This window comes from Pseudoxanthomonas sp. LARHCG66, assembly GCF_052871755.1.
Map to the genome: position 1 here is coordinate 392,886 of NZ_JBIXJW010000003.1, position 55,866 is coordinate 448,751.

General features: G+C 66.6%; 54 protein-coding genes and 2 pseudogenes (2 of these 56 running past the window's edge). 26 read left to right on the forward strand and 30 right to left on the reverse strand.

The window, feature by feature from the left end; genetic code table 11:
- Both ACIPRS_RS11960 and ACIPRS_RS11965 read left to right on the forward strand, forming a co-directional pair.
- Positions 1-266, forward strand: the 3' end of a protein-coding gene (locus ACIPRS_RS11960) for a hypothetical protein (protein ID WP_337731187.1). The gene continues 511 nt to the left of window position 1, outside the view; 266 of the gene's 777 nt are visible here — the last part of the coding sequence; its start codon lies beyond the left edge, outside the window; the stop codon is at positions 264-266.
- Positions 267-339: 73 nt separating this feature from the next.
- The gene (locus ACIPRS_RS11965; protein ID WP_446538703.1) at positions 340-897 is read left to right on the forward strand and encodes a redoxin domain-containing protein; all 558 of its coding nucleotides are present in this window, start codon (positions 340-342) and stop codon (positions 895-897) included.
- A gap of 204 nt (positions 898-1,101) precedes the next feature.
- Here ACIPRS_RS11965 and ACIPRS_RS11970 read toward each other — a convergent pair whose 3' ends face one another.
- A complete protein-coding gene (locus ACIPRS_RS11970) occupies positions 1,102-1,485 on the reverse strand; it encodes an STAS/SEC14 domain-containing protein (protein ID WP_337731189.1) in 384 nt (127 codons plus the stop codon).
- Between the two features lie 68 nt (positions 1,486-1,553).
- A complete protein-coding gene (locus ACIPRS_RS11975; RefSeq protein WP_446538704.1) occupies positions 1,554-2,312 on the reverse strand; it encodes a sterol desaturase family protein in 759 nt (252 codons plus the stop codon).
- Between the two features lie 99 nt (positions 2,313-2,411).
- Between ACIPRS_RS11975 and ACIPRS_RS11980 the strand changes: the two genes are divergently transcribed.
- On the forward strand, positions 2,412-3,449 hold the full coding sequence (locus ACIPRS_RS11980) for a GlxA family transcriptional regulator (protein WP_337731191.1): 1,038 nt from the start codon (positions 2,412-2,414) through the stop codon (positions 3,447-3,449).
- Positions 3,450-3,469: 20 nt separating this feature from the next.
- On the opposite strand, the gene ACIPRS_RS11985 is transcribed toward ACIPRS_RS11980, so the two are convergent.
- Entirely contained in the window at positions 3,470-4,144 is a 675-nt protein-coding gene (locus ACIPRS_RS11985; RefSeq protein WP_446538705.1) for a GNAT family N-acetyltransferase, read from the reverse strand.
- A gap of 105 nt (positions 4,145-4,249) precedes the next feature.
- On the opposite strand from ACIPRS_RS11985, the gene ACIPRS_RS11990 reads away from it, so the two are divergent.
- On the forward strand, positions 4,250-5,350 hold the full coding sequence (locus ACIPRS_RS11990) for a DUF1615 domain-containing protein (RefSeq protein ID WP_446538706.1): 1,101 nt from the start codon (positions 4,250-4,252) through the stop codon (positions 5,348-5,350).
- A gap of 9 nt (positions 5,351-5,359) precedes the next feature.
- Here ACIPRS_RS11990 and ACIPRS_RS11995 read toward each other — a convergent pair whose 3' ends face one another.
- Entirely contained in the window at positions 5,360-6,088 is a 729-nt protein-coding gene (locus ACIPRS_RS11995; RefSeq protein WP_446538707.1) for a hypothetical protein, read from the reverse strand.
- 139 nt (positions 6,089-6,227) lie between these two features.
- Between ACIPRS_RS11995 and ACIPRS_RS12000 the strand changes: the two are divergent.
- A pseudogene (locus ACIPRS_RS12000) lies at positions 6,228-6,581 on the forward strand (DUF1428 domain-containing protein); the annotation flags it as partial.
- A complete protein-coding gene (locus ACIPRS_RS12005) occupies positions 6,576-6,965 on the forward strand; it encodes a DUF1428 domain-containing protein (RefSeq protein ID WP_446538798.1) in 390 nt (129 codons plus the stop codon). The pseudogene ACIPRS_RS12000 and the gene ACIPRS_RS12005, both read left to right, overlap by 6 nt.
- Here ACIPRS_RS12005 and ACIPRS_RS12010 read toward each other — a convergent pair.
- Positions 6,926-7,855, reverse strand: a complete 930-nt coding sequence (locus ACIPRS_RS12010) for a TolB family protein (RefSeq protein WP_446538708.1) — start codon at positions 7,853-7,855, stop codon at positions 6,926-6,928. The genes ACIPRS_RS12005 and ACIPRS_RS12010 overlap by 40 nt on opposite strands.
- 649 nt (positions 7,856-8,504) lie before the next feature.
- On the opposite strand from ACIPRS_RS12010, the gene ACIPRS_RS12015 reads away from it, so the two are divergent.
- Entirely contained in the window at positions 8,505-11,075 is a 2,571-nt protein-coding gene (locus tag ACIPRS_RS12015) for a TonB-dependent receptor plug domain-containing protein (RefSeq protein WP_446538709.1), read from the forward strand.
- 87 nt (positions 11,076-11,162) lie between these two features.
- Here the strand turns inward: ACIPRS_RS12015 and ACIPRS_RS12020 are convergent.
- The 9 genes and pseudogenes from ACIPRS_RS12020 to ACIPRS_RS12060 all read right to left on the reverse strand — a co-directional run.
- A pseudogene (locus tag ACIPRS_RS12020) lies at positions 11,163-11,975 on the reverse strand (TIGR03915 family putative DNA repair protein); the annotation flags it as partial.
- A 9-nt stretch (positions 11,976-11,984) separates the two neighbouring features.
- Complete coding sequence (locus ACIPRS_RS12025) at positions 11,985-13,235, reverse strand: putative DNA modification/repair radical SAM protein (protein ID WP_446538710.1); 1,251 nt, start codon at positions 13,233-13,235, stop codon at positions 11,985-11,987.
- Between the two features lie 220 nt (positions 13,236-13,455).
- On the reverse strand, positions 13,456-14,238 hold the full coding sequence (locus ACIPRS_RS12030) for a hypothetical protein (protein ID WP_446538711.1): 783 nt from the start codon (positions 14,236-14,238) through the stop codon (positions 13,456-13,458).
- A gap of 263 nt (positions 14,239-14,501) precedes the next feature.
- Positions 14,502-14,831, reverse strand: a complete 330-nt coding sequence (locus ACIPRS_RS12035) for a DUF3325 domain-containing protein (RefSeq protein WP_446538712.1) — start codon at positions 14,829-14,831, stop codon at positions 14,502-14,504.
- Positions 14,824-16,491, reverse strand: coding sequence for a PepSY-associated TM helix domain-containing protein (locus ACIPRS_RS12040; protein WP_446538713.1), 1,668 nt, complete (start codon positions 16,489-16,491; stop codon positions 14,824-14,826). The genes ACIPRS_RS12035 and ACIPRS_RS12040 overlap by 8 nt, the downstream gene beginning before the upstream one ends.
- 10 nt (positions 16,492-16,501) lie before the next feature.
- Complete coding sequence (locus tag ACIPRS_RS12045) at positions 16,502-16,813, reverse strand: iron uptake protein (protein WP_446538714.1); 312 nt, start codon at positions 16,811-16,813, stop codon at positions 16,502-16,504.
- 37 nt (positions 16,814-16,850) lie between these two features.
- A complete protein-coding gene (locus ACIPRS_RS12050) occupies positions 16,851-19,058 on the reverse strand; it encodes a TonB-dependent siderophore receptor (protein ID WP_446538715.1) in 2,208 nt (735 codons plus the stop codon).
- A gap of 263 nt (positions 19,059-19,321) precedes the next feature.
- On the reverse strand, positions 19,322-19,996 hold the full coding sequence (locus tag ACIPRS_RS12055; RefSeq protein WP_446538716.1) for a ChrR family anti-sigma-E factor: 675 nt from the start codon (positions 19,994-19,996) through the stop codon (positions 19,322-19,324).
- On the reverse strand, positions 19,993-20,619 hold the full coding sequence (locus ACIPRS_RS12060; protein ID WP_446538717.1) for a sigma-70 family RNA polymerase sigma factor: 627 nt from the start codon (positions 20,617-20,619) through the stop codon (positions 19,993-19,995). The genes ACIPRS_RS12055 and ACIPRS_RS12060 overlap by 4 nt, the downstream gene beginning before the upstream one ends.
- A gap of 146 nt (positions 20,620-20,765) precedes the next feature.
- Here ACIPRS_RS12060 and ACIPRS_RS12065 point away from each other — a divergent pair, with 146 nt between their 5' ends.
- From ACIPRS_RS12065 to ACIPRS_RS12105, 9 genes are all read left to right on the forward strand, one after another.
- Positions 20,766-21,557, forward strand: a complete 792-nt coding sequence (locus tag ACIPRS_RS12065; RefSeq protein ID WP_446538718.1) for a hypothetical protein — start codon at positions 20,766-20,768, stop codon at positions 21,555-21,557.
- Between the two features lie 69 nt (positions 21,558-21,626).
- Positions 21,627-22,580 (forward strand): acyl-CoA desaturase, encoded by a 954-nt coding sequence (locus ACIPRS_RS12070; RefSeq protein ID WP_446538719.1) that lies wholly within the window; start codon positions 21,627-21,629, stop codon positions 22,578-22,580.
- Between the two features lie 2 nt (positions 22,581-22,582).
- The gene (locus ACIPRS_RS12075) at positions 22,583-23,866 is read left to right on the forward strand and encodes an NAD(P)/FAD-dependent oxidoreductase (protein WP_446538720.1); all 1,284 of its coding nucleotides are present in this window, start codon (positions 22,583-22,585) and stop codon (positions 23,864-23,866) included.
- Positions 23,863-24,639 (forward strand): DUF1365 domain-containing protein, encoded by a 777-nt coding sequence (locus ACIPRS_RS12080; protein ID WP_446538721.1) that lies wholly within the window; start codon positions 23,863-23,865, stop codon positions 24,637-24,639. Before ACIPRS_RS12075 ends, ACIPRS_RS12080 begins: the two co-directional genes overlap by 4 nt.
- The gene (locus ACIPRS_RS12085) at positions 24,636-25,886 is read left to right on the forward strand and encodes a class I SAM-dependent methyltransferase (protein WP_446538722.1); all 1,251 of its coding nucleotides are present in this window, start codon (positions 24,636-24,638) and stop codon (positions 25,884-25,886) included. The genes ACIPRS_RS12080 and ACIPRS_RS12085 overlap by 4 nt, the downstream gene beginning before the upstream one ends.
- Entirely contained in the window at positions 25,883-26,680 is a 798-nt protein-coding gene (locus ACIPRS_RS12090; RefSeq protein WP_446538723.1) for a DUF1295 domain-containing protein, read from the forward strand. Before ACIPRS_RS12085 ends, ACIPRS_RS12090 begins: the two co-directional genes overlap by 4 nt.
- Positions 26,677-27,759, forward strand: coding sequence for a class I SAM-dependent methyltransferase (locus ACIPRS_RS12095; RefSeq protein ID WP_446538724.1), 1,083 nt, complete (start codon positions 26,677-26,679; stop codon positions 27,757-27,759). The genes ACIPRS_RS12090 and ACIPRS_RS12095 overlap by 4 nt, the downstream gene beginning before the upstream one ends.
- A 1-nt stretch (position 27,760) precedes the next feature.
- Positions 27,761-28,291, forward strand: coding sequence for a lipocalin family protein (locus ACIPRS_RS12100; protein ID WP_446538725.1), 531 nt, complete (start codon positions 27,761-27,763; stop codon positions 28,289-28,291).
- Positions 28,292-28,369: 78 nt separating this feature from the next.
- Complete coding sequence (locus tag ACIPRS_RS12105; RefSeq protein ID WP_446538726.1) at positions 28,370-29,044, forward strand: class I SAM-dependent methyltransferase; 675 nt, start codon at positions 28,370-28,372, stop codon at positions 29,042-29,044.
- Between the two features lie 358 nt (positions 29,045-29,402).
- Here ACIPRS_RS12105 and ACIPRS_RS12110 read toward each other — a convergent pair whose 3' ends face one another.
- The 3 genes from ACIPRS_RS12110 to ACIPRS_RS12120 all read right to left on the reverse strand — a co-directional run bounded on the left by ACIPRS_RS12110 (position 29,403) and on the right by ACIPRS_RS12120 (position 31,668).
- Positions 29,403-30,416 (reverse strand): DUF2268 domain-containing putative Zn-dependent protease, encoded by a 1,014-nt coding sequence (locus ACIPRS_RS12110; RefSeq protein ID WP_446538727.1) that lies wholly within the window; start codon positions 30,414-30,416, stop codon positions 29,403-29,405.
- A gap of 91 nt (positions 30,417-30,507) precedes the next feature.
- Positions 30,508-30,843, reverse strand: coding sequence for a hypothetical protein (locus ACIPRS_RS12115; RefSeq protein ID WP_446538728.1), 336 nt, complete (start codon positions 30,841-30,843; stop codon positions 30,508-30,510).
- Positions 30,844-30,927: 84 nt separating this feature from the next.
- Positions 30,928-31,668 carry an SDR family oxidoreductase gene (locus tag ACIPRS_RS12120; RefSeq protein WP_446538729.1) on the reverse strand — a complete coding sequence of 247 codons (741 nt, stop codon included), beginning with the start codon at positions 31,666-31,668 and terminating at the stop codon, positions 30,928-30,930.
- A 99-nt stretch (positions 31,669-31,767) separates the two neighbouring features.
- Here ACIPRS_RS12120 and ACIPRS_RS12125 point away from each other — a divergent pair, with 99 nt between their 5' ends.
- Positions 31,768-32,664: an AraC family transcriptional regulator gene (locus ACIPRS_RS12125; RefSeq protein ID WP_337731216.1), complete on the forward strand. Its 897-nt coding sequence runs from the start codon at positions 31,768-31,770 to the stop codon at positions 32,662-32,664.
- Between the two features lie 66 nt (positions 32,665-32,730).
- Here ACIPRS_RS12125 and gcvA read toward each other — a convergent pair whose 3' ends face one another.
- Positions 32,731-33,651, reverse strand: a complete 921-nt coding sequence (gcvA, locus tag ACIPRS_RS12130) for a transcriptional regulator GcvA (protein ID WP_446538730.1) — start codon at positions 33,649-33,651, stop codon at positions 32,731-32,733.
- A gap of 132 nt (positions 33,652-33,783) precedes the next feature.
- Between gcvA and ACIPRS_RS12135 the strand changes: the two genes are divergently transcribed.
- On the forward strand, positions 33,784-34,605 hold the full coding sequence (locus ACIPRS_RS12135) for an MBL fold metallo-hydrolase (RefSeq protein ID WP_446538731.1): 822 nt from the start codon (positions 33,784-33,786) through the stop codon (positions 34,603-34,605).
- Positions 34,602-35,468 carry an MBL fold metallo-hydrolase gene (locus ACIPRS_RS12140; protein ID WP_446538732.1) on the forward strand — a complete coding sequence of 289 codons (867 nt, stop codon included), beginning with the start codon at positions 34,602-34,604 and terminating at the stop codon, positions 35,466-35,468. Before ACIPRS_RS12135 ends, ACIPRS_RS12140 begins: the two co-directional genes overlap by 4 nt.
- A 627-nt stretch (positions 35,469-36,095) precedes the next feature.
- Here ACIPRS_RS12140 and ACIPRS_RS12145 read toward each other — a convergent pair.
- The gene (locus tag ACIPRS_RS12145) at positions 36,096-36,677 is read right to left on the reverse strand and encodes a TetR/AcrR family transcriptional regulator (protein WP_446538733.1); all 582 of its coding nucleotides are present in this window, start codon (positions 36,675-36,677) and stop codon (positions 36,096-36,098) included.
- Between the two features lie 183 nt (positions 36,678-36,860).
- Between ACIPRS_RS12145 and ACIPRS_RS12150 the strand changes: the two genes are divergently transcribed.
- The 4 genes from ACIPRS_RS12150 to ACIPRS_RS12165 all read left to right on the forward strand — a co-directional run bounded on the left by ACIPRS_RS12150 (position 36,861) and on the right by ACIPRS_RS12165 (position 40,087).
- Complete coding sequence (locus tag ACIPRS_RS12150) at positions 36,861-37,952, forward strand: alkene reductase (protein WP_446538734.1); 1,092 nt, start codon at positions 36,861-36,863, stop codon at positions 37,950-37,952.
- 89 nt (positions 37,953-38,041) lie between these two features.
- Positions 38,042-38,830, forward strand: coding sequence for an SDR family NAD(P)-dependent oxidoreductase (locus ACIPRS_RS12155; RefSeq protein ID WP_446538735.1), 789 nt, complete (start codon positions 38,042-38,044; stop codon positions 38,828-38,830).
- 45 nt (positions 38,831-38,875) lie between these two features.
- A complete protein-coding gene (locus tag ACIPRS_RS12160) occupies positions 38,876-39,016 on the forward strand; it encodes an alpha/beta fold hydrolase (RefSeq protein ID WP_337731222.1) in 141 nt (46 codons plus the stop codon).
- A 69-nt stretch (positions 39,017-39,085) separates the two neighbouring features.
- On the forward strand, positions 39,086-40,087 hold the full coding sequence (locus ACIPRS_RS12165) for an NADP-dependent oxidoreductase (RefSeq protein WP_337731223.1): 1,002 nt from the start codon (positions 39,086-39,088) through the stop codon (positions 40,085-40,087).
- Between the two features lie 231 nt (positions 40,088-40,318).
- Here the strand turns inward: ACIPRS_RS12165 and ACIPRS_RS12170 are convergent, their stop codons facing one another.
- Complete coding sequence (locus tag ACIPRS_RS12170; RefSeq protein ID WP_337731224.1) at positions 40,319-41,248, reverse strand: AraC family transcriptional regulator; 930 nt, start codon at positions 41,246-41,248, stop codon at positions 40,319-40,321.
- A gap of 317 nt (positions 41,249-41,565) precedes the next feature.
- On the opposite strand from ACIPRS_RS12170, the gene ACIPRS_RS12175 reads away from it, so the two are divergent.
- Both ACIPRS_RS12175 and ACIPRS_RS12180 read left to right on the forward strand, forming a co-directional pair.
- Entirely contained in the window at positions 41,566-42,558 is a 993-nt protein-coding gene (locus ACIPRS_RS12175) for an aldo/keto reductase (protein WP_337731907.1), read from the forward strand.
- Between the two features lie 28 nt (positions 42,559-42,586).
- On the forward strand, positions 42,587-43,426 hold the full coding sequence (locus tag ACIPRS_RS12180; RefSeq protein WP_337731225.1) for an SDR family oxidoreductase: 840 nt from the start codon (positions 42,587-42,589) through the stop codon (positions 43,424-43,426).
- A gap of 334 nt (positions 43,427-43,760) precedes the next feature.
- Here the strand turns inward: ACIPRS_RS12180 and ACIPRS_RS12185 are convergent, their stop codons facing one another.
- From ACIPRS_RS12185 to hutU, 8 genes are all read right to left on the reverse strand, one after another.
- The gene (locus tag ACIPRS_RS12185; protein ID WP_337731226.1) at positions 43,761-45,317 is read right to left on the reverse strand and encodes a GH39 family glycosyl hydrolase; all 1,557 of its coding nucleotides are present in this window, start codon (positions 45,315-45,317) and stop codon (positions 43,761-43,763) included.
- A gap of 94 nt (positions 45,318-45,411) precedes the next feature.
- The gene (locus ACIPRS_RS12190) at positions 45,412-46,059 is read right to left on the reverse strand and encodes a TetR/AcrR family transcriptional regulator (RefSeq protein WP_446538736.1); all 648 of its coding nucleotides are present in this window, start codon (positions 46,057-46,059) and stop codon (positions 45,412-45,414) included.
- A 77-nt stretch (positions 46,060-46,136) separates the two neighbouring features.
- Entirely contained in the window at positions 46,137-46,940 is an 804-nt protein-coding gene (locus ACIPRS_RS12195) for an oxidoreductase (protein ID WP_337731228.1), read from the reverse strand.
- A 43-nt stretch (positions 46,941-46,983) separates the two neighbouring features.
- The gene (locus ACIPRS_RS12200) at positions 46,984-50,082 is read right to left on the reverse strand and encodes an efflux RND transporter permease subunit (RefSeq protein ID WP_446538737.1); all 3,099 of its coding nucleotides are present in this window, start codon (positions 50,080-50,082) and stop codon (positions 46,984-46,986) included.
- The gene (locus ACIPRS_RS12205) at positions 50,079-51,182 is read right to left on the reverse strand and encodes an efflux RND transporter periplasmic adaptor subunit (RefSeq protein WP_446538738.1); all 1,104 of its coding nucleotides are present in this window, start codon (positions 51,180-51,182) and stop codon (positions 50,079-50,081) included. Before ACIPRS_RS12205 ends, ACIPRS_RS12200 begins: the two co-directional genes overlap by 4 nt.
- A 68-nt stretch (positions 51,183-51,250) precedes the next feature.
- Positions 51,251-51,868, reverse strand: coding sequence for a TetR/AcrR family transcriptional regulator (locus tag ACIPRS_RS12210; protein ID WP_446538739.1), 618 nt, complete (start codon positions 51,866-51,868; stop codon positions 51,251-51,253).
- 246 nt (positions 51,869-52,114) lie between these two features.
- Positions 52,115-52,486 (reverse strand): YciI family protein, encoded by a 372-nt coding sequence (locus tag ACIPRS_RS12215; RefSeq protein WP_337731232.1) that lies wholly within the window; start codon positions 52,484-52,486, stop codon positions 52,115-52,117.
- A gap of 193 nt (positions 52,487-52,679) precedes the next feature.
- Entirely contained in the window at positions 52,680-54,347 is a 1,668-nt protein-coding gene (gene hutU / locus ACIPRS_RS12220) for a urocanate hydratase (protein ID WP_337731233.1), read from the reverse strand.
- A 108-nt stretch (positions 54,348-54,455) separates the two neighbouring features.
- On the opposite strand from hutU, the gene ACIPRS_RS12225 reads away from it, so the two are divergent.
- A complete protein-coding gene (locus ACIPRS_RS12225; protein WP_446538740.1) occupies positions 54,456-55,190 on the forward strand; it encodes a ThuA domain-containing protein in 735 nt (244 codons plus the stop codon).
- A 98-nt stretch (positions 55,191-55,288) separates the two neighbouring features.
- Here ACIPRS_RS12225 and ACIPRS_RS12230 read toward each other — a convergent pair whose 3' ends face one another.
- Positions 55,289-55,639: a hypothetical protein gene (locus tag ACIPRS_RS12230; RefSeq protein WP_446538741.1), complete on the reverse strand. Its 351-nt coding sequence runs from the start codon at positions 55,637-55,639 to the stop codon at positions 55,289-55,291.
- 89 nt (positions 55,640-55,728) lie between these two features.
- Positions 55,729-55,866, reverse strand: partial view of a YybH family protein gene (locus ACIPRS_RS12235; RefSeq protein WP_337731236.1) — the 3' end only. The gene runs 384 nt beyond the window's last position; the window shows 138 of its 522 coding nt (coding positions 385-522); its start codon lies off the right edge, out of view; the stop codon is at positions 55,729-55,731.

Sequence of the window (55,866 nt, forward strand, 5' to 3'; positions counted from 1 at the left end):
AAGGCAGCAAGCCACGCCTGCCGAAGACGTGGCCGGGTTTCCCGATCCTGCTCGACAGCCCGGGCTGGAGCCCCACGCTCAATGCCGAGACGGTGGAAGTGAAGGTGCCGTTCGACGACATCGGCGTGGTCACCGCGGGCAGCTTCGACGGCGTCACCGCCGGCCTGCGCGTCAATGCCAGCGTGCATGCGCCGCTGCTGTGCGTGGTGGACGTGTTCAAGGTCGCTTCGGGCAACCTGAGCCTGCCCGGCAAACCCAACCAGTAAACCGCTGTACGCGCCACGCGGTGACGGTCCGCTTCCCGGACCGTTCGCCGCCGCGCATCACGAGATCACCCCCATGACAACGCAAACCCGACCGGCGCCACCCTGGCAGGTGGACCGCTGGTTCAACACATCCGACGCCATCACCCTGGAATCCCTGCGCGGCAAGGTCGTCGTGCTGGAAGCCTTCCAGATGCTCTGCCCCGGCTGCGTGTCGCACGGCCTGCCCCAGGCCGCGCGCGTGCATGCCACGTTCCCCGACGACCAGGTCGCCGTGATCGGACTGCACACCGTGTTCGAACACCATGACGCGATGACGCCGGTGTCGCTGCAGGCCTTCCTGCGCGAATACCGCATCGGTTTCCCGGTCGGCGTGGACCGCCCCGGCACGCACGGACCGATCCCCCAGACGATGCAGGCCTACGCGATGCGCGGCACGCCCACGCTCACCCTCATCGACGCGCAGGGACGCATCCGCCACCAGCATTTCGGCCAGGTCAGCGACCTGGTGCTGGGCGCGCAGATCGCGGCGCTGGTGCATGAGGCGCAGGCGGGCCCACGTGCCGATGGAGAGCAGTCCCGGACGGTGGCGGGTGAAAGCTGCGGTCCGGAGGGATGCGCGCTGCCTGCGTGAAGCCCGCTGGCCGGTGGCCACCGGTAGTGGCGTTGGATGAGGCACAGGGGTTTCACGGCGCGTTCGCGCCCGTTGAGTTTGGATAGCACCATGCACCGTTCGGCCACCCCTGCCACCTTCCCGCTGATGCATCGCCTAGCCTTCATGGGCCTGGGGATGACCTTGGCGCTGATCGGTGGCGCGCTGTTCCCGTAACCCGGTTCATCAGACCAGCGAAGGGTCCAGTTCCGCCGCCCAGGCCAGTGCAATCATCCGCTCCTCCGGCGCGAACGTCCGCATCTCGGTCTGCGGCATCAGGTGATCGACCACGCCGGTCACCGCCACCAGCCACCGCTTGTCCGTCACTACCGCCGCCCGCGCGAAGCGCGCGTACTCCCCGCGCTTCGCCAACGCGTAGCGCAGATCCTTGCCGATCACGTCCACCGACAGTCCGTGCAGGTCGCTGATGTCGCCGAGTACGGCGATGCGCGGAAACTGCGCCAGGCGCATTTCGATATCGGCGATGCAGGCGTCATAGTCCTCGCCGGTCAATTGGTCGCTGAAGCGGTAGGCAGCCACGTGCGGTGGGCTGCTCAGGATCTCGATCATGCCGGGCACTCCGTCGAAGGGAGTGCCCGACCATACCTGTCGGCGCCCGCAGGCGCGTCAAGGACGCTTCACGAAACTGGATCGCGTGCCACGTCGCGCCCCATCATCATCTCGATGACCCGCGAGGAACCGCCTTCGTGGAAACCCGTCTGCGGGGCGAAGCCGCGCGGATTGTGGAAGGTGCCGAACAGCAGATCGAACACCGGCAATTCGGAATAGTTCTGCCGGTGCAGGCCGCGCGCGTGATGCCAGGAGTGCATCTCGGGGCGCTCGACGAACCAGCCCAGCCAGCGCGGCGTGCGTACGTTGGCATGGGTCAGCATCGCCAGCAGCGTGGCCGCCAGCAGTGCAAACGTGGTCGCCTCCGCACTCAGCCCGACGACCAGCGTCAGCGCGAGACTGCCGACGGCGGTCCAGCCCAGCGTATCGAGCGGACTGAACCAGAACGTGCTGAACGTATCCAGCCGCTCCGCACTGTGATGCAGCTGGTGGCCGAAGCGCCACAGCACGTCGTTGGCATGCAATGCACGGTGCCACGCGTACGCGAGCGCCTGGTACACCAGCAGGCCGAGCAGTCCACCGACCGGCCACGCGAGATGGCTCAGGTCGACCAGCTGCAGGGGCAGCAGGTACTGCGTCCACAGCATCGGCAGATAGGATGACAGCAGGAAGTAGAACACCGCCGCCAGCAGGCCCCGCGTGCGCCAGCGCGCGACGCGCGGGAGTACGCGCGCGGGGGCGATCGCCTCCCACAGCATCAGCACGGCATACATGCCGAAGAAGGCGAACGACAGGGGATGAAGCAGGAGTTCGAGGGGCGATGGCATGACGGCAGCAGCTCTGTTCTACTACGGGGAGGCGGCACGATACGGGCCGCCACGCCCTGGCACCGCAGCCATTTCCGCCGCCAACCTGACATTTCCGTCATGCCGCGCCGCGATCCCCCCACCATCGCCCTGCTCGCCACCCACGGTGCCGCCGCGTCGGTGCTGTACGGCATGTACGACCTGTTCAATTCCGCTGGTCGCGACTGGCCGGCGATGATCGGGGAGCCACCGGGTGCTTCGGTGTTCCGTCCCATCGTGGTGGCCCGCGACACCACGCCCATGCCGGTCATCAACGGCATCGTGGTGACCCCGGAAGTCGCGATGCGCGACCTGCCCGCCCCGGATTTCATCTGCATCCCCGACCTGGCCATCTATCCGGGCGACATCGCCCTGCACGGCTACGAAGAGGAAGCTCACTGGCTGCGGGACTGCCATGCCCGCGGCAGCGTGATTGCCGCCGCCTGCACCGGCGCGATGCTGCTGGCGGAAACCGGCCTGCTCGACGGCAGCGATGCGACCACGCATTGGGCGTACTGCGACGCGATGGCCGAGCGGCACCCCCGCGTGAAGGTCCATCCGCAACGCGTGGTCGTCACCGCCGGCCCGGACCAGCGCCTGGTGATGGGGGGCGGGGGTTCCAGCTGGCAGGACCTGTCGCTGTACCTGATCGCACGCGTGGCCGGCATCGAATGCGCCATGCAGACGGCGCGCGTGTTCCTGATCGACTGGCACCAGACCGGCCAGCAGCCCTTCGCCAACCTGGCGCGTACGCGCACCAATTCGGACACCGCGGTCACCCGGTCGCAGGTGTGGATCGCGCAGCACTACGACACGTCGGCGCCCGTCGCGGGCATGTTGCAGGCCAGCGGCCTGGCCGAGCGCACGTTCGCGCGCCGGTTCCAGCAGGCGACGGGCCTGTCACCGCTCGAATATGTGCACACGCTGCGGCTGGAAGAAGCCAAGCAGCAGCTGGAAACCGGTGACGACGCCGTCGAAGCCATTGCGCAGGCCGTGGGCTACGAGGACGCGGCCTACTTCAGCCGCCTGTTCCGGCGCAAGGTCGGCCTGTCGCCCGCGCAGTACCGCCGGCGCTTCGGCGGCATGCGCCGCATGCTGCAGCAGGCGGGCGCACCCTAGCGCCCGCTGCGCATCCCTCCTCACGCGCGCCGCAACGACCAGAAGCCGATGTCGCGTCGCACGCGATAGCCAAGCTGCTCGTACAACTGCTTGGCCCGCGGATTTTCATGGCTGACATGCAGGAACGGCTGCACGCCACGCGCGAGCGTGTCGTTGGTCAGCCACACGGTCAGGCGACGCGCGTAGCCACGGCCATTGAAATCCGGGTGCGTGCAGATCGCGCTCATCTCGCGGGTGGCGTCGCTGCCCAGCCGTTCCCCGATCATCGCGGCCAGCCGGCCCTGTTCGTAGATGCCGAAGTAACGTCCCATGTTCATCGTGCACGGCCTGAAGTAGTGCGGATACACCAGGGCCGTCAACGCCAGTACCTCGGCCCGCTGGGCTTCGCCCAACGGCACGATCTCCGGCCCGTCCACGGACGCCAGCGGCGCATCGCAGACCATCTGCGCCAGGGGCCGGAACGCCTGCAGCGCCCAGCCCGCCGGCATCGTGGGCGCAACGCCGAGCAGATAGACCGATTCGCCCGGCGCGACCAGGCGTTCGAAGGCATCGCCGACGCGGACCGCAGGGGACGCGACCCCGAGGAACGGCGCGTGGTCGGCGGGATACCGGGCTACCTCGCCCGCACGCAAGGCGATGTCGCGGTGGATCGAATCCAGCGCGGCCCAGAATGGATTGTCGAGTGTGTCGGTCATCGGCGGGCACGAGGTGCGGAACCGTGATTATCCATGCCGGACACGCACGGTCATGACGCGGCGAACCATGGTGCATCCCACCGCCGCGCTACGTATGCTGCGCGCATGACGACCCCTGCCCTCCGCTTCCTGCTGCGCGCGCTCCCGCTTGCGTCTGCGCTCCTTGTGGCGGCCTGCGCCACCGCACCACCCACCCCTGTACGCCCGCCGGCCGACACGCGCAGCGAAATCGTGCGGCGCATGCCGGCCAAGGTCGCCGACCGCGAACGCTGGGCCGCCGACATCGAGACCGCGTTCGCGGCCCAGCGCATCGAGCCCAACAGCGAGAACATCTGCGCGGTGCTGGCGGTGACCGAACAGGAATCCGGCTATGTCGCCAATCCGGCGGTCGCCAACCTGCCGAAGATCGCACGCGGCGAGATCGACCGTCGCGCGTCGGCCCTGCACGTACCGGGGTTCATGGTGGATGCCGCGCTCGCGTTGCGTTCACCCGACGGGCGCAGCTACGCCGAGCGGCTGCGCGCGGTACGCACGGAGCGCGACCTCAGCGACATCTACCAGGACATGATCGGCAGCGTGCCGCTGGGCAGACGGTTGTTCTCCGACTACAACCCGGTGCAGACCGGCGGGCCGATGCAGGTGGGCATTCCGTTCGCGGAATCGAACGCATCGGACTATCCGTATCCCGTCGAGGGCAGCATCCGCGACGAAGTATTCACCCGTCGCGGCGGCCTGTATTTCGGCATCGCCCACCTGCTGGGATACCAGACGCCGTACACGCGCAAGGTGCATCGCTTCGCCGACTACAACGCCGGCTGGTACGCCAGCCGGAATGCGGCATTCCAGAGCGCCGTCGGCATCGCGGCCGGGGTGCCGCTCGCCCTGGACGGCGACCTGCTGAATCCCGGCGCACCGCTGGACACGCCGGGCCAGACCGAACGCGCGGTCCGCAGGTTGGCCGACGCGTTGCGGATGGACGATCGTGCGATCCGCGCCGCACTCCAGCGCGGCAACCGGCTCGACTTCGGCGATACCGACCTGTACGCGCGCGTGTATGCCCTGGCCGAGGCCCGCGCCGGCAAGCCGCTGCCGCGCGCGATGATCCCCGGCATCAAGCTGGAAAGCCCCAAGATCACCCGCGATCTCACCACCGCGTGGTTCGCCACGCGTGTGGACGAGCGCTACCGGCATTGCCTGCAGCGCTGAGCACGCGCGTCAGCCGGCCAGCCCGCCCCACCAGCGCGCGAACGCCTGCCACGGCTGCGTGCCCGGCACCACGTGCATCAGCACGAAGTTGGCCACGAACACCAGCGTGACGAAACGGAACACGCCGCGGCCACGCGGGGCGCCACGTTCGCACCACATGAGCAGCCCCAGCACGGCGAAGGTCAGCGCATAGCCGACCCACGACGGATTGATGCGCACGCCTTCGGGCAACAGCGCCAGCACCAGGCGCGCCATCGCCGGATCGATCATCACCAGCGCCGTGGCCACCATGTAGCGCGCGTGCAGCGCGGAATCGCGACGATGGCGGATGGCCAGGCCCCAGAACAACGCCAGCATCGCCGACGCCGCCGTGCCCAGGTACAGCAGCATCGCCTGCAGGCCGAACATCTCCGGCGGTGCCGCGGCCATGCGCAGCTGCGACAGCCACAGCGCCGTCACCAGCACGCCCGGCATCACGCCGTACGAGAACTGCCCCACCTGCCGGTGGAGCGACATGCGCCGCGTCCGCACCAGCCAGGGCTGTACCAGCAGCATCGCCATCCATGCCAGCATGAGGCCGGCATGCAGGTGCGTGACCAGATCGGCCAGGCTCAACCGGCTGAAGTACGTCTTCCAGAATCCCGCCAGCACCAGTGCCGCCAGCGCCAGGATCCACGCCGCACTGCCGATGCCCCATGGGCCAGCCCGGCGCGGCACCGCGCCCGTTGCAGAAACCATCACACCACCTTTGTCCGGATCGTGGCAGGTTGAACGCCCCGCCCGGCCGGTACCGGCCAGCCGTCTGTCGAATTCCGCCCGCCCCACTCGTCGCATCCATGAAGGCGCCATTCCGGCGTCGCATTCCCGGAGGTTTCCCATGCCTTACATCGATGGTTTCGTGGCCGCCGTGCCGACCGCCAACAAACAGAAGTTCATCGACCATGCCAACCATGGCGACCCCGTGTTCATCGAACAGGGCGCCACCCGTGTCATCGAGTGCTGGGGCGACGACGTGCCCGACGGCACTGTCACCGACTTCCGCAAGGCCGTGCAGGCGAAGGAAGACGAAAGCGTGGTGTTTTCATGGATCGAGTGGCCCGACAAGCCCACCCGCGACGCCGGCATGAAGAAGATGATGGAAGACCCGCGCATGTCGCCGGAGAACAATCCGATGCCGTTCGACGGCAAGCGACTGATCTATGGCGGCTTCACCCCGGCACTGGAACTGGGCAGCCCGGATGCACCTTCGTCCTATGTCGACGGATTCATCCTTGCGGCACCCACGGCGAAGAAGGCCGCCTTCACCGATTACGCCAACACCTTCGACAGCATCTTCATGGGCTTCGGCGCCACCCGGATCATCGAAGGCTGGGGCGACGACGTGCCACGTGGCACGCAGACCGATTTCTTCCGTGCAGTGCAGGCGAAAGACGACGAAACCGTGGCGTTCTCGTGGGTGGAGTGGCCGGACAAGGCCACGCGCGATGCCGGCATGCACAAGATGATGGAAGACCCGCGCATGGACCCGTCCAATCCGGACAATCCGCCGATGCCGTTCGACGGCCAGCGCATGGTCTATGGCGGATTCTCGCCGGTGGTCGAATTGCGCGGCTGACTTGCGCGCGCATCACCGCACGCCGGGGGCCATGCCAAGTCGGCCCCCGGCGCGAGATCGACCAGGAAGAACTCGCCCGATGCGTCGCCATCGGCCTGGGCGAACAGCAGCCGCCTTCCATCCGGCGACAGCAGCGGCCCCACCTGGAAGACATCATCGCGCGCCGGAACGCGGCCGCGTTCGCGCCACGCGTCGCCGTCACGATCGTAGACATACAGGTGCGAGCGGGTGCCGCGGTTGGCGACCACCACCAGTACCCGGCCATCGCGCGCGAGATCGGCCTCGTATTCATCGGCCGCGGTGTTGACCGGCGCCGGCAGCGGTGCGACATCCCAGCGACCGTCGGCACGCAGCGTGGCGATGTAAAGATCACGTCCGCCGATACCTCCCGGCCGGTGCGATCCGAACAGCAGGCGGCCATCCGGCAGTGGCCGTGGCAGCAGTTCGGTCTGCGGCGAATTCACCGGCGCGGGCAGCCGCTCGGGTTCACCGAAGCGGCCGTCGGCGTGGCGCGGCACGCGCCAGATGTCGAGATCGTCCTTGTTCGCGCGGTCACTGGCGTAATACAGCCAGGTGCCATCGTGGCTGTAGGCGGGATCGGTTTCCAGCGCGTCGGCTGCGCCGGCGAAGGTCGGCTCGCGTGGCGCACGCCATCGCCCGCCTTCGCACCGCGAAGACAGCAGGCGATAACGGTCGAACGACGGCGGTGCGCGGAAGAAGAACACCTCGCGACCATCCGGGGAGAACACGGGCGACGATTCATACTGGTCACTGCTCAGCGCAGGCGGCGTCCATCGCTGCGGGACAGGGATGGGGAGATTCCCGGGTTCGCCCGCCATGCCGCTGATGGCGAGACCGGAAAGCAGCAACAGACCCGTGGCACGCAACATGTCGGTTCCTCATCGCAGGGCTGGCGCGACGCTACGCGGCACGCTGCGCTGGGCGAAGCGAACATTCCGCAAGCCAGCCTTGAGCCCCGCTCAACATGCGACGCCGTCGATCCGCGCCGGCACGCGTCGCGATTCCTGCGGCCTGAAGTCGACGGCCCCCACTCGATGATGTCCATGCAGACCCGGGCGAACCCGCATGGTGCGAAGGCTCGATCGCGAGTGCACGCATGCGGTGCATCTCGCGTCCCTGGCGGACTTCGACGTTTTCCACGCGCACGTATACGCATGCGCGCGGCGTCGCTGCACAACACTGGCGCAACGCGCACCGTTCGCGTGCATGGGACTGCGTGAAAAGCGTGCGAAGAGTGCAAAAAACGGAACGATGATTACTTTCGTTGTGCACCGCGCCATCGTGTGATCCATGCCTCGTTTCGAGCTGTTTGCTGCCGCCTAAGGTGCAGGCGGTAGCACGGCGATGACAGCAATGTGTAACGCCCACTACCCGGAGTGCGGGCGGTATCCGCGTGGCCGCTGACGGCACTCGCGCAAGAACAACTTCGACACCACACAGCACATTCAAGGGGCGCACCGCATGGGCAACAGAGAGAAGCCGCACGTACGTGTTTCGAGCACGCCATTGGCATCCGCAGTGAAATGGGCCCTCGCCGCCGCCACCCTGGTCGGCAGCAGCACCGCCGTCGCGCAGACGACGGAACCTTCACCCGCACCGGCGGCGACGCCGCCGGCAGAGGAGGCCACCACGCTCGACACCGTCTCGGTGCTGGGCAGTCGCGGCCAGCCGCGCACCGTCTCCTCCTCCGCCGTGCCGATCGACATCATCAGTGCCGAGGAGTTCCGCAACCAGGGTGCCACCGATGCGCTCGACCAGCTGCGCGTGCTGGTGCCTTCATTCAATGTCAGCACCATCCCGATCGATGACGCCGCCAGCCTGATCCGTCCCGCCAACCTGCGTGGCCTGCCGCCGGACAACACGCTGGTGCTGGTCAACGGCAAGCGCTTCCATCGCTCCGCCGTGATCACCTTCCTGGGCCATGGCTTGTCCGATGGCTCGCAAGGCCCCGACCTCTCGGTGTTTCCGTCGCTGGCGCTGGAGCAGGTGGAAGTGCTGCGCGACGGCGCGGCCGCGCAATACGGCTCGGACGCCATCGCGGGCGTCGTGAACTTCGGGTTGAAGAAGATCAGCGAAGGCGGGGCTTTCGAAGCCTTCGCCGGCCAATACTACGAAGGCGATGGCTTCACCACCCAATACTCCGCGCAGATCGGCCTGCCGCTGACCGAGCGCGGCTACGCCACGCTGACCGCCGAATGGCGCCAGGCCGATGACACGTCGCGCAGCGTGCAGCGCGACGACGCCGCAGCGGCGATCGCGGCCGGCTATCCCGGCGTGCCGGTGCCGGCACAGATCTGGGGCTCGCCGAAGGTGGACGACGACCTCAAGTTCGTCGCCAACCTCGGCATCACCGGCGACAGCGTCGATGTCTACCTGTTCGGAAATTACGCGCAACGCGAGGTCGATGGCGGCTTCTACTTCCGTGACCCCACCGCGCGCTCCGGCGTGTACTCCAACGACGGGGGCGAGACCCTGCTGATCGGCGACACCACCGGTGCTGGCGGCTGCCCGACCATCGCCCTGCGCGACGCGAACGGCAACCTCATCCCGTACAGCACGGTCAGCACCGCAGTGGCCGCATTGCCGGCCAACTGCTTCACCTTCCTGTCCACGTTGCCCGGGGGCTTCACGCCGCGCTTCGGCGGCAGCCTGGAAGACATGTCCGTGGTCGGCGGCGTCAAGGGCACCTGGGGCAGCGCATGGCACTGGGATGTCAGTGCGACCTACGGCCGCAACGATATCGACTTCGTCATCTACAACACGGTCAACGCGTCGCTCGGCGCAGCGCAGCCCGCGGGCCTGCGCTTCAGTCCCGGCGGCAATACCCAGACCGAGAAGGGCGTGAACTTCGACGTCGGCCGCGACATCGAGACCTCGTTCACCGCCGAAGCCCTGCGCCTGTCCGCAGGTGCGGAATGGCGCGAGGAGAGTTTCGAGGTGAAGGCCGGTGACGATGCATCCACCGGCATCGGCCCGTTGACCGAACAGGGTTTCGCACTGGGCTCGAACGGCTTCAACGGCTTCAGCCCGCGCACCGCCGGCGAATGGGATCGGCGCAACTGGGCGGTCTACCTGGACCTGGAGGCGCAGTTCACCGAACAGTTGCTGCTGGCCGCCGCCGTGCGCCACGAGGATTTCGACGACTTCGGCAGCACCACCAACGGCAAGCTGACCGCGCGCTTCGACGTGTCCGACACCTTCGCCCTGCGCGGCGCGTACAACACCGGCTTCCGTGCGCCCACCCCCGGCCAGGCCAACATCAGCCAGATCAGTACCGCGTTCAACGGCAGCGTGCTGGAGGACATCGCCACGCTGCCACCGACCAATCCCATCGCCATCCTGAAGGGCGCACGGGCGTTGACGCCGGAAGAGTCCAAGAACCTCTCGCTGGGCATGGTGTGGAGCAGCGGCGACTGGCTGGTCACCCTGGACGGCTACCGCATCGAGGTGGAAGACCGCATCGCCCTGAGCACCAGCTTCGCGCTGACGCCCGAGGAACGCGATGCGCTGGTGGCCTCCGGCAATCCGGAAGCGGCGTCGCTGAGTTCGGTGACCTACTTCGGCAACGCGTTCGACACCACCACCACCGGCGTGGACCTGGTCACCAGCGTGGAAACGGACCACTTCGGCGGCACGACCACCTACTCGCTCGCCGCCAACTGGAACAAGACCGAGGTGGACCGCTACGACCCCAACTTCATCAACGAAGCCCGCGTCTACAAGATCGAGGAATCGCTGCCGAAGACCAAGGGCTATTTCAGCATCAACCACAAGCGCGAGGTCTTCCACGCGAACCTGCGCCTGGGCTACTACGGCTCCTGGTACGAGGATCACCTGGACAGCGGCGCCATCAGCATCGACGACGGCGGCCTGCCGATCTACGAGGACAGCAAGGTGATCGTGGATGCCGAAGTGGGCTGGACGTTCCCCTCCGGCCTGTACGTCAACGTCGGTGCGCAGAACCTGTTCGACGAAACCCCGGACGACAACCCGTGGGGTGCGTCCGTGGCGGGCGCGGCCTATCCCGTGCACTCGCCCTACGGCTTCAACGGCGGTTTCTACTACGCACGCGTGGGCTGGAAGTTCTGACCGCGCGCACCGGTGCCCCGCACGGGGCACCGGTGGCGTGCCGCGCCAGGTGCGGCCGCGTGCCCGCGGTGCGCGCCTTCATTCGGACGGCGTCGCCCGGCCGGGAATGCGGCGGCGCGGTGCCTGTGCCTCGCGCTCGTCCATCTCGCGCACACGCCGGCCAGCCTCGCGGACAAGATCCGGCAGCAGGTGGGTCTCTGGCAGGTGTTTCCAGTATTTCTGCGGCATTTCCTGTCGCATCATCCGCGTGTTGAGGCGTGCGGGATTGAAGATGTTGGCGTAGTAGATGCGCCACAGCGCATCCTCCGCATCGTCTGCCGGCGCATCGGATCGTTGCGCGCCCTCGCCCGCCCACAGCTGCGCGCCATCCCATTGCACGCTGCGATACGGCGTGAGGATGGCCCAGCGCATGCCGGCGAAGCGGCGCATGAAGAACGGTGCGACGCGATCGACGATGAAATGGTCCGGCTCGAACCAGGCGAGATAGTGGTTGTCCTCGCCGTCGACCTGGCGGAAGCGCACGAACGCCTTCATCTTGTGCGTGTCGCGCCGTACCGCCTGTGCCCAGCGCGTCGCGCGGTGCACGTCGGCGTCGGTGGCGCGGTCGAGCAGCGCGCGCTCACCGTTGCCGATGCGCCACAGCAGGCGGTACAGCAGCGCGTGCCGGCCGGCATCGCGATGGCACAGCACCGAGGCGGCGAACGCCATGAAGTCCGCCGGCACCGACAATCCCATCCGCTGCACCGGCTGGTCCATCACGGCTGCACTCCCCAGCAGTTCGCCCTGCGCATCGGCCTGCCATTCCACAGCGTCCGGTGGCAGCGCCGCTTCCCACGCATGCCGTGCCTGCACGCGCCAGGCGTCCATATTCCACGCAGGCGTCACCGTGGCACGGAACATTCCCGCGACTCAGCCGAAAAGATCGGCCTGGCGCGGTGCGGGCGCCAGTTCGCGTCGCAGGCGCGCCGGATCGTCCAGGCGCTGGCGCGGGTGGTGGTCCAGCAGCACCACGAAGGGCAGCACCTTCTGCAACGGCGCGCGCAACCGTGCCAGGTCCGCGACGCGCAGCCGGCCCTGCCGGCGCGAATCGACGATGCGCTGCACGTTGCGTGCACCCAGGCCGGGCACGCGCAGCAGCATCTCGCGCGGTGCGGCGTTGAGGTCGACCGGGAACCGGTCCGGATGCCGCAATGCCCACGCCAGCTTGGGGTCGACATCCAGGTCCAGCATGCCGCCCTGCGTGCCGGTGTCGCCGACGATCTCCTGCACGTCGAAACCGTAGAACCGCAGCAGCCAGTCCGCCTGGTACAGGCGGTGCTCGCGGAGCAGTGGCGGCGCGCGCAGCGGCAGCTGCACGGAGGCATCGGGAATGGGGCTGAAGGCGGAGTAGTACACGCGACGCATGCGGAACCGGTTGTACAGGGCATCGCTGGCGACCAGGATCGCGCGGTCATCCGCGGCGTCGGCGCCCACGATCATCTGGGTACTCTGCCCGGCCGGCGCGAACTTCGGCGGACGCCTGCGCCTGGGTTGCGCTTCCTGCTTCGTCGGCCTGGCAGCCAGGATGCGCGTGTGCAGTTCGCCCATCGCATCGCGGATGCCCTGCGCCTGCTTCTGTGGCGCCAACTGCTTCAAGCCCTCTTCCGTCGGCAACTCAACGTTGATGCTGAGCCGGTCCGCGTAGCGGCCGGCGGCGGCGAGCAGTTCCGGCGACGCTTCCGGGACGGTCTTCAGGTGGATGTAACCGGCGAAGCGATGTTCTTCGCGCAGACTGCGCGCCACTTCCACCAGTTGCTCCATGGTGTAGTCGCCGTTGCGGATGATGCCGCTGGAGAGGAACAGGCCTTCGATGTAGTTGCGCTTGTAGAACTCCAGTGTCAACCGCACCACCTCGGCCGTGGCGAAGCGCGCACGTGGCACGTTGCTGGAGACGCGGTTGACGCAATAGGCGCAGTCGTAGATGCAGAAGTTGGTCAGCAGGATCTTCAGCAACGACACGCAGCGCCCGTCCGGCGTGTATGAATGGCAGATCCCCATGCCCTCGGCGCTGCCGATGCCACCGTTGCCCAGCGAGTGACGCTTGCCTGCACCGCTGGAGGCACACGACGCGTCGTACTTCGCCGCGTCGGCCAGGATCGCGAGCTTGTCCTTCAGTTGCATGGCGTCATGGTATCCGGCGCACGCTCATGCGATGAGACGATGCGGCGCATCGGCGCACGCAATCGCGGCCCCGCCCCCACCCTGCGGACAGCGCCATGCGCTGCCCGCCCTGAATGAGGGCGATGGCCTTGGACATGACGGGCATGCGAGCGCGGGCACATGCGTAGCGACGGTTCTGGTCTCCGGCCTCGCCAGGAGACCGGAAACCTCGGAACGCCCGTCAGAAGTCGAAGCGTGCGGCGATGGAGAGCGGCACCGATACACGCTTGCCGGTATCGTTGATCGAACCCAGGTCCAGACCGCCGATGGCGCTGTCATCGCCTTCCAGATCGGCGACGTAGCGCACGCCCGCCTGCGCGGTGATGCTGAAGGTCTCGTTGACCGGAATCAGCACGCCGATATCCACACCGGCGCTGGCCGCCCACTTCTTTTCGGTGAAGGGCGCGTTCTCGATGGTGATGGCCGCATCAGGGATGTCGAACGTGGCACGGATGTCGTCGGTCTGCGTGGCGCCCAGGCGGCCGGCGACGAACGGGCGCGTGTAGCCCGGTTGCATGAAGTAGTACCGGTATCCGGCTTCGACCGTCAGCGCCTTGTAGTCGCTGAAGGTCCCGTAGACCGGCAGTTCGGTATTGAGCGCCGGCACGAAGGCTCCGCCCACGCGCACGGTGCCCGGATCGGTGTCGGTGCGCCGCAACTGGCCGAAGATCTCCGCCCGATCGCTCAGTCCATACGAGAATTCGAGACCGTACGTCATCGCCTGGTCGTAGATGTCTTCATGCGTGCGCGGCTGGATGCGCAACTCCGCACCGATCCCGGCCAGATCCGGATTGAGCGGCCCGAGGTCGGGCACCGGCGCCACCGCGCCATCATGCACATCGCCACTGACGGGCGTATCCGCACCACCAAACAACGACATCGAGAACTTGCCCTGCTCGGGGCCGGACGCGAACGCGGGAGTGGAAACAGCGAGCAACACCAAGCCAGCCAACCTTGTGTTCATGACGGTATCCAGGATGAAGGGTGGGATGCCGTGGCGTGATGCACACGACGCCTCCCTTACGCGTATACGCGCGGGTTGGATTCACTTCTTGATGCGGCGAGGTTTCAATGGGGTTTTCTTCACCCACCCTGCACGCGCGTGAACGGGTGACGCATCGCCTGTTCGTCCTGCGCGCAACGACTGCAGGCACTGCCGCGTTTCGTCACCACGGGATGGGATGGATGCAATCCGTTGACAGGTGGAATGTGCGGTGCCGAGCGACGCTAGTGGACAGCGCGCACCCACGGCGCGAGGACGCGCAACCAGTGCGCACGCCAGGTGAGCACGAACGCGGTGGTGAGCGCGCCCGCCGCGAGGCTCATCACCCACACCAGCACCGCCATGGAAGCGTGGTCGACCACCAGACACAGGGCCAGCGCGACGACCAGGCCGGCGGCACCCAGCAGGCGCAACAAGCCCGGCGTATGACGGGAACATCCGCGCACCCACACCTGCTGCGCGTGGAGCTGCATCGACAGGGCCAGCCAGCCCATGCCGGCGAGGCTGGAGAGCAACGCTGCCAGCAACAGGCATCCCGCCATGAAGTCAGGCATGCGACGCCTCCACACCGGTCACGCGCATCCCGGCGGCAACGGCACGCCGCTTGAGGATGCGCGCCGTGATGCACGCCACCGCGGCGGTCACCAGCAATGACAGGTCAACGCCCGCGACAGGCCAATAGCCCGCGCGCAACGTGGCGAGCAGGTGGTCACCGGTCGTCACCCAGTTCAGCACGACGGCGGCCACTGCCAGCACCGCTATCGCCCCGGATTGCTCGCGCCATGCGGGATTGGCCAGCCCGCGCGCGACCGGTGCGCTGCGCCAGCCGGCATGCAGCAACGCCAGCACCCAGGTTCCCCAGAAGGCATAGCGCTCCCAGTCACCGCGTGCCGGCAGGTCCTCGGGCAGCAGGCGGTTGGCGACCAGTATCCCGAGTGCGGCCAACACCATGCCCGTCACCGTGGTGACGGCCAGGGCATCGACCACCCTCGCGCCCTGGCTGCCACGCTGGGCATGCTGGCGCTTGCGCTTCTCGACGAAGAACACGAACCCGGTCGCGATGCACACCGCACCCGCCAGCCCGCCCAGCACGTAGAACCAGCGCAGCAACCAGTGGCGGAAGTGCTGCAGGTGCAGGCCGGTGAGGAATTCGCTGACGCGGCCCACCGGGGTGGCGGCAGGATCCTCGCGGATCAGTTCGCCGGTCGATGCCTTGTAGTGGATACCATCGCCCACCAGCGCGATGCGGTCGGTACCCGCGCGGTAGACGCTGACGTAGCCATTGGCGTCGCCCACGTGCTGCAGCACCAGGAAGCCGACATCACCCGCCTTGTCCTTCGCCTCCCAGCGGCGTTGCGCATCGGCCACCATCGCGTCGACATTGGCCAAGCCCGCAGGCACGCCCGCGCGCTCATGCGGCAGGCCGGTCTCGCGCGCTTCCACTTCCGCGTGCAGGTCATGCAGTCCGTGCAGCTGCGTGTGGCCGAGCGGGAAGTAGTACGTGGCGGCGAAGATCAGCAGGCCGGTGAACGCGAAGAAGAAATGGAACGGCAGTGCGACGACGCCGGTCAGGTTGTGCAGGTCCAGCACGCTGCGCAGGCGCGCCTTGTCGGGACGGAAGGTGAAGAACTCGCGGAAGATCTTGCGGTGCATCACCACGCCGCTGACCAGCGCGGCCAGCATCACCAGCGCGGAGAAGCCGACGATCCAGATGCCGAGGTTCTTCCAGTCCAGGGTCAGACCGTAGTGCATGGGATAGAAGAAGCCGCTGCCGACCTTGAGCCTGTCGTTGGGCAAGGGCGTGCCGTCGCGCGGATCGAGGGTGCCGTCGGCCCAGATGGTTTCCTCCGGATCCTTCGCATTCGGCACTTCGTACCCCGCGAATACCTGCAGCACCGGGTCGCGGTGGGTGGTGTAGGCGCTCCAGCTGACCACGGTATCGAAGCGGGCCGGCATCTCGCCGTTGACGCGGGAACGCATCGCGTCCACGGCCGCCGGCAGCGGTTGCATGCGCTCGAAGGCCGGACGCAGCACCTTTTCGTACGAAGGCATCGGTTGCGGCTCGAAACGCGTGGACGGGATCGCCCAGCGGTCGATCTCGCGATCGAACACCGACAGCGCGCCGAAGAAGAACGCGGCCATCAGCACGAAACCCAGCACCAGGCCGAACCAGGTGTGCAGCCATGCCATGGCCTGACGGAAGCTCGGGAACATGTCGACCTCCTCAGACCAGCAGCGATTGCACGAACGAGCCCGTGCCCGCCAGCAATGCACCGCCGCCGGCCAGTACCGACCACACCACCCACACCCGGCGCGCCGCGAACGCCCAGAGGAATGCCACCAGGAACGCCAGCACGCCCAGCAGGCTGGCGAGGAACTCGGCGTCGTGGAAATCCATTCCGGCGGCGAACATCAGGCTCGCGCCGGTGGCGACGATGCCCCAGGCGAAGGCATAGCCGCCGAACACGGCGGCGGTGATGCGCGCCGCCAGGTGCAGGCGCGGCGCGTGGGAGGAAGCGGCGATGGTGCGGGACATGGCGATGGCTCGTGTCTCGGTGCGGGGAAGCGGCGGCTCAGAACCGCCAGTTCAGGCTGAGCGTGTAGTTGCGTGGCGCGCCGTAGTAGCCGCTGTAACGCAGCGTGTTGATGTACTTCTCGTCGCCGAGGTTGTTGACGTTGAGCCGCAGCGTGGCGTTGGGCAGGAAGTCCCAGGCGGCGAACGCATTGAGCACCGCATAGCTGTCCTGGCGAACGGTGAAGCCGCTGGATTCCACGTTCGAAATGCTGCTCTGCCAGCGCCCGCCAATGCCGAAGGACAGTGCCGTGTAGGTCGGCAAGCGCGCGCTCAGCAACAGGTTGGCCGTCCGGCGCGGCACCCAGCGATAGGTATCGTCTCCGTCCTGCCCGGTCAGCTTCAGCGCGGTATAGCCGAACACCATGTCGACGTTGTCGCTCAGCTTGCCGGTGGCTTCGAATTCGACGCCCTTGGACTCGACGTCCACGCCTTCGTAGTAGAACTGGCCAAGGTCGTTGTAACCGGCACCGGTTGCCAGGCCATCCTGCTCGGCCCGGAACATGGCCAGCGTGGTCAGCAGGCGCTTGTCCAACCAATCGGCTTTCACACCCAATTCGTAGTTCGACCCCTTGGTCGGATCCAGGTAACGCCCGTCAGCGTCCGACTGGCTCTGCGGCTGGTAGATGTCCGAGTAGCTGACGTAGCCCAATACGTTGGGAGTGAAGTCGAAGGTCAGACCCGCGTAAGGACTGGTCTCGCTCTCGGTCTGATCGAATACCACGCCGTAGTTGACGCCTTCGCGGTGGTACTCGGCATAGTTGAATCCGACCACGGCCTTAAGCCTGTCCGTCAGCGACAGTCGGGTCGCGCCGTAGGCGCGCTTGAGCCGCTCATCCAGCGTGCTGTAGACCGACAAATCGCCCCACACCGGCTCGGGGATCACGTCACCCGCCCACGGAAAGCCGGGCATCTCGATGTAACCGCAAAGCTCGGTGCCGCACATGGCGCCCGCGTACTGGCTGCTGACGCTTTCGCTCTTGGACCAGCTCACGCCAAGCATGACTTCCTGATCGCGCCCGAACATGGGGAAGTGACCATTGAGCGTCGCCGAGCCCAGGTCGGCAGTGAATTTGTCGGCTCCGCCCCACGGATAACCATACAGCCCCAGATTGGTGCCCGGCTCCAGGCCAGTGGCCGCGAAATCAGTGGCGTAGAACAGCTTGTCGTCGTTGCGGATATCGCGATGGTTGTAGGACAGCTTCAGCTGCCAGCCTGCACCCAGCTGGTGGGTGTACTCGATGAAACCGGTCTTGGTGGTCGTGTCCCAGTACGTCCAGTCCTGGGTGGTCGAGGCTCCGCGATCCCATTCGGCCTGCGTGCCGTCGCTGTACATGAAGCCGAGCGCGCCCCACATGTTGCCGTTGGTCTTTCCTTCCTGCCAGGAATACCCCAGCGTCAACGTGCCGTTCTCGCCGATCTGGCCGTCCACTACGCCATAGAGGAAGTCGCGCGTGTCGTCCTTGCCGCGCAGCCAGGAATCACCTTCTTCGTGCGCGGCCACCACCCGTCCGGCCCACGTGCCGTTCTCGGTGAACGGCGTGGAGTAATCAACCTCCGCCCGCGTCGTGCCCCAGGAGCCATAGCTGATGCCGACACTACCCTGCGGTTCGTTGGTGGGGCGCTTGCGCACGTAGTTGATCGTGCCGGCGGCATTGCCCACGCCGGTCAGCAGGCCGTTGGCGCCACGGATGACCTCCAGCTTCTCGTAGCCGAAGGTGTCCTGCGCGCCAGTGACGATGCCCCAGCTGTTGGGCAGACCGACACCATCGATCTGGGTGTTGGCGATGTCGAAGCCGCGCGCGGTGAAGTTGGTACGGTTCGTTTCCCACTCCTCCACCTGGATGCCGGTCGCCATGCGCAACGCTTCGTTGAGGCTGTCGGTGCCGAACTGCGCCATCTGCTCGCTGCTCACCACGCTGATCGACTGCGGCGTCTCTTTGATCGCCAGATCGAGGTTGGTGGCGCCGTTGCTGACGCGGCTGGCGCGCTGACCGACGACCATCACCGCATCGAGGTCGGTTGCTGTCGCGGAGGCATCTGCGGCCGCCTGGACGGCAGGCACCGCGTCCTGCGGCGCGGCGATCGCCGTGCCCGCCGTACAGGCCAGCGCGATGCAGATGGCGGTACGCAGTCGCGTCGCCATGGGGGGGGTGGCAAGGGAACGGCGGGCACGGGAAGACAGCAGGATGGGGGACGTGGAGGGCATGGGGGGTATCGGGAAGGGGAAAGGAAGCAGCGCGGCCGTGACGGGCAACGACATCCCCGCCCGCGACATCGCGCGATGCGGACATTAAATGCGAATGGTTCTTATTTTGCAAGACTGAGGTGTACCGGTTACCGTGCAACATGCACGCAATACCTGCCCGCGAGCACTTGGGCCCGGAACGCATGCCTGCGGGATGTGCCGCGCTTGTGGCGGGCACGCGCATACCCGGCACGCAAGGTGCCGGGCAGGCCAGAGGGCCTCGATCAGAGCTTGAACAGCGGCTGCAGGCGTTGCGCCAGCCAGCCCGGGAAGCGCAGCGGCGCATCCAGCGCGGAAACGCAGATGCAGGCGACGCCAGGCACGGTCACCGGCTGGTGCTCGACGTCGCTGTCCAGGTCGGCCACGTCACCGGGGGCGAAGTGGCCCAGCGCATCGTGGTAGGCGCCGCGCAGGATCTGGGTGAGTTCCGTGCCGCCATGGCTGTGCACGGGCATGCTGCGGCCGGGGCCGATCTTCAGCATCAGCAGCGTGCCTGTCGGCGTACCCGCCGCCCGGATGCAATGCACGCCGGGCGCCATCCAGCGCCACTTCAAGGCACGGTAGGACGTGCCGAAATAGGGATGCAGCGGTGCCGGCAGGCGATCGTCCGCCTCGTACGGCGCGGCGCGCGGCGGCGGCGCCACCGCGACAGGCTCGTCATCGAGGCGACGCAGCATCGCCTCGCGCAGGACGGCCCGGTGTCCTTCGTCCGGGGCGTCCGGCCCGGGCTGCTGGTGTTCGATCAGCTGCCCGCCGATGCACTCGGCCTCCTCCACGCGCGCGCGGCAATGCGCACAGGTTTCCAGATGCGTGGCGGCGACGATCGCCATCTCGACGGTCAGCGCCCCCGCCGCGTAGCTGAGCAGGGTTGAGGGATCGAGATGATGGTGCGGATTCACGAATGACCTCGTACTTGGCCCTGCAGGCGCAGGAACGCGCGCCGCAGGTGCGACTTCACCGTACCCAGCGGCATGTCCAGCTCGTCGGCGATTTCCTGGTGGCTCTTGGCTTCGAAATACGACATCCGCATCAACCTCGCCTGCACCGCCGGCAGTTCCTCGATGCGGCGTTGCAGGTGGACGTGCTCGGCGTAGTCCTCCGCCGACGTGAAGGGCCGGGCCAACTCCTCGTCCGTGCCCTGGCACGCATCCTCCAGCACCTGCACCCAGCCGGGTTCGCGTCGCACGCGGTCGATGTGCAGGTTGCGGCCGATCCGGAACAGCCAGGTGGACACCGCGCCCTGTTGCGGATCGTACATGGCCGCCCGCTGCCACAGGCGCAGCAGTGCCTCCTGCGAGAGCTCTTCCGCCACCGCCTCGGGACTGCCCAGCCCGCGCAGGTACAGGCACAGGCGTGGCATGAAGTGATCGTAGATCCGCATGAAGCTGCCCCGGTCGCGCAAGCGCGCGACCGCGATCATCTCGCGGGTCCAGTCATGCGTATCCCGGGTGGAGGGCGTGGGCGTGGACACCGGCCGTGCCGCCCCGCGGGGCGGCGTAATCCCTGTGAAGTCGGACGGCATGGTATGCCAGGCCCCGTTGCTGGTCGTGATGGGCGTATGTACGGGCGGGACCGCCGTTTGGATGCGGCGTCATCCAGTGTCCGGATGCATCCACCCTGCCCCGCACAGCGTAGGACGAACCGGTCCACCCCCGGGAATCCCGACGCATGTCCGTACGCAGCCACCTGCTCGCGCTGTCTGTGGGCGCCATCGGCGCCTGTGTGGCCGGTCCCGCCTGTGCGGACACCGATATCCATCAGCAGGAAGCCCGGGCCCATCCCCGCAAGGGCGAAACGCTGCTCTACCGCGAATCGCACTGGCGTTACCGGCAGGAGGGAACGGCGCGCCGGCTGGTGCTGCATCGGTGTCCCGATGGCCGTGCGTTCGCGCGCAAGACCGTGGTCGAACGCGCCATGGCCCAGGCACCGGACTTCGATTTCCAGGATGCCCGGGATGGCTATCGCGAAGGCGTGCGCAGCGGGCCGCAGGGGCGCGTGGTCTACGTCCGGCCGGGTGCGCGCGCTCCACTGAAGGAACGTGCGCTGGCCGTACCCGCCGATGGCGTGATCGATGCGGGCTTCGATGCCGGCGTGCGCCTGCACTGGGCGACCCTCCGCGCCGGTGACGACGTGACCCAACCCTTCCTGCTTCCCAGCCGGATGTCCTTCGTGCCGGTACGCCTGCAGCCCGGGCCCTCCGTGCGATGGCAAGGCATTCCCGCGCAGCGCATGACGATGCGACTGGACCGCTGGTATGGCTTCGTCGCGCCTTCGATGGAACTGACCTACGCGGACGCGGACCGGCGTCTGCTGGAGTTCGCCGGCATCGCCACCATCCGCGACGGCGCCGGGCGGCACCAGGACGTCCGCATCGTGTTTCCCGAACCCGCCAAGCCCGCCGATGCAGGCGCCCTGCAGCGCGCACTCGCCACGCCGCTCGTGCAGCGGTGCACGCCCTGAGTGTCGTGCCGCGTGCATCCAATCACCGTCTGCACACGTATGTGCCGTGAATGCAGCGGAGACAGAGCGATGCCGGCCAGCGTTTCATCCACCTCCACGCTGGCGGCACGCGGTCTGGCGGCTGTGCGTCGCTGGTTCGACACGCAGAGGGTGGATGACGAAGATGCAGGCCGCGCCCGGGAGATCGACTGGCTGCGTGCCGCCCCCTTCATCGGCATGCACCTTGCGTGCGTGGCCGTGCTGTGGGTCGGCGTATCGCCTGTCGCAGTGATCGCGGCAGTGGCACTCTACGCCGTGCGCATGTTCGCGATCACCGCCTTCTACCACCGCTACTTCTCGCACCGCACGTTCCGCACTTCGCGCGTGCTGCAGTTCGTGTTCGCGCTGATCGGTGCCGCCAGCGTGCAGCGCGGGCCGTTGTGGTGGGCCGCGCACCACCGCAACCACCATCGCCATGCCGACACCCCCGCGGACCCGCATTCGCCCGCGGTGCACGGCTTCTGGTGGAGCCACGCGGGCTGGTTCCTCGCCCGCGGCGGCTTCCGCACGGACTGGGCGCGCATCCCCGACCTTGCACGCTATCCGGAGTTGCGCTGGCTGGATCGCTACGACACCGTCGTGCCGGTACTGCTGGCCGCCAGCCTGTATGCGGCCGGGGAACTGCTGGAGTACGTGGTGCCGCAGTGGGGCACGAACGGCCCGCAGCTGCTGGTGTGGGGCTTCTTCGTGTCCACCGTGGTGCTGTTCCATGCCACGGTCACCATCAATTCGCTGGCGCACCGCTTCGGCCGCCGCCGTTTCGACACGCACGACGACAGCCGCAACAACGTCTGGCTCGCACTGCTGACGTTCGGCGAGGGCTGGCACAACAACCACCACTTCTTTCCCGGCACCGCGCGCCAGGGCTTCCGCTGGTGGGAAATCGACCTGACCTGGTACGGATTGCGGCTGCTCGCCATGCTCGGCCTGGTGCGGGAACTCAAGCCGGTGCCCGCCTGGGTACTGGCGAAGGCGAGGCACTGAGCATGCGCATCGCGATCGTGGGTTCCGGCATCGCCGGACTGGCCTCGGCATGGTGGCTGTCGCGCCGGCACGACGTGGTCCTGTTCGAAGCCAACGACTACCTGGGCGGCCACACGCACACGCACGATGTCGAACAGGCGGGACGGCGCTACGCCATCGACAGCGGCTTCATCGTCTTCAACCCCGACCACTATCCCCTGCTGTGCGGTCTTTTCGACCAGCTTGGCGTGGCCTCGCAACCGACCACGATGAGTTTTTCCGTGCACAGCGCGCGCAGTGGCGTGGAATACAACGCGACCACGTTCGACACGCTGTTCTGCCAGCGCCGCAACCTGCTGTCGCCGCGCTTCTGGGGCATGCTCCGCGACCTGGCGCGTTTCTACCGCGAGGCGCCCGCATTGCTGGCCGGAGGACAGCCGGGCCCCACACTCGGCGACTACCTGCAGGCCGGCGGCTACGGCGATGCCTTCCGCGATGAACACCTGGTGCCGATGGCATCGGCCCTGTGGTCGTCGCCGCCGCAGGGCATCCTGGCGTTCCCGGCACGGTACCTGGTGCAGTTCATGGCCAACCACCACATGCTGACGCTGGGAGCGCGATCGCCCTGGCGCGTGGTGACGGGCGGTTCAAGCACCTATGTACAGGCATTGCGTCGTCGCTGGCGCGTGCAGGAGAGACGGTCCACGCCCGTGCGGGCGATACGCCGCGACGACGAAGGCGTGGAGCTCGACACCCGCCACGGCCGCGAGCGCTTCGACCATGTCGTCCTGGCCTGCCACAGCGACCAGGCACTTGCGCTGCTCCACGACGCGGAGGCCAGCGAGCACGCGATCCTCGGCGCCATCCGTTACCAGTCCAACGACACCGTGCTGCACACCGACGCCAGCGTGCTGCCGCGCGAACGCAAAGCCTGGGCGGCATGGAATGCGCATGTGCCCCGCGACCCTTCGGCGCCGTGCACCGTGAGCTACTGCATGAACCTGCTGCAAGGCGTCGCGTCGCCGGATCCCTTCGTGGTCACCCTCAACCGCAGCGAGGCGATCGATCCCGCGCGCATCCTCAAGCGCATGCACTACCGCCATCCGGTCTACGACCACGGCATGGTCGCGGCGCAGCAACGCAAGGCCGAGATCCAGGGCCGCCGCCGCACGTGGTTCGCCGGCGCCTACTGGGGCTGGGGCTTCCACGAGGACGGCATCCGCAGCGCGCGCGACGTGGTGGATGCCATCGAGGCGCTGACCGCAGGAACGGTTGGCCGGCGCGACGCCGAAGCGGTGAGCGCGTGACCGCTCCGCTGGCAAGCGCCGTATACGAGGGCTGGGTGCGGCATCGCCGGCACTCGCCGCGCGCGCACGCCTTTCGCTATCGCATGGCGCAGCTCTACCTGGACCTGGACGAAGTCGATACCGTGTTCGACCGCCGCTGGCTGTGGTCGGCGGATCGCCGCAACCTCGCGGAGTTCCGCCGGTGCGACTACCTGGCGCCGCACGACCGGCCGCTGGTCGAGGCCGTGCGCGACCGCGTCGAACGCGCGCTCGGCCATCGCCCGCAAGGCCCGGTCCGTCTGCTGACGCACCTGCGCTACGCCGGCTACGTCTTCAATCCGGTCAGCTTCTACTACTGCTTCCAGCCGGACGGCACCACGCTGGACGCCGTGCTGGCCGAAATCACCAACACGCCCTGGCGCGAACGGCACAGCTACGTATTGCCCATACACGACGGCGTGCCGTACGGCGACGGCTGGGAATGGGGCTTCGACAAGGACTTCCACGTGTCGCCGTTCCTGCCGATGGACTGCACCTACCGCTGGCGCTTCACGCCGCCCGACGATGCCCTGCGCGTGCACATGCAGGTCGACCGCGAAGGACGGCGCGCCTTTGACGCCACCCTGACCCTGCTGCGCCGACCCTTGGATGGCGCCTCGCTCGCGCGCGTGCTGTGGCGCTACCCGCTGATGACCACGCAGGTCGTGGCCGGCATCCACTGGCAGGCACTGCGCCTGTGGTTGAAGCGCACGCCGGTGCACGACCATCCTTCACTCGCACGCGAGACCCCATGAACGAGATCGCCGACGTCTCCGCTGTTCACTCTTACGGCGCGCTCGACCGCCTGCTGCGCTCGCAGCTGCTGGCCCGCCTGGACGCGCTGGACCATGGCGTGCTGGTGGTCCGCGACGCGCTGGGCGAACACCGCTTCGGCCATTCCGGCGAGGGAAGGTTGTCGACCGTGCACCTGTGGATCGACGATCCCGCGTTCTATCGCGCGCTCGCCGCGCAGGGCAGCGTGGGCGCCGGCGAGGCCTACATCGCCGGTCACTGGCGCTGCGACGACCTGGTCGGGCTGGTCCGGCTGCTGGTGCGCAACCGCACACTGCTCGATGGCATGGAGGGCGGCCTGGCCCGCATCGGTGGCTGGGCGCTGCGCCGCTGGCACGCACTCCGCCGCAACACGCGCGAGGGCAGCCGCCGCAACATCGCCGCGCACTACGACCTCGGCAACGATTTCTTCGCCCTGTTCCTGTCGTCGGACCTGATGTACTCCTCGGCGATGTTCGCCTCCCCGGACGACGACCTGGAGACAGCCTCCTGCCGCAAGCTCGATGCGGTGTGCCGCAAGCTGGCGCTCGCGCCGGGGGACCGCGTGGTCGAGATCGGCACCGGCTGGGGCGGCTTCGCGCTGCATGCGGCGCGCCACTACGGCGCGCACGTGACCACCACCACGATCTCGCGCGAACAGCATGCACTGGCCAGCCAGCGCGTGGTCGACGCCGGCCTGCAGGACCGGGTGACGCTGTTGCTGCAGGACTACCGCGACCTGCAGGGCGCTTACGACAAGCTGGTGTCGATCGAGATGATCGAAGCGATCGGCGCGCAGTATCTCGGCACCTTCTTCGGCAAGCTGGGCAGCCTGCTGCGCCCGGGCGGGCAGGCCTTGCTGCAGGCCATCACCATTGAGGACCACCGCTACCTGCAGGCGCGCGACTCGGTGGACTACATCAAGCGCTTCGTCTTTCCCGGCAGCTTCATCCCCTCGCTCAATGCCATGTATGACGCGAAGACCCGCGCCAGCGACCTGCAGGTCGTCCACCAGGAGGACTTCGGCCTGTCGTATGCGTACACGTTGCGCGCATGGCGGCGGCGCTTCATGACGCGCCTGGCGGATGTACGCGCGCAGGGCTTCGACGAGCGCTTCATCCGCCTGTGGGAGTTCTACCTGGCGTATTGCGAAGGCGGGTTCCTGGAGCGTTCCATCGGAGTGTCGCATCTGCTGATGGCGCGCCCGGCGCACGCCACGGAGGCGACATGAACCTGCTGCCCACACTCGGCCTGGTCGCCCTGCCGGCCGCAGTCGTGATGATGTACGGCTGGTACTGGCAGCGGCGTCGCGACAACGCCGGGATCGTCGACGTGCTGTGGTCGGCATGCGTGGGTGGCAGCGCCGTACTGCTTGCAGTCCTCGGTGATGGCGCGTGGCAGGCACGCGTGACGCTGGCCGTGCTCGGTGGCCTGTGGGGCGCGCGGCTCGCGCTGCACCTGTGGCGACGCGTGCGCCACGAACCGGAAGACGGCCGCTACCGCCATCTGCGCGACCACTGGCAAGGGCACCAGGGCAAGTTCCTGCTGTTCTTCATGGCGCAGGCGTTGCTGGTGGTGCTGTTTGCGCTTCCGTTCGCTGCCGCGGCGCGCAGCCCCGTGGACTCGGCGTGGCCGTGGATCGTGCTGGCGGTGGCCATATGGATGGGCAGCGTCGCCGGCGAGGCCATCGCCGACCGCCAGCTCGCGCGCTTCCGCGCAGATCCCGCCAACCGCGGGCGCACCTGCCGCGAGGGCCTGTGGCATTACTCGCGACACCCCAACTACTTCTTCGAATGGCTGCACTGGTTCGCGTACGTCGCGCTGGCAGCCGGTTCGCCGTGGTTCTGGCTGGCATGGACGGGCCCGGTGGTGATGTACGTGTTCCTGCGCTGGATCAGCGGCATCCCCTACACCGAAGCGCAGGCGTTGCGCACGCGCGGCGAGGACTACCGCGACTACCAGCGACGCACGCCGATGCTGTTCCCCTGGTTCCCGACACCCCGCGACGAGGAAACGACGCGATGAACACCATGACCGACGAGCTTCCCGTTGACCGCCCCGCCACCGGCCTGCTCGGCCTGGCCGAACGCGGCCTGCTGCCCGACGCGCTCGTTCGCGCCGGCATCCGCCGCCTGTGCGCGCAGCGCCTGCGCGACGAAGGCGAAGGTGGCCAGACGGCGCAGTCCGCACGCCTGGCGCAACGCCTGCGCGACCTCCAGCGCGGCGCACTCGCCCTGCATACCGACGCTGCGAACCGCCAGCACTACGAACTTCCACCCGCCTTCTTCCAGCACTGCCTTGGACACCGGCTGAAATACAGCAGCTGCTTCTATGCCACCGGCACCGAGACGCTGGACCAGGCCGAAGACGCCATGCTGGCCCTGTACGGCGAGCGCGCGGACCTGGCCGACGGACAGGACATTCTGGAACTCGGCTGCGGCTGGGGTTCGCTGACCCTGTGGATGGCGGAGCGTTACCCGAACGCGCGCATCACCGCTGTCTCCAACTCCCATTCGCAGCGCGAATTCATCGAGGCACGCTGCGCCGAACGCGGGTTGCGCAACGTCCGCGTCCTTACCCGCGACGTCAACCAGCTGCACCTGGAGCCGCAGGGCTTCGACCGCTGCGTGTCGGTAGAGATGTTCGAACACGTCAGCAACCATGCCGCGCTGCTGCGTCGCATCCATGACGCGCTGCGGCCGGGTGGCAGGCTGTTCGTGCACATCTTCGTGCACCGCCATCTGATGTATCCGTTCGAGACGCAGGGCGAGGACAACTGGATGGGCCGGCACTTCTTCACCGGCGGCATGATGCCGTCCGCCGACCTGCTGCTGTTCTTCCAGGACCATCTGCATCTGCAGGAACGCTGGCTGCTCGACGGCAGCCACTACCAGCGCACCGCCAACCACTGGCTGGCGCGGCACGATGCACATCGCGCGGAGGTGATGGACGTACTGCGCCAGGCCTATGGCGATGCCGCGCCGCTATGGAACCAGCGCTGGCGGATGTTCTGGATGGCCTGCGCCGAACTGTTCGGCTATCGCGACGGGCAGGAATGGCTGGTCGCGCACTATCGCTTCCAGCGACCCGCCCGGGAGCACTGACATGCGTACCCTGCCCTTCGTGCTGCTCGCGCTGATGGTCGCCACCACCACCGCGGCCTGCCGCTCCGGCAGCGTGAAGCCGTCCATCCCCACGGCCGCACCGGTCGACGTGGACCGCTTCATGGGCGACTGGTACGTCATCGCGCACATCCCGTCGTTTCCCGAACGCGAGGCCTATGCCGCCGTGGAGTCGTACGCGAAACAGCCGGACGGCCGCATCCAGACCACGTTCCGCTTCCGCAAGGGCGCGCTGGACGGACCGGAGAAGACGATGCACCCCATCGGCACCGTGAAGCCCGACGGTGGCGGTGCAGTGTGGGACATGCAGTTCGTCTGGCCGATCCAGGCCGAGTACGTGATCGCGTACGTGGACGCCGACTACCAGCATACGATCGTGGGGCGCAGCAAGCGCGACTACGTGTGGCTGATGGCGCGTACGCCGCGGATTCCGGAGACGGACTACCAGGCGCGCGTCCGCCAGATCGAAGCGCTGGGCTACGACGTGTCCAAGCTGCGGCGCGTACCGCACTGAGCAGCCGGCGGCTCCGCTGCAACGATTCGCGAACGGATCGCACGCTAGCATGGAGGCCCCGCCGCAACGGAACACCGCATGTCGTTCTCGGATCCAGACGCCGTCGCCCGCTACGCCCAGGGTCCCATCCGGCAGGTGCCCGGCTTCCAGGGAATGCAACAGATGGCGCGGCTCCTGCTTGCCGAACGCGTGCCCGACGATGGCCACGTACTGGTGCTGGGTGCCGGGGGCGGACTGGAGCTGAAAGCGTTCGCCGACGCGCAGCCCGGCTGGCGTTTCACCGGCGTCGATCCGTCGGCCGAGATGTTGAAGCTGGCCACCACCACCCTCGGACCGCTGGCGTCGCGCGCGGCGCTGGTCGAAGGCTACATCGACGATGCGCCGCCGGGCCCCTTCGATGGCGCGATCTGCCTGCTGACCCTGCACTTCCTGCCAGCGGAACAGCGCCTGCATACGCTGGCCGAAGTGCGTCGACGGCTCGCCCCCGGCGCACCGTTCATCGTCGCCCACCACAGCGTGGACGACGCAACGGACAAGCGCGAGCGCTGGCTTTCCCGTTACGCCGCTTTTGCCGTCGCATCCGGCGTGCCTGCCACGAGCATGGTCAGCGCTGCCGCCGCGATCAACGCGCGCCTGCCGCTGCTGTCGCCCGCGCAGGACGAAGCGCTGCTGGACGAGGCGGGGTTTGTCGATATCGAGCTGTTCTATGCCGGGTTCACGTTCCGCGGCTGGGTCATGCGCAACCCTGGCTAGACATGCCACGCGCGACCCAGGATGGGATGGCACATGGCCGGCAGGGCTCGCGTTTCCGGAACGTATCCCGGGTTCGCGGCGCTCGCCCGGGATTCACTTGCAGCAACAACAGGCGATCAGGTCGGCGCGAAACCGCGCGTGGCCTTCTTCTCGCTCTTCTCGGCGCGCTTTTCCTTCATCGTCTTCGCCGGCTTTTTCTTCTGCTCTTTCTTCTTGTCCAGGCCCTTGGCCATCACGTGTACTCCCATGGTCGTTGCGACCGCCGGGAGCATGACACATCCGGGGCGCCAGGGAGGTGAGGCTGCATGGGGTCAGCCGACGCAAGGCATAGCGTTTGTGCGGGAACCCTCCTGCCCGCCTACAGCGCCATGCCGGGATGCCAGCCGCTGCGGGCCAGGAAGGCGCGGGCGTCGTCCATCTCCAGGATCTCGCGCAGCGCCTGGCGCTTGTCGGGCGCGTTGCGGTAATAGGCCTTGGCGATCCGGTAACCGACCCAGTAGCCGAGATCGCCCGGCTGCTCCGGGGTGGTGTTGTAGACCCAGTCCTTGAGCTCGGTCTTGTCGATGTCGGCGGCGAAGCGGGTCTCGATTTCCTGCTCGCGACCTGCCGCCATCGCCGCGGTGCGGCCGTAGGCGATCTCGCCCGCCACCAGTTCGCCGACGAATTCGGCGATGCCCTCGAGCAGCGAGATTTCCAGTACCGTCGGCGCGGGCTTGTCGCTCAGTTTGTGCGCGTTGACCTGCTGCACATGAACGTATTCGTGCGCGAGCACGTAGACGATCCTGTCCTCGGGGTCGGCATTGAGCCAGTCCGCGTCGCACAGCGCCTCCAGGCCCACCTGGATGCCGGTATCGGGGGCGCCGATGGCGATCGGCTTGCCGCGACCGATGGCGATGGTCACCGGCGGGAAGCGCGCCTCGCCATACAGCCCGCCGAGGTCGCGCAGGGCCTTCTCGAGCCGCGCGCGCGCCTGCGGCAGTACGGCCAGGCAGCGGCGCGCATCGGCATAGAGCGCGGGATCGCGTGCCACGGCATCCGCAATGCGTTGCCCCGTGGTGTTGCGCAGACGGGCGAACAGGCGCAACCCTTCCGAACCCTGCTCCAGGTAGTCGCGCTGCAGTTGCGCAGCCGTCGGCTTTCCGCCCGCCGCATCGTAGACGCGGTAGAACAGCGCCACGTCATCGGTCTGCACGACGGCGCCTTCCGTGGCGGCAGTCGGTGCATCCATTTCCGCCGCAGCGGAAAGGCCTGCCTGCGTGCCCAGCACTGCGAGCAACAGCATGGCAGCGGCCCGCACACGCGTGAAGGCGAATCCTGGCAATGGACTGCGCTGGATCATCCTGATGAAGTCCCACTGGGGTGCCACACGCATCGGTTCCCGTCCCGTTTCGATTTCGTGTGCCGATTCTGACCGCTGGGCCCGCCTCCGGCCAACGGGTCACCGCGCTGCGATGGCGAAATCCCTAGACGGACAACAACGCAGAGAAGAAGCCCGCTCCCATCCACACGGCGAACGCTGCCATGGCCGCGATGAGCCTGAGTTCGTCGGAGCGGACGACCGCGCCCCCTGCGAGCAGCAGGACGACGACCACGGTGCACGCGCTGTAGGCGACGAGCATGTGCCCACCCCAGACCAGAAGAGCCGGTGGCCCGAGTAGCCCCGCGTGCCAGATGGTCTTGACGGGAAGCCAATCGGGTCGGAAGAAGGCCACAAGACTGAGGCCGCCATACACCGCCAGCAGCACAACGACTGCGACCCGGGCAGCAAGGTGATGGCGTTGTGCTCCTGACGTGAGCAAGCATTCACTCCTTTGGACACTGGCGCAGTCTAGCGTCGGCTCACAGGGCGCTGGATGCGCGTCCGCCTCGCGTGCAACCCAGCCTCACCGCACGGCCAGTGCCACCGCATCCGCACCGGCCGGGAAATGCAGTTGCCCGGTGGTGTCGTTCACGGCGCGCCACACGCCTTCGGCGACGTCGGACTCGGCCGTCACCGCGGTGATGCTGCCCAGTCCGGCAAATACGCTGTGGGCGAAGGGCTCGTATGCCTCGGGGATCAGGCCCTGCATGCGCTGCTGGCCATTGGCGGTGAACCGGGTCGACGGACCATAGCCGGGTTCCACCAGCTTGACCCGCACATCGAAGGCCTTGAGTTCGTGCTCCAGCGATGCGGTGAAACCTTCGACTGCGGTCTTGCTGGCGGTATACGCCGCCACCAGCGGGAACGGTGCCAGCGTCGCGCTGGAGGTGACGTTCACGATGACACCTGCCCTGCGCTGACGGAACTGCGGGATGACGGCCTGGCACATGGCCATCAGTCCGAACGTATTGGTTTCGAATACCTCGCGCACGGTGTCCATGGGCGTGGCCTCGAATGCACCGAACAGACCGATGCCGGCATTGTTGACCAGCGCGTCGATGGGACCCGCGGCCTCCAAGGCGCTGGCGATGCTGTCCGGCCGGGTGACGTCCAGCGCGAGCACGCGCAGATGGGGTGAAGCGGGGAGCAGGTCTTCGCGCGGATGCCGCTGGGTGGCGATGACGCTCCAGCCCTGCGCGAGGAAGTGGCGGGCGGTTTCCAGGCCGTAACCGGACGAGCAGCCGGTGATCAGGACGGTCTTCATTTCGTTCTCCGAGGGTGAGTTGACTCGGCGGGAACGATAGGCCAGCCTTTCCGGATGATCGATAGCGCATCGTCCTGTTTGTTTTAGCCGGAGTCCGGAATGGGGGATCCACTTTCCGACGTCGTCCAGCTGCTGCATCCGCAGGCGGTCTTTGCCAACGTGATCAGCGGCAAGGGCAACTGGGCCGTGCGGTATGCCGACTACGGCCAGCCCGGCTTCTGCATCGTGCTGGAAGGCAGCGCGCGGCTGGCCGTGGATGGGCACGCCCCCATCACCATCAGTGCGGGTGACTTCGTGCTGCTGCCGACCACGCCCGCCTTCACGCTTTCCGGCTTCGTGCCGGCGCCACCTGTCTTCATCGACCCCGACGTCGTACCGGGCGGGCAAGGAGAACTGCGTCATGGCGATCCCGACGGACCGCCGGACATGCGCTCGCTGGGCGGCGCGTTCCTGTTCGACACCCGGGACGCCGCGCTGCTGGTCTCGCTGCTGCCCACGGTCGTCCATGTGCAGGGGTCGCAGCGGCTCATGCAACTGGTGCAGATGGTCGGCGAAGAGTACGCGCAGCAGCAGCCGGGCAATGCATACATGCTGTCCCGGCTGGTGGAGATGCTGCTGGTGGAAGCCATGCGCTCGACCACTGCAGGCAACGCGCCGCCCGGCCTGTTGCGCGGACTGGGCGATGAGCGGCTGGCGATGGCGCTCAAGCAGATCCATGCGCGCATCGCGCATGGGTGGACCGTGGGCGAGCTGGCGAAGGCCGCCGCGCTCTCACGCTCGACGTTCTTCGAACGTTTCACCCGCGCCGTCGGCGTGCCACCGATGGAATACGTGCTGGCGTGGCGCATGGAAGTCGCGAAGGAATTGCTCAGGCGCGACGGCCTCAGCGTGACCGAAGTGGCCGAGCGCGTCGGCTACGGCTCGACCAGCACGTTCAGCGTGGCCTTCAGCCGGCACGTGGGCGAACCGCCCAGCCGGTATGCAGGCGGGCCGTGAAGCGTCTAGGCACAGGGAAATGCATCCGCTTCGGACCGGCGTACGAACCGCGTCGCCGCGACACCCCTACCGACCTGTGCGTCGCGCTTCCCAGAATGCGGCATCGTCGCCCGCTTCCTGTTGCAGCCATCCGCAGAATGCGTTGACGGCGGCGCGTGGGCGCGCATCGTCCCGTCGCAGCAGCCAGAAGGCGTATGCGTTGGGCAGGCTGCGCTCGAAGGGCGGGAGCAGCCGGCCATGGAGCACGTCTTCCTTCACCAGGGGCGCGATGCCCAGCGCAATGCCGTGGCCGGCGATGGCCGCTTCCTGCGCCAGGTAGATGCTGGCGAAGACCGGGCCGCGACTTGCATCGACACCCTCGACACCGGCGGCTTCCAGCCAGTCGGCCCATTGGGGCACGCCGGGCCGGCCCAGCGCGCTTTCGTCGTGCAACAGCGTCTGCTGTCGCAGATCGTCCAACCGCGACAGCGCCAACGATGGCGCACAGACGGGAAATGCCGGCGCCTCCATCAGCCGTTCCGCATGCAGGCCCGCATACCCACCGGGCCCGTAGCGGATGGCGACATCGACACCGCGCGCGAAGTCGGCCGGCTCGTTGCCGGTTTCGATACGCACGCGGATATCGGGGAACGCGTGATGGAAGCGGTGCAGCCGCGGCGCCAGCCACTTGGCGGCGAATGATTCCAGCGTGCTTATGCGCAGATCCGCCGATGCGTGCGATGTCACGCGGTCTAGCGCCAGATCCAGTTGCCCGAAGATGTCGCCCAGCGCGGCCGCCAGCGCCTTGCCTTCGGCGGTGAGTTCCACCGAGCGATTGCCGCGATGGAACAGGGTGACGCCCAGATACGTCTCGAGGTGCTTGACCTGATGGCTGACCGCCGCCGGTGTGACGAACAACTGCTGTGCGGCCGTGTTGAAACTCAGGTTCCGTGCCGCCGCTTCGAACGTGCGGAGCGCATTGAGTGGCGCGGGATGACGGGGCTTCACGAGCACCTGGGCGGAGGGGGTCCGGCCGGCATCGTATCGCGTTACTTTTTCTGAAGCGAACGACAAAACAACTCGTTTGTCGCCACCGAGGGCGTTGGCCACCATGTCGCCACCCACGGCAAGGCGACCCTCGTGAAGTTCGAAGAAGTGCATACCGATGTGCTGATGTTTGTCGGCGACGACGTGCAATCCGTCGCCACCGCGTTCATCGATGGCGATGACGTGCTGCTGGTCGATTCACTGGGCAGTGCGCACGACGCAGGCCACCTGCGCGACGTGCTGTGCGGGCAGTTGGGCAAGACCGTGCGCCTGCTCGCTGCCACCCATTTCATGAGCGACCACATCGCCGGCATGTCGCTGTTTCCCGACGCGCTGACGATGGCCCATAGGCACCATCGCCATGCCTACCTGTCGCAGAACCGCCGCCTGGATGCGCTCTACCGGGAGCCGGACATGGTGTTCGACAACATGGCCCTCCGCTGGGGCGCGCATGCGCTGCGCTTCCTCCACAACCCGGGCAAGACGATGGACCACCTGAGCGTGGACGTGCCCACGGCGGACCTGGTCTGCGCGGGCGACAACATCGTCGGCAACATCGTCTACCTGTCGAAGGCCGACCCCGCCCTGCTTCGCGCCGCCATCGGGCGGATGCGCCAGTTCGGCCGCGGAACGGTGATCGGTGGACACATCGGCAGGTTCCACGCAGTGGTGCTCGACAATGCCCTGCACTATCTCGACCAGCTGCGGGATGCCGTGGTCCGCTGCCGCACGCAGGTATCGGCGGTGGAAACCGACGACCGGATCGCGACGATCCGCATCGAGGATTGCCTCGCACCGGGCGTGGTGCCGACGGCGTTCGAACGCGCGTGGCATGGGCACAATCTCGAGGTCATCACGTCACAGGCGATCTTCGCGCTGGATGCCTCCCTCGCATCCCGGGAGATGCACGCATGAACGGTGATCCGGAAGCACGTCCTCCCAGGGGAGGCCGCAGGCGGTTCCTGGCGGGTTGCGTGGGCGCATCCGCCGCTGCGCTGCTGCCGTCGGGCAGCCTGCTGGCGTCAGGCCGCGCGCCCACGCTGCGCATCCAGCGCCTGGCGTGGGCCGGCATCCGCCTGCAGTTGCCGCAAGCGACCTTGTTCATCGATCCGCTGGTCAACCCGGACGCCTGGGGAACCGCGCTCGGCGACCGGCTGGTGCCGGTGGATGACAGCGTGGGCGAGACCAGCGTGCTGATCACCCATACGCATTCGGACCACTTCGATGCACACGCCGTGGCGGATGCGCTCGGCCGTGGCGGTGTGCTCGCCTATCCAGCGGGGACACAGCCGTTGCCGATGCCGGCCGGCGCACGCGCCAGGCCGAGCGCGCTGTGGGAACCCCAGTTGCTGGGTGACTTCACCGCCACGCCGGTACCTGCGTCGGACGGGTATGGCGACACCCAGGTGTCATGGGTGGTCGCTGCCGGCGGACGCCGCATCTTCCATGGGGGCGACACCTTGTGGCACGGCCACTGGTGGCGCATCGGCCGCCAGCTCGGGCCGTTCGATGCGGTCTTCCTCCCGATCAACGGCGCGCGATTCGGCTGGCGACAGCCCGTCAGCGGCCAGCCGGGCGTGCTGACGCCCGAGCAGGCGGTCGCCGCCGCCACCATCCTGGGTGCGCGCACGCTGGTGCCCATCCACTACGGCATCACCGGCATGAAGGAATACGTGGAAGCGGACGACGCACCGGGTCGACTGCGCGAAGCGGCGCACGAGAGATCGATGGACGTCCAACAGGTGGCCCCCGGCGATTGGGTGGCCTGGCGTCCCTGACCCGATGCCGACGCGACGATGCAGCACGCCCATGTGCGGCTGACGATCGCACTGCTTCCAGCGTCGCGCTCGCCCGCCAGGTCCGGAGCATGACCACTAGACCGGAAACACCTGCTTGCAAGGCACAAAGACTCGCCGACGCCCCTCGGCGGCTCGCGGGCAAGGGAGAAACACGCGCCGCTGCAAGCCTCGACCCGTCGCCGACGAGGCTCACTGGGTGACGCGCGGATATCCGAAGCCTGCGGCCGAGCCTGCAGATTCTGCGACCGGGTGTTCGAGGCTTGCGCCTCCGACGCTCCCGCACTCGCGCGCACGTCTCTGCATGTCGCGTGCAAGGCGCGTGCAAGGCGCGTGCAAGGCGCAGGCAGGTCAGCGTCGGGAAGCGGTAGGTTGCCGGCGACATTCCGTGGGGTGCGGATGGGGTCGGCTCGATCCGCTGTGGGGCTGCGGGCGCTTTCAGCCGGACACGGACGTTCGTCGAAGCGCCCGTGCATGCCGGGGATTGCCTGGAGGCCATGCAGCGACCAGTCGCCCCACAGCAGCATCAGGTTCCTACCGGATCGAGCAAGCGCTCGTAGAGCGCAGTACTGCTCGGTGAGGTTCATGGCACTTCACGAGGGAGGGGGCTCAGGCAGGCCGTTCAGTCGGCAGCCGCGCCAGGACGTGCGCCCGGCAGACCTCCAGGATTTCGTCCGCCAGCGGTGAATCGTCGGGACAGGACCTCGACAACACCACCGCTCCAACGGCCTGGGCCATCAGGACGATCCGGCGCGCACGCGCCTCGTCGCTCTCGTTGTCACCCGGAGCCTGCTCCTGGCGCGCTGGCGCCGACAACTGATGCTCGATGCCTGCCGCAAACGCCGCCTTGACCGATTCCGGCTGGCGCGCGGCATCCGCGCAGAGCGCGGCCATCGTGCAACCACTGCCCGGGTTGTCCCGGTGTTCCCGGGAAATGTAGTAGCTCATGAAGTCAGCCGGACCGCCGCTCATCGCGGCGTCCGCGGAGCGCGCCAGGCCGCAGGCTGCCGCTTCTGCCATCAGGTCGGTCTTGGAGCCGAAATGCTTGTAGAAGCCGCCATGGGTGAAGCCGGCGGCGGCCATCAGGTCCGCGACGCCCACGCCGTCGTAACCCCGCTCCCTGAACAGAGTGGACGCGGTTTCGACGATGCGCGCCCGATTTGCCTGCGCTTGTTGCTTGGTGACCTTCATGACCCGTGTCTCTGGATGTTCCGCCTGTGGAAGGTCGGCACTATATCACTGATAGATGATGCCCATAATCAAACCATTGACATCAATGATTACGGTCATCATCATTGATGCCTCGACCAGGACGGGATCCGGGAGAGGCGCTCTACCCGGCCATCCAATCCACCTTCACACCTCAGGCACGACATGACCGACACCACGCTGTTCCAACCCTACCCACTCGGCCCGCTGACCCTCGCCAACCGCATCGTCATGGCACCGCTGACGCGCAACCGCGCCGGTGCCGGCCTGGTGCCCGGCGCGCTTGCCGCCACCTACTACGCGCAGCGCGCCTCGGCCGGACTGATCATCACCGAGGCCACCCAGGTCTCGGCGCAGGCCCAGGGTTACCAGGACACCCCCGGCCTGTACACGCAGGACCAGATCGACGGCTGGCGTCAGGTAACGGATGCCGTGCATGGCCGAGGCGGGCGCATCTTCGCGCAGCTGTGGCACGTTGGCCGCATCTCCCATGTCGATCTGCTCGGCGGCGCCGCGCCTGTCGCCCCTTCCGCCATCCGCGCGCAGACCAAGACCTTCGTCAACAACGGCTTTGCCGATGTTTCCGAGCCGCGTGCGCTGGACATCAACGAATTGCCGGGGATCGTCGACGACTTCCGCCAGGCCGCCGCCAACGCGATCGCGGCCGGCTTCGACGGCGTGGAGATCCACGGTGCCAACGGGTACCTGCTGGAACAGTTCATCAAGGACGGCGCCAACCAGCGCACCGACGCCTACGGAGGCTCCATCGAGAATCGCGCGCGCCTGCTGCTGGAAGTCACCGCCGCGGTGGTCGAGCAAATCGGTGCCGACCGCACCGGCGTACGTATCTCGCCGGTGTCGCCGGCCGGCGCCATTTCCAGCAGCGATCCGCAGCCGCAGTACGACTACATCGTCGAACAACTCGATGCACTCGGCATCGTCTATCTGCACGTGGTGGAAGGCGCCACGGGTGGCCCACGCGAGGTGGCGCCGTTCGACTTCGATGGCCTGCGCCGCCGCTTCACGCGCACCTATCTGGCCAACAACGGTTACGACCTGCCACTGGCCAATGCCCGCCTCAGCGAGGGCAAGGCGGACCTGTTTGCGTTTGGCCGTGCCTTCATCAGCAACCCCGATCTGGTCGAGCGTCTGATGACCGGTGCGCCCCTTGCCGCATTGAACCCGGCCACGTTGTACGGCGGCGGCGCCCAGGGCTACATCGACTACCCGACCCTGGCCGACGCACACGCGCAGTGAGGCCGCGCACGCCGCTGCTTTGCCGCCTCATCCGATTAGCCCTGCGCATTGCCCCCTGACCCACATCCCTACCCCCAGAGACAGCCATCATGACCGTGCTTCCCACCACCCTCATCACCGGCGCTTCCAGCGGCATCGGCGCCACCTATGCCGAACGCTTCGCGCGACGCGGCCACGATCTCGTGCTTGTCGCACGCGACAACGCGCGCCTGGAAACACTCGCCGCTCGCCTGCGCCAGGAAACGGGCGTCGCCATCGAGGTGCTGCCGGCCGACCTCACCCGCCGCGATGAACTGGCCGCGGTCGAAGCGCGCCTGCGCGACGATGCCGCCATCGGCATCCTCATCAACAACGCAGGCGTCGCGCAGTCCGGTGGTTTCATCGACCAGTCGGCCGACAGCATCGAGCGGCTGGTGACCTTGAACACGACCGCGCTGACACGCTTGGCCGCCGCCGTCGCTCCGCGGCTGGTGGAGGCCGGCGAAGGTGCGATCGTGAACATCGGCTCCGTCGTGGGCCTGGCGCCAGAATTCGGCATGTCCGTCTACGGCGCGACCAAGGCCTTCGTGCTGTTCCTGTCCCAGGGGCTGAGCCTGGAACTGGCGCCCAAAGGGGTTTACGTGCAAGCGGTCCTCCCTGCGGCCACCCGCACCGAAATCTGGGAGCGTGCCGGTATCGACATCAACACATTGCCCGAGGTGATGGATGTGGGCGAACTGGTCGATGCGGCGCTGGTCGGATTCGATCGCCGCGAAGCCGTCACCATTCCTCCCCTGCATGTGGCCGCACGCTGGGACACCCTGGACGCCACGCGCCAGGCCTTGCTCACCGACATCCGCCAGGCGCAGGCCGCCGAGCGCTACCGCGTCGCTGTCTGAGGCCGGAATACGACAGGCCGCGCCTTGTCGGCCCGGAACTGAATGGTGCCCACGTCCAACAGTTTCGACATGGCGCGCCGCATTCCCCACTCGCAACTTGTCATCTACGAGGACGCCGGGCACGGCGCCATCTTCCAGTATCACGCCGGGTTCGTGCCCAAGGCGTTAGCGTTCCCCGGCGACTGACGTCTGCCCTGCCAGGTGACGGCACCGCACGTCCACCTGGTCAAACCACCCACTCAGAGACGCAGAACCATGAAAGCCTTCGTGATCGATCGCTACGGGAAAAAAGAGACCGGCCGTATCGGCGATGTACCCGAGCCGGACCTGCGCGACGATGACATCCAGATCAAGGTCCATGCCGCGGGTGTCAACGCGCTGGACTCCAAGATCAAACGTGGCGAGTTCAAGCTGATCCTGCCCTACCGCTTTCCCCTGGCCCTCGGTAACGACGTGGCTGGCACGGTCGTGCGCGTCGGTGCCCGTGTCCACCAGTTCAGGCCGGGCGACGAAGTCTATGCACGCCCCGACGATGACCGCATCGGCACCTTCGCCGAGTTCATTGCCATCAAAGCATCGTCGGTAGCTCTGAAACCCCAGAATCTCGATATGGTCGAGGCCGCCTCCCTGCCATTGGTAGCCCTGACGGCATGGCAGGTGCTGGTCGAGACAGCGAAGCTGCAGAGAGGACAGAAAGTCTTCATCCAGGCCGGCTCTGGAGGCGTTGGCACCATCGCCATCCAGCTTGCCAAACATCTTGGCGCCTTCGTCGCCACGACCACGAGTACGGCCAACGTCGCTTGGGTGAAGACCCTGGGCGCGGATGTCGTCATCGACTACAAGCAGCAGGATTTCGCCGCCGCGCTCCATGACTACGACGTGGTGCTCAACAGCCTCGGCAGCGATGAACTGGACAAATCCCTCCGGATTCTCAAGCCGGGCGGGCATCTCGTCTCGATATCCGGTCCGCCCTCCCCGGCGTTCGCCACTGCGCGCGGACTGGCATGGCCGCTCAAGCAGGTGATGCGCCTGTTGAGCCGAGGCATTCGCAAGAAGTCCAAGCAGAAGAATGTCGAGTACACGTTCGTCTTCATGCGCGCCGATGGGGCTCAGTTGCGCGAGATCTCCGCGCTCATCGAATCTGGCGCGATCCGCCCCGTCGTCGACAAGGTGCTCCCGTTCAAGGACACCAGCGAAGCCCTGGCCTACTCAGAAAGCGGGCGCGCCAAGGGCAAGGTCGTGGTGCAGATGCTGTAGCGGCCCGCGAATAGTCCGGCCCTGGAATTCCCTGTCGCTTCAAACGACAGGGGAGCGATTCAAGCGCCTCCACAGGCGAAAGCACGGGCCTGCGGCCCCACATCACCGCCTTCTGGCTGTCGGTGTAACAGGTCCTCTTCCTGCACGTCATCTGCAACACTCGTGCTGCCTGCGCAGCGTTCCGCATGTTGCATCGATCAGCCGAATCCACGGACAGACGCAGACACTCCATCAAGAAGAACGCATGCGCTTGACATCGCGCTGGGGCGGTTCGCCGAAGAGACGGCTGTATTCGCGACTGAACTGCGACGGGCTCTCGTAGCCCACGAGCCCACTCGCATTGCTGGCGTCGAGGTTCTGGTTGAGCATCAACTGCCGCGCTTCCTGCAGCCGGAGCTGTTTCTGGAACTGCAGCGGGCTGGTACCGGTGATGGCACGGAAGTGCTGGCGAAACGTCGAAGGGCTCATGTGCACCCGGCTCGCTAGCGCGTCGGCCTGCAAGGGCTGCTTGAAGTTGCGCTTCAACCACGCGACGGCCTTGGCGATCTGCTGGTTGGGCGACCCGGTCGCCACCAGATCCTGGAGGTACCCGCCATGAGGGCCGGCCAGCAGCCGGGCGGTGATCTCCTGCTGGATCAGTGGCGAAAGCGCCTGCACCAGCGCAGGCTCATGCAGCAATCCTACGAGGCGAACCAGCGCATCGACCAGGGCCGCCTCCAAGGTTTCGACCGAGATGGACCGGCAGGCGCGCTCTCGCTTGCGCGGCGGCAGCTCCAAATCGGAAGCCAACTGCGTGATGAGCCTGATATCCAGGGTCAGGAACAGACCGAGGAACGGCTCCCGGTTGGAGGCGTGCGCCACGTGCGACACGACGGGTGAATCGATGGTGGTGAGCATCGATTGTCCGGGGGCGTAGTCGATGACCTCGCTGCCCATCAGCACCTGCTTGCTGCCCTGGGCAACGACGCCGACGCCCAGGCCATAGACGCAATGCAGCGGCTCGGTGGGCGCGCTGCGACGGTGCAGCGAAAGACAGGGAATAGCCGTCACGTGGTCGCCATCGCATCGGGCAACCCGCTCGATGGCCCTGGCCAGTCGTGCCGGGTCGGCCAGTGACGCAGAAGTCTCTGCTTCCAGCGTTCTCATGCGGATCTCCGTCATTCGATGCTTCCGCCCAAGCGTACATGCCCTCCGTCGTCCGGATGCCCGTCCTGATCGGGATTCGTCATTCCAGGCAATACCGCCGGCAGATCCGGCAATCCCTCCGGATGGCGGGGGCGGACACTGGCGGCCCTTGTCCAGCATCCGTCAGCAAAGGTGCCCCCATGAGCTATCCCACCTGCAACCTCGACCGCCGGGAATTCCTGGCCCACTCCACCCTGGCTGCCGCTGGTTTGGCGGTTGCGTCCCTCGGAACGGCCTACACCGCCAGCGCCAGTGCCACCAAATCGGAGGCCGCTGCCGCGCATTCCAGGAAGATGCCGAGGAAGCTTGGGACCTTGCACGTCTCGGCGATGGGTGCCGGCGCGATGAGCATCAGCGCCAACTACGGACCGCCCGCGGACCGCACGCAGGGCATTGCGACGCTTCGCGCCGCGCGCGAGCAGGGCGTGACCTTCTTCGATACCGCCGAGGTCTACGGCCCGTACACCAACGAGAGCCTGGTCGGTGAAGCGCTCGCGCCGTTCCGCGACGAAGTGGTCATCGCGACCAAATTCGGCTTCGACCTGGAGAAAGGCGGCGTTACCAGCCGTCCTGAGCATATCCGCAAGGTCGTCGAAGGCTCGTTGGCGCGCCTTCGCACCGATCGCATCGACCTGTACTACCAGCACCGCGTCGACCCGTCGGTGCCGATCGAGGATGTCGCGGGCGCGGTGAAGGATCTGATTGCCGAGGGAAAGGTGCTGCACTTCGGCCTGTCGGAGGCAAGCGCCCCCCATATCCGCCGAGCGCATGCCGTGCAGCCGGTTACCGCGGTGCAGAGCGAGTACGCATTCTGGTTCCGCGGACCGGAGGGCAACGGCGTCCTGAAAGCCTGCGAGGACCTGGGCATCGGCTTCGTACCGTGGAGTCCGCTGGGACAAGGGTACCTGACCGGAAAGTTGGGGGCCGACGTCCGCTTCGATCCTGACAAGGACCTTCGCTCGCTGTTCCCGCGGCTGACGGCGGAGAACCGGGTGAAGAACCTTCCCGTGCTCGCATTGATCCAGCGCGTCGCAACGCGCAAAGGCACGACACCTGCCGCGCTTGCCTTGGCGTGGCTATTGGCCCAGAAGCCGTTCATCGTCCCGATTCCCGGCACTCGTCGCGAGGATCACCTGAAGGAAAACCTGGCGGCTCTGGATGTCAGCCTGTCGCCGGCCGACCTCCACGAACTGGAATCGGCGTACGCCTTGATGACAGTGCATGGGCTCCGGATGGGCGAGGCGCACATGCGAGCGATCGACGGATGGCCCGTCAGCACGATCTGACAACGAAACCCAATCATTGGAGCGCCTCATGACAAGCAGGATCTGGTTCATCACCGGGGCGGGCCGCGGCCTCGGCCTTGAGATCGCCCAGGCGGCACTCGCGCAGGGCGACGCCGTCGTCGCCACGGGCCGTGATGCTGGCAAAGTCGAGGCCGCGATAGGGCCGAACCCGGATCTGCATTGCGTCCGCCTCGACGTGACCAGCGAGGCCGAGGCACGGGACGCAGTAGCCAGTGCAGTGGAGCGATTTGGTCGCATTGACGTGCTGGTCAATAACGCAGGCAATTTCTTTGCGGGCTTCTTCGAGGAACTCAGTTCTGCCCAGGTCCGGAGCCAGATCGAGACCCTGCTGTTCGGCCCGATGAACGTGACCCGTGCGGCGCTGCCCGTGATGCGCAGGCAACGCGCGGGCTTGCTGCTGACGATTTCCTCGACGGCGGGCATCGCCGGTGGTTTGTTCTGCTCGGCGTATGCCGCCGCGAAGTTCGGCGTTGAAGGGTGGATCGAGTCATTGGCGCTGGAGGTGGCACCGTTCGGTATCCGATCGATGCTTGTCGAGCCGGGCTTCTTCCGCACCGAGCTGCTGACGGCGGAGTCGACGACATACGCCGCAGGATCCATCGACGACTACGCAGCGCGCACCGCCGAGACGGTAGCCGCCTGGACCGGCATGAATGGCAAGCAGGGCGGAGACCCGACGAGACTCGCCGAGGCGCTGGTGCAACTCGCTCGTCATGATGACCCTCCGGGAAGGTTTGCGGCGGGCACGGACGCGATCCAGGTATTCGAAGCCAAGGCCAACACGTTGCTCGCGCAGGCCGCGGCCCATCGTGGATTGTCGTCGTCCCTCGGGTTCCCGGATCCCTGACCCGCTGATCCAACGTTCCATGTGGCCGGACACGGACATGGTTCTGCTTTCCCACTGCGAGCGCCCCGGCCTTCCAGCTTCCAGGGGGAGCCGTGCCGGCGCGTTGAAGAAGCGGGCGGACTCAAGGAGTCGCGGGCAACTGGCGCCGACTGCATCGCGAAGAGTGACGATTCTCGGGCCAGACCTTGCACGCCGAATGTCTGCTCCTACCGGCGAGCTGACACGGAGCTATGGTCCCTTGCAGCGAATCCTCGATCGCCTTCGTAAGGGCGCCAACGTTGTCATCTGAGCCAACGTCAACATAGGGCGAAGAGCGCATGAACGCAGGGGCAGCCTATCTCTCCAGGGGCTCCAAAGTGACCAGGACTACGTCGTTGCTTCGCATCGCCAGATCGAGGTCGAGAAGTCCGTCGCTGCCTACACGCAACATCGTGTCCTGCTCGGCTTGATCGGAAGTAGCGGACTTCAGGGCGTTCAGCTGCACTGCACTCACGTCCGACGGCAGGCCCATGTCTATATAAGCCGACAGAGGATCGTTCTTGAGGTATCCCGTGCGATGCACCTTCAACCGGTAGCTCCCCGGCTGGATGCTCTTCAGATGGATAGAGAGCGGTACCGCCGGTCTGGCGACCAGCTTGCGGGTATAGAACGGCCTGTTGCTGACGTCCTGGACGGGTTGTTGCCAGTCCCAGGCGAGTATCGCGATCTTCCTTTCATCCACGGATGCCCATGCCAACTCATCGTTCGTGGGAATCTCGCGCCCAGTGAGCTGATTCAAATACTTGTAGGCGAACCACGTGGGCTTTCGCACCCCCTCACGATTCATGAGACCGAATCCCCCGTGGAAGGATGCCGGGGGTGGGCCCGCCTCCTCGAAAAGATCGGTGTAGGCCCAGTAGCTCATGCCCTGGGCCAGCCCCCTCGCCTGCTTCAACTTGGTCAGCGCATAGGGGGCGTTGATGTAGCTGTCATGCACCACGTCCCTGGGGCTGTAGCTGCTGCTCCATTCCGTGAAATAGAGGGGCAGGCCCGGGAAGGCCGACGCATCGATCTCTTTCCGTGCCCTGCGCACATCCGCAACGATCGCATCGGGCGAACTCAGCAGTTTGGTGTCCTGCCCGCCCTGTTCGTCCAGAAAACCGCCATCGACGCCATAGGTATGCGTGGTGACGAAATCGATCGGCACCTCTTTGTCATCGCAGAATGCCAGAAACTCCGGGATCCAAGCCGCGCCCGCCGTGGATGGACCGCCCACACGCAATCGGGAGTCCACCGCCTTCAGGGTTCTGGCCGTATTGGCGTAGAGCTCGAAATATGCATCCCGGTCGGCGCCCTCCCAGAAGTCCTTCAGATTGGGCTCATTCCACACCTCGAAATACCAGCTGCGCACCTCATCGACGCCATACCTGGCGATCACGTGCCGCAGGTATGCGTCGATCAGATGGCGCCACATGGCGGGCTTGGGGTGCGATGTGTTGGCCTTCCAGTAGAAGAGCGACTGATCGGATGTCTTCAGCGCAGCGGGCGTGAAGCCGAGCTCCACGAATGGGCGGACTCCCTTGGCCAGCAGCGCGTCGTACAGCTGATCGATCCTGGTCCAGTCATAGACGATCGCACCGTCAACGTGACGGACCGTACCCAGCGTGTCGTGGAACAGGTCGTGGAAACGCAGGTACTCGAACCCGAGCTCGTCGGCTGCCACCGCCAGGTGGGCCTGTGAGTCCTCGCGGATCAATGTTCCCGGGTAGTCCGAACCCACCGAAAGGGCGAAGAATCGATCCACCGGCTCGACGGCCTTGTCGATATCCAACTCGATCCTGCGTGAAGGCTGGTCGGCAGCCGCGCAGGGCATCGCGATGCCGAGAAACATCGCAAGGAGTACTCGACGCATGTCGAAGGATCCGGAGTCTTCTGGGGCTTTCGAGCATAGCGACGCATCCCATGCGGGAGCTATTCGAATATGTGCCCGAGCTATGCCGGTAACGCTATTGCTCCGTGGCACTGCCTGGCCAGTGGCTGGAGCCTGTGCCAACAACAGACGGATTCGCGCGCACAGGGCGTGTCCGGGAAAACGCCTGGTGAAACAACGTCAACGTTGCGTCTGCGCTCGGCCCGACAGGCTGCGCGACCTGCAGCGAGTTCGCCTGCAGCATGAGCTGCAGATAGAGGTCGGCATGGTGCGCGGCCATTTCGACGCCTTCGCGGACCAGGGCCGCGCAGACGTACGCCCGGTAGGGTGCGAGATACGCGTTCCAGAGTTCGGCATAGAACGCCACCCCGCCAGCGGACCGCTGGAGCGTGGCGCAGAAGCGCCGGCAAGCATTCACCTGGGCCAGCTTCTGAATTTCGAGCGCGACATACACCAACTCATCCTTCAGCCCGGGCAGTGGCTGGGAAGGAATGATGGACAACGGAAAGTTCGAAGCGTGCAGTTCCATGACGGCCGCGAACAGGCAGGCTTTGTCCCGGTAGTGCGCGTAGACGGTCGCCTTCGTGAACCCTGCAATCTCCGCGACCCGATGCATGCAGGTGTCGTCATAGCCGGACGCTTCGAACGCCTGAGCCGCCGCCTCCAGCAAGCAGGCCCGCGTGTGGGCGCGCACGCGCTCCCAGCGCCTGGACGATGCGCTCATGCCCATCGCCGGATCGATTCGACGACGGGGCCGGTTGCGCCTCCTGCAGCACGGCGTCTCATCTCATGCCCCTGTGCTCAGGCGAGCCCGAACGTCTTGCGCAGGCTTGCGTCGACGGGACCGGAAGGCATGTAGCGGCGCAGCTTCGCCAGCAACGACGCTTGTCCGGCGGGAGCACGCCGCATCTTCCACTTGCCGAGTGCGGCCTCGACGATGGTGTCGGCCACCGGCGCCGCGTCAGCGGCGTCATTGGATGCCCGGATCACTGCAGCAAGCGCAAGGTCACGCTCGCGGTCATAGTCGGACACCGTCGTACGCACCAACTGCGTGTTCGTCTGGAAGCCGGTGTTGGTGAAGGAAGGCTGCACCAGCGTGACCCGCACGCCGAACTGCCGCAGTTCGTGGTCCAGACTCTCGGAAAGGCCTTCCACTGCGTGCTTGCTTGCCGCGTAGGCTCCCATGTAGGGCGCCGGCAGGAACCCCAATACCGAGCTGACGTTGATGATCCGCCCGGCGCGGCGAGCACGCATATGGGGCAGCACGGCACGGATCGTCCTCAGCATGCCGAACACATTGGTGTCGAACAGCGACTCGACTTCCGAGATCGCTGTCTCTTCGACGGACCCGATCAGGTTCTGACCTGCATTGTTCACCAGCACATCGATGCACCCTTCAACCGCAACGATTCCGGCAACGGCATGGTCGATGCTTGCCTGCTCGCGAACGTCCAGCTGTACCAGCGTTACCCCCTTGATGGGCTCCGCGCGCTCGAGTTGGCGTACGCTGCCATACACCTTGCAGCCCGCATCCGCCAGCGCCCTGGCACTGGCACGGCCGATGCCGGACGAAACGCCGGTGACGAGAACGGTCTTCTTTTCCATGCTTGCTTCCTTGGTGGTCTTGATGCGACGTGCTTGGGGTGCGTCAGTGCGCAGCGGCGAGCGCGCGCTCGTCCGTGTCGATGGAGGAGGACGGTTTGATCCTGAACCAGATCGAGTACATGGCCGGCAGGAAAACCAACGTCAGGACGGTTCCCGCCAGGGTGCCGCCGATCAGGGTGTAAGCCAGCGTTCCCCAGAAAACCGAGCTCGTTAGTGGAATGAAGGCCAGGATCGCAGCCAGCGCGGTCAGGATCACCGGCCGCGCCCGCTGTACCGTGGCTTCGACAAGGGCATCAAACGGGCTCAAACCCTCCTGCTCGTTGTGATGGATCTGCCCGATCAGGATCAGCGTGTTGCGCATGAGGATGCCTGACAAGGCGATCAGTCCGACGAGGGCATTGATGCCGAATGGTTGCTGGAAGACGATCAATGTCGGCACCACGCCGATCAGTCCCAGCGGACTGGTGGCAAACACCATGATCATCGCTGCGATGGATCGCACCTGCAGGATGATGATGAGCAACGTGAGCGCGATCATGATCGGGAAAAGCGGCAGCATTGCCGTAGTCGCCTTGCCCGATTCCTCGATCGCACCGGCCTGCTCAAGGCGGTAGCCCGGCGGCAGCCGCTCGACCACCGGTTGCAGTTGTTTCAGGACCGCCGTGGACACATCCGGGGGTTGCAGCCCCTCGGCGATGTCGCCACGCACCGTGATGGTGGGCGTGCGGTCGCGGCGCCGCAGGATCGGGTCTTCCATGCGCACTTCCACGGTGCCCACCTGGGAAAGCGGGATGCGCTGGCCGGCGGCGCCGACCAGCGTGAAGTCCGCGATCTTTTCCGGATCCAGGCGCGTGTCGCCTGCGGCACGGCCGACCACCTGCACCGAGCGGATGTCCTCGCGCACTTCGGTAAGCGGTGCGCCACTGAGCAGGAACTGCAACTGCAGCGCCACCGAGTTGGAGGTCAGGCCCACAGCGTTGAGTCGGTCCTGATCCAGCACGAAATGCAGCGTGGGTACACGAGGGCCCCAATCCGTATTGACCGTGCGCATCATCGGGCTGGCACGCATGACGCCGCTGACCTCTTCAGCGATCTCGCGCAACTTGCCGATTTCCGGCCCCATGACGCGGTATGCCACGGGAAACGGTGAAGGAGGGCCGAACACGATCTGGGTGACACGCACCTGCGCTTCGGGTGCCAGCCCGTCCGCGATCGCCTCGCGCAGCCTGTACTTCAGGGCTTCCCGCTCCCTGTCATCGCAGGCCAGGACGACGATCTTGGCGAACGACGGGTCGGGCAGTTCGGGCGCCATTGCCAGGAAGAAGCGCGGAGCGCCCTGCCCGATGTAGGCCGTGACGATGCGGGCTTCCTCCTGCTTCGCAAGCCAGGCTTCGACCTTCGCCGCCGCGGCACTTGTCTGTTGGATGGAGGTGCCATAGGGCATCTGCACCTCGACCAGCACTTCCGGTCGGTCGGAGGTGGGGAAGAACTGCTTCTTGACCAGGCCCATGCCGACGACAGCCAGCGCGAACAGCCCGACCACCGCACCCGCCACTACCCATTTGCGCGCGATCACCCGCCCCAGCAACGCGCGGAAGCGGTTGTAGTTGCGGGTGTTGTAGATGGCCTGGTGCCCACCTTCGACCTTCCTGATGTCCGGCAACAGCTTCACGCCCAGGTAGGGCGTGAATACCACCGCCACCACCCAGGACACGATCAGGGCGATACCGACGATCCAGAACATGTTGCCGGTGTACTCGCCGGCCGTGGAGCGTGCGAAGCCGTTAGGCATGAACCCGACGGCGGTGACCAGCGTCCCCGACAGCATGGGCGCGGCGGTATGGCTCCAGGCGTACGCCGAGGCGGCGACACGGCTGTATCCCTCCTCCATCTTCACCACCATCATCTCGATGGCGATGATGGCATCGTCCACCAACAGTCCCAATGCCAGGATCAGCGAGCCCAGGGTGATGCGGTCGAAGTTCTTGCCAGTGGCCGCCATGATGACGAACACGGCGGCCAGGGTGAGGGGAACGGCAGCTGCAACTACGATGCCGACGCGCCAACCCATGCTGATGAAGCAGACCACCATCACCACGAGCAACGCGACAAAGAACTTGACCATGAACTCGTCGACCGCTGAACCGATGTTCACGGCCTGATCGGTGACCTTGGTGAGCGAGATACCCAAGGGCAGCTGCGCGTTGATCTTGGTGACCTCCGCTTCCAGTGCCTCGCCCAGATCCAGGCCGTTCCAGTCGTCGCGCATGACGACCCCCAGCAGGAGCGCCGGCTCGCCGTTGTTGCGGACGAGGAAGGTGGCCGGATCCTCGTAACCACGCTCGACGGTGGCCACATCCGAGAGTTTCAGCGTGCGTCCCTGGGCTACGATCGGTGTTTGGCGGATCTTCTCCAAACTGTCGAAAGCACCCTCGACGCGAACGAGGACCTGCGGTCCACGGGTCTCGATGGAGCCCGCGGGGGTCAGCACGTTCTGGCTGTTGAGTGCGGTGAAGATCTCCTGCGGGCTGACGCCCACGGTGGCCAGTCGGTCGTGGGAGAACGAGACGAAGATGCGCTCGGGCTGCTCGCCAATGATGTTGACCTTCTTGACCCCGGACACGTGCAGCAGCTGCTGACGCAGCGCTTCGGCATCACGCACCAGCAGTCGTTGCGGCTCCCCCTTCGCCTTGAGGGCGAAGAGTGCGAATGTCACGTCCGCGTATTCATCGTTGAGGATCGGCCCAATGACGCCGGCGGGCAATCTCTTGGCCTCATCGCCCAGCTTCTTGCGCGCCTGATAGAACTCATCCTGTACCTGCGAAGGCGGCGTGGCGTCGCGCAAGGACACCATCGTGAAAGCCAGGCCAGGACGCGTATAGGTCTCGGAGCGGTCGTACCACCTGAGCTCCTGCAGCCGCTTTTCCAGTGGTTCGGCGACCAGGTCCTGCATTTCCTGCGCCGTCGCTCCCGGCCATGCCGTTACGACCGTCATTTGCTTGATCGTAAAGGGCGGGTCCTCGGCGCGACCCAGTTGGAAGAACGCAAGGACGCCCGCCGCCGAGATCAGGAACAGAAGGAACACGGTGATCGAACGCTCGCGGACGGCGAGCGACGAAAGATTGAAGCGCCCCTCGCTCATGGCCGGGCCCCGGAGAAGGCTTCCTTCGGCCCAGCCATCGGGATAACGATCTGGCCGTCCTTGAGTAGGTGCGTGCCCAACGACACCACCCGGTGACCTGCCCGGAGGTTGCCCTTGACCTGCGCCGTGTCATCCGAGAGTCCCAGCACCTGGACGGGGCGCCAGACGGCTTTGGCGGGTTTACCCTCCAGCGCCCAGACGCCGGGCCCTTGCCCGGGATCGAACAAGGCGCCGATCGGGACCTGCAACGCTGCCGTGGACTGTGTGCCATCGGCGATGTCGATCGTGACAGTGGCACCCAGGGGTGCCTCTGCGAGCGCACCATCGAGGACATATCTGGCTTCGTAGGTCCGAGTCAGGGGATCGGCTGCATCCGAGAGCTGCCGGAGCCTGGCGGGGACTGGAGCCTGGTGACTGCCATAGAGCATCGCCTGCCCGACCGAGCCCAGCGCCGGGCGCAGCGTCTCAGGCAGATGCACGATGGCTTCGCGCTCTCCTGTACGAGCCAAGCGCACAACAGGCTGGCCGGCGCTCACCACCTGCCCGGGCTCGGCCAGCGTTTCCATCACTACGCCGTCCGCATCGGCGAGAAGCTCGGCGTAGCGCGTGGCGTTGTTGGCTACCTGGGCCTGGGCTTTGGCCGCGCTGAGCTGGGCACGAGCCGCGTCGGCTGCGGCCTTGCTCTGGTCGTATGACGAGGCGGAGATTGCGCCGGTACCCCGCAGAGCGCGATACCTCGCCTCATCCGCGATCGCTTGCCTGGCCTGTGCTTGCGCGGCCACGACGGCTTGTTGCTGCGCCTGCGCCGACAGTTGCAGATCGGCCGGGTCGATGCGCATCAGGATCTGACCGCGCCGGACCTTCTGGCCTGCATTCACCAGCCGCTGCGCCACCTTGCCTGGAACGCGAAACCCAAGGTCACTTTGGACCCGAGCTGCCACCGTCCCGGTAAATGCGCGGGAAAGAGCGCGATCTCCGACAACCGTCGCCGTGCGTACCAGGGGAGCCTTTGTCCTGGGATCAGCAGGGGCTTCGGCCCCACAGCCTGCCAGACCGCCCACCAGAGCAATCGCTAATGTTTTTTTAACAACGTGGCGCATAGGAGTCCCGTCGATCCAGTCTGGACGGGCACTCTGGGCCTAGTGACTAAAATAGTCAATAGTCACTATCAGGTAGACAGACTCCGAAGCACAAGACTCGAGAGCAGCGCGGGCGCTTGCTCGGTGTAGTCCAGGCTGTGCTGCAGCAGAAGCGGGTTCAGATAGGGGCGCAGCACGAGATAGACGGCGTTGGTGGCCTCGTCCAGAGGCGTCTTCCGCTCGAAATCACCGCACTCCCTGCCCTGCTGGAGAATCTGCTGGAGAAGCGCACGCAACCGCTCTTCGTATGCCAGCACCGATTGCCAGCGCTCGGCCGCTGCGGACTCCGCAATCTCGTAAAGCTTCCGATCCTGGAAGAACAGCCGCTGGCTCGCCTCCACCGAAGCCCTGAAAAGCTTGCGCAGCTTCTCTGCTGGCGGGTCAACGCCCTCAATGGCTTGCAGGATCTCCTGTTCGATCTTGGCCAGGCAATTGGCGCAGATCATCTCCCCAATGGCCTGCTTCGATTCGAAGAACTTGTAGACGTAGGCTTTCGAGAAGCCGATCGCCTTGGCCAGATCCGAAACGGTGGTCTTCTCGTATCCGTAGTGGCTGAAGTGCTCGGTCGCCGCGACCACGATCTGGTCGCGGACATCATGAGTGGCCGGCCCACGACTGGCCGCAGTTGGGGCGATGGAGGTATTCATGCGGCGAGCTTACCGGGGACACTCTGAACCATCAACGCGTAACCCGTTGAGATATTGGTCACCAACGGGAGAGTAGCCTCGTGCGTCTAGCGTCGAACCGTTCCTCATTGGGGATTCCAGAGAACGGTCATGCACCACTGTCCGCTTCCGCAGTCGGCAGCGGACATCACCGCGACTCTTCGTGAAACCCAGGTTGAGCGGATGGAGTTCGGGCGCCAGAACACGCCTGCACGCGCGCCCAGGCCGTCACCGCGCCAGGAAGAAATCCATGGGGATGAGCTCGACGGCCCATCCACCCTCTTCGCCCAACATGGCAGCCGGATGCATGGACGCGATGCGCAACGCCTCGTCACGGCTGTCCGCCTCGATGATGAAAAGACCACCCACCACTTCCTTCGATTCGGTGTAAGGCCCGTCACTGACGAGGGTCTTGCCATCGCGCGGGCGAAGCGTCGCCCAGCCGTCCCTGTCTCCCAGTGACGCGGAAACCAGCACGTTGCCGGTAGCGCGCATCTTCTCGTCCAGTGCCGGGCACTGGCTCACCAGTTCCTCGATGTCGCCTGGGCTCATCGCGGCGAACTTCCCCGGGGTGTAGTAGGCAAGGCCGAGGTATTTCATTGGAGTTCCTTTGGGCAGGGATATGTGGGCGACGAAGCTGATGACCGGAAACAGACCGCACTCTGACACGGTTCTCCCTGGGGTCCGGCCAGCCCGCCAGCCTCATGTCGCAAGCAGACCCGTCGCCGAAGCAGACACATGCCAGACGGCCCGCGATCGCGGGCCGTCTGGTGGCGACATGGGCATCGCGCCATCACGCCATCGGCAGCTTCAATCCCTGCTCTTTCGCGCACTGCACGGCGATGTCGTAGCCCGCATCCGCATGCCGCATCACGCCGGTGCCCGGGTCGTTCCATAGCACGCGCGCGATGCGCTTGTCGGCTTCCTCCGAGCCGTCGCAGACGATGACCACGCCGGAGTGCTGCGAGTAGCCCATGCCCACACCGCCGCCATGGTGCAGCGACACCCAGGTGGCGCCGCCTGCAACGTTGAGCATCGCGTTGAGCAGCGGCCAGTCGCTGACCGCGTCGCTGCCGTCCTTCATTGCCTCGGTCTCGCGGTTGGGCGAGGCCACGCTGCCGGAATCGAGGTGATCGCGCCCGATCACCACCGGCGCCTTCAGTTCGCCATTGCGGACCATCTCGTTGAAGGCCAGGCCCAGCTTGTGGCGCAGGCCCAGGCCGACCCAGCAGATGCGCGCCGGCAGGCCCTGGAAACTGATGCGCTCGCGCGCCATGTCCAGCCAGCGGTGCAGGTGCGCGTCATCGGGAATCAGCTCCTTCACCTTCGCATCCGTCTTGTAGATGTCCTCCGGATCGCCGCTCAGCGCGACCCAGCGGAACGGGCCCACGCCGCGGCAGAACAGCGGGCGCACGTAGGCCGGGACGAAGCCGGGAAAATCGAACGCGTTCTTCAGACCCTGGTCGAAGGCCATCTGGCGGATGTTGTTGCCGTAGTCGAACGTCGGCACGCCCATCTGCTGGAACGCCAGCATCGCTTCCACGTGGACGCGCATGGACTGCTTGGCGGCATCGCGCACGCGTTCGGGCTCGACTTTCTGTTCGGCCAGCCACTGCTCCACGGTCCAGCCGGTCGGCAGGTAGCCATGCACGGGGTCGTGCGCGCTGGTCTGGTCGGTGACGGCATCCGGACGCACGCCGCGCCTCACCAGCTCCGGCAGGATGTCCGCGGCGTTGCCGAGCAGCGCGATGGACTTCGCTTCGCCCGCCGCGGTGTACTTCGCGATGCGTGCGAGGGCGTCATCGAGGTCGGTGGCCTGTTCGTCCACGTAGCGCGTTCGCAGACGCATGTCGATGCTGGACTGCCGGCATTCGATGTTGAGTGAACTGGCACCGGCCAGTGCCGCAGCCAGCGGCTGCGCACCGCCCATGCCACCGAGGCCGGCGGTGAGGATCCATTTGCCCGTCAGATTGCCGCCGTAATGCTGGCGCCCCATTTCCACGAAGGTCTCGTACGTGCCCTGCACGATGCCCTGGCTGCCGATGTAGATCCACGAACCGGCCGTCATCTGGCCGTACATCATCAGGCCCTTCTTATCGAGTTCGTTGAAGTGCTCCCACGTGGCCCAGTGCGGCACCAGATTGGAATTGGCGATCAGCACACGCGGCGCATCGGCGTGGGTGGGGAAGATGCCTACGGGCTTGCCGGACTGCACCAGCAGCGTTTCGTTGTCGTCCAGTTCGCGCAGCGACTTCAGGATCGCGTCGTAGCAGGCCCAATCGCGCGCGGCGCGGCCGATGCCGCCGTACACCACCAGCGAGGTGGGGTCTTCGGCGACTTCCGCGTCCAGGTTGTTCTGCAGCATCCGGTACGGTGCCTCGCTGAGCCAGGACTTGCAGGTCAGCGTGTTGCCGCGCGGGGCGCGGATGACGCGGGAGGGGTCGTGGCGGGGATCGGACATGGCAGGTTCCAGATGCAGGTATGCGGCCATTATCGGCGGGAGGCGCCGCCCTGCGCGAGCCGCGGCGATGCTGCAGTGCGCGATGGCATGCATGGCAGAATCCGGGCCATGACTGCCTTGCGCCTGCTTCTCTCCGCTTTCCTCTTGGCCGGGCTGCCATGCGCGGCGCCTGTGGCGGCCACGCCACCGGACCGCATCCTGGTGTTCACCAGGACCGCCAAGTTCCGCCACGAATCGATTCCGGTGGCGGTGGCAACGTTGAAGCGGATCGCCGCGGCGGAAGGCATGGTCGCCGACCACACTGAAGATGGCGGTGCCTTCACGGCCGCCCATCTGGCGCGTTACCGCGTGGTGGTGTTCGCCAGCACCACGGGCGATGTGCTGGACGATGCACAGCAGGCGGCACTGGAGGGCTTCGTGCGCAACGGCGGCGGCTTCGTCGGCGTGCACGCCGCGGCCGACACCGAGTACGACTGGCCCTGGTACGGGCAACTGGTGGGCGCGTACTTCCACGATCACCCGCCGGGGCTGCAATCCACGCACGTGCAGCCAGAGCATGGCGGGAAACCCGTGGGTGAGCGCTGGCCGATCACCGACGAGCTCTACAACTACCGCGCCAATCCGCGCGGGCGCGTGCAGGTGATCGCCACGGTGGACGAACGCGGATACGACGGCGGCCTGATGGGCGCCGACCATCCCATCGCGTGGTGCCATGCCTTCGATGGCGGGCGCAGCTGGTACACGGGGCTGGGCCACGACGCAGCGGTGTATGCGGATGCGAACGTCATCGCGCAGCTGGTGCGCGGGCTGCGGTATGCCTCGGGGCGTTCGAACGACTGTTGAGGCTCTGCGCTCTCCCCTTGAGCGAGGAGAGCGCATGGGAGCGCTTGCCTCCCGGACGATCCGGGACCGGAAAGGCTGGGCTGGGCGCTCTTCCGGAATTACCGGATGGAGGAATCCAGCGAGCGCAGCGCGTCAGCCAGATTGAGGTGACCGGTACGGTCGAGATCTTCCTTGGTGTACGCACGGCCCGGAAGACCGTTGCAGGCCGTCTTGTGATCGCGCGGACGGATGCGGCTGCCGGTCTGGCGCACGCAGTTGGCTTCCGACACGGGCGGCTTTTCGGTGGCTGCGGAGGCGGCCTCGGCATCGGTGGCTGGCGTCGCGGCGCGGGTTTCGGCGACAACCGTCTCCGGAGAAGCTGCGGGTTGCGCTGCGGCGACAGGCGATTCGGCGTGCGCGGCGGTGGCCGCCAGGCAGGCAGCGAAAGCGAAGAGGGTCAGGTGTTTCATGATCGACTCCCGGGCGAGCGTGTGGGACCTACGTTACGCCTCGCCACGGGTGAATGTGAGTCTGGACGTCCTGACCGTTTAGGCGGAACTCAGGCAGGCGGGCACTGCGCCTTGCGCCCTTCGTGGAAGCGTTGCACGGCCGCCGCATCGGCCTTCTGCGGGGACACGCCATCGTCGAACAGGACACGCCATGTGCCGTCATCGCCCCGGTGCCACACCGAGCCGAA

Excerpts from the sequence above, each read along its gene's own strand:
- ACIPRS_RS12170 (WP_337731224.1), bottom strand. The coding sequence starts at position 41,248 with ATGACGGAGATCCGCATGAGAACGCTGGAAGCAGAGACTTCTGCGTCA.
- ACIPRS_RS12145 (WP_446538733.1), bottom strand. The coding sequence starts at position 36,677 with ATGAAGGTCACCAAGCAACAAGCGCAGGCAAATCGGGCGCGCATCGTC.
- ACIPRS_RS11975 (WP_446538704.1), bottom strand. The coding sequence starts at position 2,312 with ATGCCATCGCCCCTCGAACTCCTGCTTCATCCCCTGTCGTTCGCCTTC.
- ACIPRS_RS12175 (WP_337731907.1), top strand. The coding sequence starts at position 41,566 with ATGCCGAGGAAGCTTGGGACCTTGCACGTCTCGGCGATGGGTGCCGGC.
- ACIPRS_RS12070 (WP_446538719.1), top strand. The coding sequence starts at position 21,627 with ATGCCGGCCAGCGTTTCATCCACCTCCACGCTGGCGGCACGCGGTCTG.
- ACIPRS_RS12085 (WP_446538722.1), top strand. The coding sequence starts at position 24,636 with ATGAACGAGATCGCCGACGTCTCCGCTGTTCACTCTTACGGCGCGCTC.
- ACIPRS_RS12075 (WP_446538720.1), top strand. The coding sequence starts at position 22,583 with ATGCGCATCGCGATCGTGGGTTCCGGCATCGCCGGACTGGCCTCGGCA.
- ACIPRS_RS11990 (WP_446538706.1), top strand. The coding sequence starts at position 4,250 with ATGACGACCCCTGCCCTCCGCTTCCTGCTGCGCGCGCTCCCGCTTGCG.
- ACIPRS_RS12035 (WP_446538712.1), bottom strand. The coding sequence starts at position 14,831 with ATGCCTGACTTCATGGCGGGATGCCTGTTGCTGGCAGCGTTGCTCTCC.
- ACIPRS_RS11970 (WP_337731189.1), bottom strand. The coding sequence starts at position 1,485 with ATGATCGAGATCCTGAGCAGCCCACCGCACGTGGCTGCCTACCGCTTC.
- ACIPRS_RS12105 (WP_446538726.1), top strand. The coding sequence starts at position 28,370 with ATGTCGTTCTCGGATCCAGACGCCGTCGCCCGCTACGCCCAGGGTCCC.
- ACIPRS_RS12150 (WP_446538734.1), top strand. The coding sequence starts at position 36,861 with ATGACCGACACCACGCTGTTCCAACCCTACCCACTCGGCCCGCTGACC.
- ACIPRS_RS12100 (WP_446538725.1), top strand. The coding sequence starts at position 27,761 with ATGCGTACCCTGCCCTTCGTGCTGCTCGCGCTGATGGTCGCCACCACC.
- ACIPRS_RS12110 (WP_446538727.1), bottom strand. The coding sequence starts at position 30,416 with ATGCGTGTGGCACCCCAGTGGGACTTCATCAGGATGATCCAGCGCAGT.
- ACIPRS_RS12195 (WP_337731228.1), bottom strand. The coding sequence starts at position 46,940 with ATGGAAAAGAAGACCGTTCTCGTCACCGGCGTTTCGTCCGGCATCGGC.
- ACIPRS_RS12065 (WP_446538718.1), top strand. The coding sequence starts at position 20,766 with ATGTCCGTACGCAGCCACCTGCTCGCGCTGTCTGTGGGCGCCATCGGC.
- ACIPRS_RS12060 (WP_446538717.1), bottom strand. The coding sequence starts at position 20,619 with ATGCCGTCCGACTTCACAGGGATTACGCCGCCCCGCGGGGCGGCACGG.
- ACIPRS_RS12120 (WP_446538729.1), bottom strand. The coding sequence starts at position 31,668 with ATGAAGACCGTCCTGATCACCGGCTGCTCGTCCGGTTACGGCCTGGAA.
- ACIPRS_RS12225 (WP_446538740.1), top strand. The coding sequence starts at position 54,456 with ATGACTGCCTTGCGCCTGCTTCTCTCCGCTTTCCTCTTGGCCGGGCTG.
- ACIPRS_RS12230 (WP_446538741.1), bottom strand. The coding sequence starts at position 55,639 with ATGAAACACCTGACCCTCTTCGCTTTCGCTGCCTGCCTGGCGGCCACC.
- ACIPRS_RS11965 (WP_446538703.1), top strand. The coding sequence starts at position 340 with ATGACAACGCAAACCCGACCGGCGCCACCCTGGCAGGTGGACCGCTGG.
- ACIPRS_RS12030 (WP_446538711.1), bottom strand. The coding sequence starts at position 14,238 with ATGAACACAAGGTTGGCTGGCTTGGTGTTGCTCGCTGTTTCCACTCCC.
- ACIPRS_RS12200 (WP_446538737.1), bottom strand. The coding sequence starts at position 50,082 with ATGAGCGAGGGGCGCTTCAATCTTTCGTCGCTCGCCGTCCGCGAGCGT.
- ACIPRS_RS12040 (WP_446538713.1), bottom strand. The coding sequence starts at position 16,491 with ATGTTCCCGAGCTTCCGTCAGGCCATGGCATGGCTGCACACCTGGTTC.
- ACIPRS_RS12155 (WP_446538735.1), top strand. The coding sequence starts at position 38,042 with ATGACCGTGCTTCCCACCACCCTCATCACCGGCGCTTCCAGCGGCATC.
- ACIPRS_RS12125 (WP_337731216.1), top strand. The coding sequence starts at position 31,768 with ATGGGGGATCCACTTTCCGACGTCGTCCAGCTGCTGCATCCGCAGGCG.
- ACIPRS_RS12190 (WP_446538736.1), bottom strand. The coding sequence starts at position 46,059 with ATGAGCGCATCGTCCAGGCGCTGGGAGCGCGTGCGCGCCCACACGCGG.
- ACIPRS_RS12165 (WP_337731223.1), top strand. The coding sequence starts at position 39,086 with ATGAAAGCCTTCGTGATCGATCGCTACGGGAAAAAAGAGACCGGCCGT.
- ACIPRS_RS11995 (WP_446538707.1), bottom strand. The coding sequence starts at position 6,088 with ATGGTTTCTGCAACGGGCGCGGTGCCGCGCCGGGCTGGCCCATGGGGC.
- hutU (WP_337731233.1), bottom strand. The coding sequence starts at position 54,347 with ATGTCCGATCCCCGCCACGACCCCTCCCGCGTCATCCGCGCCCCGCGC.
- ACIPRS_RS12185 (WP_337731226.1), bottom strand. The coding sequence starts at position 45,317 with ATGCGTCGAGTACTCCTTGCGATGTTTCTCGGCATCGCGATGCCCTGC.
- ACIPRS_RS12050 (WP_446538715.1), bottom strand. The coding sequence starts at position 19,058 with ATGCCCTCCACGTCCCCCATCCTGCTGTCTTCCCGTGCCCGCCGTTCC.
- ACIPRS_RS12210 (WP_446538739.1), bottom strand. The coding sequence starts at position 51,868 with ATGAATACCTCCATCGCCCCAACTGCGGCCAGTCGTGGGCCGGCCACT.
- ACIPRS_RS11980 (WP_337731191.1), top strand. The coding sequence starts at position 2,412 with ATGCCGCGCCGCGATCCCCCCACCATCGCCCTGCTCGCCACCCACGGT.
- ACIPRS_RS12180 (WP_337731225.1), top strand. The coding sequence starts at position 42,587 with ATGACAAGCAGGATCTGGTTCATCACCGGGGCGGGCCGCGGCCTCGGC.
- ACIPRS_RS12090 (WP_446538723.1), top strand. The coding sequence starts at position 25,883 with ATGAACCTGCTGCCCACACTCGGCCTGGTCGCCCTGCCGGCCGCAGTC.
- ACIPRS_RS12095 (WP_446538724.1), top strand. The coding sequence starts at position 26,677 with ATGAACACCATGACCGACGAGCTTCCCGTTGACCGCCCCGCCACCGGC.
- ACIPRS_RS12010 (WP_446538708.1), bottom strand. The coding sequence starts at position 7,855 with ATGTTGCGTGCCACGGGTCTGTTGCTGCTTTCCGGTCTCGCCATCAGC.
- ACIPRS_RS12140 (WP_446538732.1), top strand. The coding sequence starts at position 34,602 with ATGAACGGTGATCCGGAAGCACGTCCTCCCAGGGGAGGCCGCAGGCGG.
- ACIPRS_RS12205 (WP_446538738.1), bottom strand. The coding sequence starts at position 51,182 with ATGCGCCACGTTGTTAAAAAAACATTAGCGATTGCTCTGGTGGGCGGT.
- ACIPRS_RS12215 (WP_337731232.1), bottom strand. The coding sequence starts at position 52,486 with ATGAAATACCTCGGCCTTGCCTACTACACCCCGGGGAAGTTCGCCGCG.
- ACIPRS_RS12045 (WP_446538714.1), bottom strand. The coding sequence starts at position 16,813 with ATGTCCCGCACCATCGCCGCTTCCTCCCACGCGCCGCGCCTGCACCTG.
- ACIPRS_RS11985 (WP_446538705.1), bottom strand. The coding sequence starts at position 4,144 with ATGACCGACACACTCGACAATCCATTCTGGGCCGCGCTGGATTCGATC.
- ACIPRS_RS12025 (WP_446538710.1), bottom strand. The coding sequence starts at position 13,235 with ATGCAACTGAAGGACAAGCTCGCGATCCTGGCCGACGCGGCGAAGTAC.